Annotated in this window: 45 protein-coding genes (2 of these 45 cut by a window edge); 34 read left to right on the plus strand and 11 right to left on the minus strand. The window is 51.2% G+C overall.

The window, feature by feature from the left end; genetic code table 11:
• Both ACUY4S_RS06195 and ACUY4S_RS06200 read right to left on the minus strand, forming a co-directional pair.
• Positions 1–698 carry the 5' portion of a 6-phospho-alpha-glucosidase gene (locus ACUY4S_RS06195; protein WP_312690681.1) on the minus strand. Its footprint begins 670 nt before the window's first position, so only the first 698 of its 1,368 coding nucleotides appear in the window; it begins with the start codon at positions 696–698; its stop codon lies beyond the left edge, outside the window.
• Between the two features lie 12 nt (positions 699–710).
• Positions 711–2,255, minus strand: a complete 1,545-nt coding sequence (locus ACUY4S_RS06200) for a PTS transporter subunit EIIC (RefSeq protein WP_458022229.1) — start codon at positions 2,253–2,255, stop codon at positions 711–713.
• Positions 2,256–2,536: 281 nt separating this feature from the next.
• On the opposite strand from ACUY4S_RS06200, the gene ACUY4S_RS06205 reads away from it, so the two are divergent.
• The 11 genes from ACUY4S_RS06205 (at position 2,537) to ACUY4S_RS06255 (ending at position 19,297) form a co-directional block, all read left to right on the plus strand.
• Entirely contained in the window at positions 2,537–7,495 is a 4,959-nt protein-coding gene (locus tag ACUY4S_RS06205; protein ID WP_458022228.1) for an alpha-2-macroglobulin family protein, read from the plus strand.
• Between the two features lies 1 nt (position 7,496).
• The gene (gene pbpC, locus ACUY4S_RS06210) at positions 7,497–9,821 is read left to right on the plus strand and encodes a peptidoglycan glycosyltransferase PbpC (RefSeq protein WP_458022227.1); all 2,325 of its coding nucleotides are present in this window, start codon (positions 7,497–7,499) and stop codon (positions 9,819–9,821) included.
• Between the two features lie 161 nt (positions 9,822–9,982).
• On the plus strand, positions 9,983–10,414 hold the full coding sequence (gene ndk / locus ACUY4S_RS06215; protein WP_312690673.1) for a nucleoside-diphosphate kinase: 432 nt from the start codon (positions 9,983–9,985) through the stop codon (positions 10,412–10,414).
• Positions 10,415–10,596: 182 nt separating this feature from the next.
• The gene (gene rlmN / locus ACUY4S_RS06220; protein WP_312690671.1) at positions 10,597–11,763 is read left to right on the plus strand and encodes a dual-specificity RNA methyltransferase RlmN; all 1,167 of its coding nucleotides are present in this window, start codon (positions 10,597–10,599) and stop codon (positions 11,761–11,763) included.
• 293 nt (positions 11,764–12,056) lie between these two features.
• Entirely contained in the window at positions 12,057–13,040 is a 984-nt protein-coding gene (gene rodZ / locus ACUY4S_RS06225) for a cytoskeleton protein RodZ (protein ID WP_458022226.1), read from the plus strand.
• Between the two features lie 26 nt (positions 13,041–13,066).
• Entirely contained in the window at positions 13,067–14,185 is a 1,119-nt protein-coding gene (gene ispG, locus ACUY4S_RS06230; RefSeq protein WP_312690667.1) for a flavodoxin-dependent (E)-4-hydroxy-3-methylbut-2-enyl-diphosphate synthase, read from the plus strand.
• A 95-nt stretch (positions 14,186–14,280) separates the two neighbouring features.
• The gene (gene hisS / locus ACUY4S_RS06235; protein WP_458022225.1) at positions 14,281–15,555 is read left to right on the plus strand and encodes a histidine--tRNA ligase; all 1,275 of its coding nucleotides are present in this window, start codon (positions 14,281–14,283) and stop codon (positions 15,553–15,555) included.
• Positions 15,556–15,591: 36 nt separating this feature from the next.
• Positions 15,592–16,212: a YfgM family protein gene (locus tag ACUY4S_RS06240; RefSeq protein ID WP_458022224.1), complete on the plus strand. Its 621-nt coding sequence runs from the start codon at positions 15,592–15,594 to the stop codon at positions 16,210–16,212.
• A gap of 10 nt (positions 16,213–16,222) precedes the next feature.
• Positions 16,223–17,401 (plus strand): outer membrane protein assembly factor BamB, encoded by a 1,179-nt coding sequence (gene bamB, locus ACUY4S_RS06245; protein ID WP_458022223.1) that lies wholly within the window; start codon positions 16,223–16,225, stop codon positions 17,399–17,401.
• Between the two features lie 120 nt (positions 17,402–17,521).
• Positions 17,522–18,997, plus strand: a complete 1,476-nt coding sequence (gene der / locus ACUY4S_RS06250) for a ribosome biogenesis GTPase Der (protein ID WP_312690659.1) — start codon at positions 17,522–17,524, stop codon at positions 18,995–18,997.
• 84 nt (positions 18,998–19,081) lie between these two features.
• Entirely contained in the window at positions 19,082–19,297 is a 216-nt protein-coding gene (locus ACUY4S_RS06255) for a zinc ribbon domain-containing protein (RefSeq protein WP_458022222.1), read from the plus strand.
• On the opposite strand, the gene ACUY4S_RS06260 is transcribed toward ACUY4S_RS06255, so the two are convergent.
• The 3 genes from ACUY4S_RS06260 to xseA form a co-directional block, all read right to left on the minus strand.
• On the minus strand, positions 19,294–19,635 hold the full coding sequence (locus ACUY4S_RS06260; RefSeq protein WP_458022252.1) for a protealysin inhibitor emfourin: 342 nt from the start codon (positions 19,633–19,635) through the stop codon (positions 19,294–19,296). The genes ACUY4S_RS06255 and ACUY4S_RS06260 overlap by 4 nt on opposite strands.
• Entirely contained in the window at positions 19,635–20,660 is a 1,026-nt protein-coding gene (locus tag ACUY4S_RS06265; RefSeq protein ID WP_458022221.1) for a M4 family metallopeptidase, read from the minus strand. The genes ACUY4S_RS06260 and ACUY4S_RS06265 overlap by 1 nt, the downstream gene beginning before the upstream one ends.
• 71 nt (positions 20,661–20,731) lie before the next feature.
• A complete protein-coding gene (gene xseA, locus ACUY4S_RS06270) occupies positions 20,732–22,105 on the minus strand; it encodes an exodeoxyribonuclease VII large subunit (RefSeq protein ID WP_458022220.1) in 1,374 nt (457 codons plus the stop codon).
• Between the two features lie 159 nt (positions 22,106–22,264).
• On the opposite strand from xseA, the gene guaB reads away from it, so the two are divergent.
• From guaB to ACUY4S_RS06300, 6 genes are all read left to right on the plus strand, one after another.
• Positions 22,265–23,731 carry an IMP dehydrogenase gene (guaB, locus tag ACUY4S_RS06275; protein WP_312690651.1) on the plus strand — a complete coding sequence of 489 codons (1,467 nt, stop codon included), beginning with the start codon at positions 22,265–22,267 and terminating at the stop codon, positions 23,729–23,731.
• Positions 23,732–23,789: 58 nt separating this feature from the next.
• Complete coding sequence (gene guaA, locus ACUY4S_RS06280) at positions 23,790–25,367, plus strand: glutamine-hydrolyzing GMP synthase (protein ID WP_312690649.1); 1,578 nt, start codon at positions 23,790–23,792, stop codon at positions 25,365–25,367.
• Positions 25,368–25,674: 307 nt separating this feature from the next.
• Positions 25,675–26,862 carry a tyrosine-type recombinase/integrase gene (locus ACUY4S_RS06285; RefSeq protein ID WP_016246214.1) on the plus strand — a complete coding sequence of 396 codons (1,188 nt, stop codon included), beginning with the start codon at positions 25,675–25,677 and terminating at the stop codon, positions 26,860–26,862.
• 455 nt (positions 26,863–27,317) lie between these two features.
• A complete protein-coding gene (locus ACUY4S_RS06290) occupies positions 27,318–27,548 on the plus strand; it encodes a hypothetical protein (RefSeq protein WP_085007568.1) in 231 nt (76 codons plus the stop codon).
• Between the two features lie 486 nt (positions 27,549–28,034).
• Entirely contained in the window at positions 28,035–28,208 is a 174-nt protein-coding gene (locus ACUY4S_RS06295) for a GnsA/GnsB family addiction module toxin (RefSeq protein ID WP_041852351.1), read from the plus strand.
• Between the two features lie 482 nt (positions 28,209–28,690).
• Positions 28,691–29,092 carry an H-NS family histone-like protein gene (locus ACUY4S_RS06300; RefSeq protein ID WP_458022219.1) on the plus strand — a complete coding sequence of 134 codons (402 nt, stop codon included), beginning with the start codon at positions 28,691–28,693 and terminating at the stop codon, positions 29,090–29,092.
• A gap of 326 nt (positions 29,093–29,418) precedes the next feature.
• Here ACUY4S_RS06300 and ACUY4S_RS06305 read toward each other — a convergent pair whose 3' ends face one another.
• Together ACUY4S_RS06305 and ACUY4S_RS06310 are read right to left on the minus strand one after the other, a co-directional pair.
• Entirely contained in the window at positions 29,419–29,646 is a 228-nt protein-coding gene (locus ACUY4S_RS06305) for a hypothetical protein (protein ID WP_045511129.1), read from the minus strand.
• Positions 29,647–30,194: 548 nt separating this feature from the next.
• Positions 30,195–30,413, minus strand: coding sequence for a cold shock domain-containing protein (locus ACUY4S_RS06310; protein ID WP_250353890.1), 219 nt, complete (start codon positions 30,411–30,413; stop codon positions 30,195–30,197).
• A gap of 280 nt (positions 30,414–30,693) precedes the next feature.
• On the opposite strand from ACUY4S_RS06310, the gene cspF reads away from it, so the two are divergent.
• The 3 genes from cspF (at position 30,694) to ACUY4S_RS06325 (ending at position 39,936) form a co-directional block, all read left to right on the plus strand.
• Positions 30,694–30,906 (plus strand): cold shock-like protein CspF, encoded by a 213-nt coding sequence (cspF, locus tag ACUY4S_RS06315; RefSeq protein ID WP_250353891.1) that lies wholly within the window; start codon positions 30,694–30,696, stop codon positions 30,904–30,906.
• A gap of 144 nt (positions 30,907–31,050) precedes the next feature.
• Complete coding sequence (locus ACUY4S_RS06320; RefSeq protein WP_229222950.1) at positions 31,051–31,200, plus strand: YnfU family zinc-binding protein; 150 nt, start codon at positions 31,051–31,053, stop codon at positions 31,198–31,200.
• A 153-nt stretch (positions 31,201–31,353) separates the two neighbouring features.
• Positions 31,354–39,936 (plus strand): GH36-type glycosyl hydrolase domain-containing protein, encoded by an 8,583-nt coding sequence (locus ACUY4S_RS06325; RefSeq protein ID WP_458022218.1) that lies wholly within the window; start codon positions 31,354–31,356, stop codon positions 39,934–39,936.
• 19 nt (positions 39,937–39,955) lie between these two features.
• Here ACUY4S_RS06325 and ACUY4S_RS06330 read toward each other — a convergent pair whose 3' ends face one another.
• A complete protein-coding gene (locus ACUY4S_RS06330; RefSeq protein ID WP_045514395.1) occupies positions 39,956–40,189 on the minus strand; it encodes a YnaE/YdfK family cold shock protein in 234 nt (77 codons plus the stop codon).
• Positions 40,190–41,020: 831 nt separating this feature from the next.
• Here ACUY4S_RS06330 and lpxP point away from each other — a divergent pair.
• Positions 41,021–41,929 (plus strand): kdo(2)-lipid IV(A) palmitoleoyltransferase, encoded by a 909-nt coding sequence (gene lpxP, locus ACUY4S_RS06335; protein ID WP_458022217.1) that lies wholly within the window; start codon positions 41,021–41,023, stop codon positions 41,927–41,929.
• Between the two features lie 551 nt (positions 41,930–42,480).
• Here the strand turns inward: lpxP and ACUY4S_RS06340 are convergent.
• Both ACUY4S_RS06340 and ACUY4S_RS06345 read right to left on the minus strand, forming a co-directional pair.
• Positions 42,481–42,660, minus strand: a complete 180-nt coding sequence (locus ACUY4S_RS06340) for a hypothetical protein (protein ID WP_458022215.1) — start codon at positions 42,658–42,660, stop codon at positions 42,481–42,483.
• A gap of 131 nt (positions 42,661–42,791) precedes the next feature.
• A complete protein-coding gene (locus ACUY4S_RS06345; protein WP_085007563.1) occupies positions 42,792–43,328 on the minus strand; it encodes a TetR/AcrR family transcriptional regulator in 537 nt (178 codons plus the stop codon).
• A gap of 133 nt (positions 43,329–43,461) precedes the next feature.
• Here ACUY4S_RS06345 and ACUY4S_RS06350 point away from each other — a divergent pair, with 133 nt between their 5' ends.
• The 5 genes from ACUY4S_RS06350 (at position 43,462) to ACUY4S_RS06370 (ending at position 47,784) form a co-directional block, all read left to right on the plus strand.
• Positions 43,462–44,547 carry an alkene reductase gene (locus ACUY4S_RS06350; RefSeq protein WP_284454105.1) on the plus strand — a complete coding sequence of 362 codons (1,086 nt, stop codon included), beginning with the start codon at positions 43,462–43,464 and terminating at the stop codon, positions 44,545–44,547.
• Between the two features lie 74 nt (positions 44,548–44,621).
• The gene (locus ACUY4S_RS06355) at positions 44,622–45,404 is read left to right on the plus strand and encodes an SDR family NAD(P)-dependent oxidoreductase (protein WP_250353896.1); all 783 of its coding nucleotides are present in this window, start codon (positions 44,622–44,624) and stop codon (positions 45,402–45,404) included.
• Between the two features lie 132 nt (positions 45,405–45,536).
• Entirely contained in the window at positions 45,537–46,355 is an 819-nt protein-coding gene (locus tag ACUY4S_RS06360; protein WP_458022214.1) for an oxidoreductase, read from the plus strand.
• A 65-nt stretch (positions 46,356–46,420) separates the two neighbouring features.
• Positions 46,421–46,768, plus strand: coding sequence for a hypothetical protein (locus tag ACUY4S_RS06365; protein ID WP_458022213.1), 348 nt, complete (start codon positions 46,421–46,423; stop codon positions 46,766–46,768).
• On the plus strand, positions 46,765–47,784 hold the full coding sequence (locus tag ACUY4S_RS06370) for an NADP-dependent oxidoreductase (protein WP_275875974.1): 1,020 nt from the start codon (positions 46,765–46,767) through the stop codon (positions 47,782–47,784). The genes ACUY4S_RS06365 and ACUY4S_RS06370 overlap by 4 nt, the downstream gene beginning before the upstream one ends.
• Positions 47,785–47,968: 184 nt before the next feature.
• Here the strand turns inward: ACUY4S_RS06370 and ACUY4S_RS06375 are convergent, their stop codons facing one another.
• Positions 47,969–49,309: a hypothetical protein gene (locus tag ACUY4S_RS06375; RefSeq protein WP_458022212.1), complete on the minus strand. Its 1,341-nt coding sequence runs from the start codon at positions 49,307–49,309 to the stop codon at positions 47,969–47,971.
• A 206-nt stretch (positions 49,310–49,515) separates the two neighbouring features.
• On the opposite strand from ACUY4S_RS06375, the gene ACUY4S_RS06380 reads away from it, so the two are divergent.
• The 8 genes from ACUY4S_RS06380 to ACUY4S_RS06415 all read left to right on the plus strand — a co-directional run.
• Positions 49,516–49,746: a helix-turn-helix transcriptional regulator gene (locus tag ACUY4S_RS06380; RefSeq protein WP_137474863.1), complete on the plus strand. Its 231-nt coding sequence runs from the start codon at positions 49,516–49,518 to the stop codon at positions 49,744–49,746.
• Between the two features lie 6 nt (positions 49,747–49,752).
• Complete coding sequence (locus tag ACUY4S_RS06385; protein ID WP_458022211.1) at positions 49,753–50,751, plus strand: replication protein RepA; 999 nt, start codon at positions 49,753–49,755, stop codon at positions 50,749–50,751.
• 846 nt (positions 50,752–51,597) lie between these two features.
• Positions 51,598–51,951 carry a conjugal transfer transcriptional regulator TraJ gene (gene traJ / locus ACUY4S_RS06390; RefSeq protein ID WP_104659001.1) on the plus strand — a complete coding sequence of 118 codons (354 nt, stop codon included), beginning with the start codon at positions 51,598–51,600 and terminating at the stop codon, positions 51,949–51,951.
• Positions 51,952–52,032: 81 nt separating this feature from the next.
• Positions 52,033–52,827, plus strand: coding sequence for a P-type conjugative transfer protein TrbJ (trbJ, locus tag ACUY4S_RS06395; protein WP_458022210.1), 795 nt, complete (start codon positions 52,033–52,035; stop codon positions 52,825–52,827).
• Positions 52,828–52,838: 11 nt separating this feature from the next.
• Positions 52,839–53,012 (plus strand): hypothetical protein, encoded by a 174-nt coding sequence (locus tag ACUY4S_RS06400; protein WP_204646824.1) that lies wholly within the window; start codon positions 52,839–52,841, stop codon positions 53,010–53,012.
• Positions 53,013–53,014: 2 nt separating this feature from the next.
• Complete coding sequence (gene trbL, locus ACUY4S_RS06405) at positions 53,015–54,376, plus strand: P-type conjugative transfer protein TrbL (RefSeq protein ID WP_458022209.1); 1,362 nt, start codon at positions 53,015–53,017, stop codon at positions 54,374–54,376.
• An 81-nt stretch (positions 54,377–54,457) separates the two neighbouring features.
• Positions 54,458–54,892, plus strand: a complete 435-nt coding sequence (locus ACUY4S_RS06410; protein ID WP_458022208.1) for a HigA family addiction module antitoxin — start codon at positions 54,458–54,460, stop codon at positions 54,890–54,892.
• Positions 54,893–55,167: 275 nt separating this feature from the next.
• Positions 55,168–57,671 carry the 5' portion of a hypothetical protein gene (locus tag ACUY4S_RS06415; RefSeq protein WP_458022207.1) on the plus strand. Its footprint extends 1,354 nt past the window's final position, so only the first 2,504 of its 3,858 coding nucleotides appear in the window; it begins with the start codon at positions 55,168–55,170; its stop codon lies beyond the right edge, outside the window.

Here is a 57,671-nt window from a genome sequence, read left to right on the forward strand (position 1 = left end):
TCTTCGGTGAGCAGGCCAAAACGGGCGATATGCTCACGCAATTCAGGCAGACGATCTTCGCCGTCAACGCGTACCTGAGTAAACCAGCCGAAGTGGTTCAGCCCAAAATAATCGACTTCCAGTTGATGGCGATCCACGCCAAGAATGGCCCCCATATTGCGCATTGCCGCCACAGGCATGTCACAAATATTCAGTACCCGCGCTTGAGGGCGCAGGCGGCGTACCCCTTCAGCAACAATTGCTGCCGGGTTTGAATAATTGACGATCCAGGCCTTTTTATCCGCATAGCGGTCGACCAGATCAATCAATTCCACCATCGGTAAAATGGTGCGCAACCCGTATGCCAGCCCGCCAGGGCCGCAAGTTTCCTGCCCGACAACACCATGACGCAGCGGGATTTTTTCATCCTGCTCGCGCATTTTGTACTGACCAACGCGCATTTGAGCAAAGACAAAGTGCGCACCGCTGAAGGCGGTTTCTGCGTCGGTGGTGACCGTAAATTTAATGCTCTGGCTGTGGTCGCGAATCACTTTTTCCACCACCGGCGCAATGGTGCTCTGCCTGGCTTCATCAATGTCATACAGGCGGATCTCCGCCAGCGGGAAGTCCGCCAGCCGGAGCATCAGGCTTTTCACAATGCCCGGCGTATAAGTGCTGCCGCCACCGGCGATGGATAAAATAAACGGGGGTTTAAACATTACTGGACTCCTTCAGAGAAACATCTCAACGGCTTCTCGCATTTTTTTGACATGCAGCCCGTAGACCACCTGAACGTTATTACCTTGTTTGATCACGCCTTTTGCGCCGGTGGCTTTGAGCTGGGGTTCGTTAATGACCGCAACATCTTTCACCGTCACGCGCAGGCGGGTGTAACAGTTGTCTACCACTTCAATGTTGGCGCGCCCGCCCAGACCTTCGATAATGGCTTCGCCCACACCTGCGTTATTGCCCTTCGCCTGATACTCCTGTTTGCTGTAAAGCCGCGTTTCCTGGTCGTCCTCTTCGCGGCCGGGTGTTTTCATGTCGAAGCGCAAAATCAGGAAGCGGAAGATAAAGAAATAGAGGGCGAACATGATTAAGCCGACGACGATATACATCGGCCAGTTGGACTTTTCTGTTCCCAATGGCAAGTTGTAGAGCACGAAATCGATAATACCGTTGGCACCAATGGCATGGACGCCAAACAACGAGAACAGCATCATGCCGATGCCGGTCAGTACGGCGTGAACGACAAACAGCATCGGGGCGACAAACAGAAACGCGAACTCGATTGGTTCGGTAACGCCCACTAAAAATGAGGTCAGTGCCGCGGGGATCAGAATGGCTTTTGCCGCTGCTTTTCGTTCCGGACTGGCAGTGACGTACATCGCCAGTGCGGCTGCGGGCAAGCCATACATTTTACTGATGCCGCGCGCATCCCAGACGGCGGTGCTGCTCAACTGCGAAACCGTTGGGCAGGCCATTTCCGCAAAGTAGATGTTACGCGCGCCCTGATAAGTACTGCCGCACACATCGGCGGTGCCGCCCAGCTCGGTATAGAGAAACGGCGTATACACCAGATGATGCAATCCGGTGGGCACCAGAATGCGCTCCAGGAAACCATAAATAGCAACGCCAACAGGCCCTGCACCTTTGATGGCCAGCGCCATCGCGCTGATGCCATGCTGGGCGAAAGGCCATAACTCACTCATCACGACGCCCAGCACCATCGCCACGGGGAGCATAATAATGGCGACAAAGCAGTGACCAGAGTAAATGGCCAGCGCCCCGGAAAACTGTACCGGGGAGTATTTATCGTACAGATAACCGGAAAGTGCGCCGGTCAGGATGCCGGCAAAGACGCCCATTTCCAGCACCTGAACGCCTAATACCATGCTTTGTCCGGCGGCCTTCATCTCTGCTGCAGGCGCCAGTGCGCCCTGAAATTGCAGCATCACATTCATGGCATTGATAAAGACGATAAACGTAACCAGGCCAATTAGCGCGGCATAGCCTTTGTCACGTGAGGCAAGCCCGACCGGGATGCCGACGGCAAATACCAGCGCAAGATTTGCCAGTACCGAAACGGCGGATTTCGCAATCAGTTGACCGATATTCTGGATTAACGGATGACCAAGGAAAGGAAGATATTCGGCCAGATTGCCGTTGCCGAGGATATTTCCGCAGGCAATAAACAAGCCGACAATCGGTAAAATGAGCACCGGACCAAAGAGGGACTTACCAAAATTTTGTAGGGCATTCACGGCTCTGGACATAATGTTCTCTCTTATTAGAACCGCACACACAGGTGTACAGACCCGTTAACGTTAGCAGCTGATGGCGTTGTTTTTCCATCTATCTTATTGTTTTAAAAACAAATGACTCGTAACGTAACATGTTACGTTACAGTCTGTGATCGCCGTAACACCAGGCGTTTTCAGGGGGGAAAGATTTTGCAAGCCACTTTCCACAACCCAGGACACATTTTGTAATTCTTGCCGTTGCGAATAATAATGTGTGGCAATGTTCAACAGGCTTTATGGGCCAGGGATAAAGAATGAAACCGCTACGCATTGCGGCGCTAACCGTCGCGCTGTTCACCACCTTCACGTTAGCTGGCTGTGATAACAACGATAAACCGCAGGCAACCAGCTCGCCTGCTGCCGCATCATCTGCGCAGCAGCAAGGCCAGGCCTCCCCCCCGCAAAGTAAAGAGAAGCTGGCGCAGCTTGCCGCGCGTAGCGAAGGCAAACCGCTCACGCTGCTGGATGCGTCAGAGGTTCAACTGGATGGCGCTGCCACGCTGGTGCTGACCTTTTCCGTTCCGCTAAACCCGGATCAGGATTTTGCCTCGACCGTCCATCTGGTGGACAAAAAGAGCGGCAAAGTCGATGGGGCCTGGGAACTGGCACCGAATTTGAAAGAGCTGCGTTTACGCCACCTGGAACCCAACCGCGAACTGCTGGTCTCGGTCGATCGTGGCCTTGTGGCATTGAACAAAGCCACCTTCGGAAGCGATTACGAGAAAGCGATCACCACGCGCGATGTTCAGCCAAGCGTTGGCTTTGCCAGCCGGGGCTCTTTGCTGCCCGGCAAAGTGGTGGATGGCCTGCCAGTAATGGCGCTCAACGTGAATAACGTAGATGTGAACTTCTACCGTATTAAACCGGAGTCACTGGCGGCGTTTATTAGCCAGTGGGAGTACCGCAATTCGCTGTCAAACTGGGAGTCGGACACCTTACTGAAAATGGCTGACCTGGTATATACCGGCCGTTTTGATCTGAACCCGGCGCGGAACACCCGCGAGAAGTTGCTATTACCGCTGAGCAGCATCCAGCCATTGCAGCAAACCGGCGTCTATATTGCGGTAATGAACCAGGCCGGGCATTACAACTACAGCAATGCCGCTACCCTGTTCACGCTCAGCAATATTGGTCTTTCTGCGCACCGTTATCATAACCGGCTGGATATCTTTACCCAGGGGCTGGAGAACGGTGCTGCGCTCTCCGGCATCGAGGTGGTGCTGCTTAATGAACAGGGGCAGACCCTGGCGCAGGCCACCAGTGATAAAGATGGCCATGCCACGCTGAACACCGACAAAGAGGCGGCCCTGATCCTGGCGCGCAAAGACGGTGAAACCACGCTGCTGGATCTGAAACTGCCCGCGCTGGATCTGGCGGAGTTCGCCATTTCCGGCGATCCTGGCTACAGCAAACAGTTCTTTATGTTCGGGCCGCGCGATCTCTATCGCCCAGGTGAAACGGTGATCCTCAACGGCTTGCTGCGCGATAGCGATGGTAAACCGCTGGCGGCACAACCGGTGAAGCTGGAAGTGGTGAAACCCGACGGTCAGGTGATCCGCACCGTGGTCAGCCAGCCGCAGAACGGGCTGTATCACTTTACTTATCCTCTGGAGGCCAGCGCGCAAACCGGCATGTGGCATATTCGCGCCAACACCGGTGATAACCAGCTGCGTGAGTGGGGTTTCCATGTTGAAGACTTTATGCCTGAGCGCATGGCGCTGAATATTACTCCGCAATCATCACCTGTCGCACCTGCGGACGATGTAGTGTTCAACGTCAATGGTCACTATTTATACGGCGCGCCCGCCAGTGGAAACACGTTGCAGGGGCAGCTCTACCTGCGTCCCCTGCGCGAAGCGGTTCCTGCACTGCCTGGCTTCCAGTTTGGCGATATCGCCGAAGAGAATCTCAGCCGTAGCCTGGATGAAGTGCACCTGACACTGGATGACAAAGGCCTTGGCGAAGTCACTACGACCAGCCAGTGGCAGGAGAGTCACTCGCCGTTAGAAGTCATTTTGCAGGCCAGCTTGCTGGAATCCGGTGGTCGCCCGGTCACCCGCCGTGCCGGGCAGGCTGTCTGGCCTGCGGCAATGCTGCCGGGCATTCGTCCGCAGTTTGCTTCTAAAGCAGTGTACGACTACCGGACCGATACTACCGTTAACCAACCGATTGTTGATGAAGACAGCAACGCGGCGTTCGACATCGTTTATGCAGATGTCGATGGCAAGAAAAAAGCGGTTAACGATTTGCAGGTGCGGCTGATTCGCGAACGCCGCGACTACTTCTGGAACTGGTCAGAAAATGAGGGCTGGCAGTCGCAGTTCAACCAGAAAGATCTGGTTGAAGGCGAGCAGACCCTGAATCTGGCGGCAGATGAAACCGGCAAAGTCTCCTTCCCGGTGGAGTGGGGCGCTTATCGTCTGGAGGTGAAAGCGCCGGATGACACCATCAGCAGCGTGCGTTTCTGGGCAGGTTATAGCTGGCAGGATAACAGCGATGGCGCAGGCGCTGCGCGGCCTGACCGCGTCACGATGAAGCTGGACAAACCGGCCTATAAACCGGGCGATACCCTCAAGCTGCATATCACCGCGCCAGCAGCCGGTAAAGGCTATGCGATGATCGAGTCGGCAGAGGGCCCGCTGTGGTGGCAGGAGATCGACGTTCCGGCTGATGGTCTTGATCTGAGTCTTCCGATCGATCAGAAGTGGCAACGCCATGATCTCTATATCAGCACGCTGGTAGTGCGCCCAGGCGACAAGTCAAAATCTGCTACGCCTAAACGCGCGGTCGGGCTGCTGCATCTGCCTATGGGGGATGAGAATCGCCGCCTTGATCTGACTCTCGATACGCCGCAAAAAATGCGCCCTAATCAGCCGCTGACAGTGAAAGTAAAAGCGGCCGTCAAAAACGGTGAAACCCCGAAACAGGTCAACGTCCTGTTGTCGGCCGTGGACAGTGGCGTACTGAATATTACCGATTACGTTACGCCAGATCCGTGGCAGGGTTTCTTCGGCCAGAAACGTTACGGCGCGGATATTTACGATATCTACGGCCAGGTGATTGAAGGGCAGGGACGTCTGGCTGCGCTGCGTTTTGGTGGCGACGGCGACGAAATGAACCGTGGCGGTAAACCGCCGGTGAATCATGTCACCATTGTTGCGCAGCAGGCACAGCCGGTCACGCTGGATGAACATGGTGAAGGTACGGTCACGCTGCCCATTGGGGATTTTAACGGTGAGTTGCGGGTGATGGCGCAGGCCTGGACGGCAGATGATTTTGGCAGCAGCGAAGGCAAAGTGATTGTTGCGGCACCGGTCATTGCCGACCTGAACATGCCGCGCTTCCTCGGCAGCGGCGACACCTCTCGCCTGACACTGGATGTGACCAACCTTACCGATCAGCCGCAAACCCTTAACGTCACACTGGCGGCCAGCGGCCTGCTGGCGCTGGAAAGCGGCCAGCCAGGTGCTGTGAAACTGGCCGCCGGGCAGCGCACCACGTTATTTATCCCTGTGCGTGCGCTGGATGGGTTTGGCGATGGCGAAATCCATGCACAAATCAGTGGCCTGACCCTGCCGGGTGAAACTTTCGCACCGCAACAGAAAGTGTGGAAACTGGGCGTACGCCCTGCGTTTCCGGCACAGACCGTTAACAGTGGCGCAATGCTGAACCCGGGCGAAAGCTGGCAGGCACCTTCCCAGCATCTGGCGGGGATTGCGCCGTCAACGCTGCAAGGGCGTTTACTGTTCAGCGGCAAACCGCCGTTGAACCTTGCTCGTTACATTCAGGAGTTGAAAGCTTACCCTTACGGCTGCCTGGAGCAAACTGCCAGCGGTCTGTTCCCGTCGCTGTACACCAATGCCGCGCAGCTGAAAGCGCTCGGTATTAAAGGTGAAAGTGACGAGCAGCGTCGCGCCGCGGTGGATATTGGCATTTCCCGCCTGCTGCAAATGCAGCGCGAGGATGGCGGCTTCTCGTTGTGGGATAAGAACGGGCCAGAAGAGTACTGGCTGACGGCCTATGTGACGGACTTCCTCGTCAGTGCTTCTGCACAGGGCTACAGCGTGCCGGGCGAGGCGCTGAACAACGCCAACAACCGCTTGCTGCGTTATCTGCAGGATCCGTCAACCATGGCTATTCGCTATAGCGACGATCTGCCTGCAACGAAATTTGCAGTGCAGAGCTACGCGGCGCTGGTGCTGGCGCGTCAGCAGAAGGCGCCTCTTGGGGCATTACGCGAAGTGTGGCAGCGCCATGAGCAGGCCAAAGCCGCGTTGCCGCTGATGCAGCTTGGCGTCGCCCTGAAAATGATGGGCGATGCCCAGCGTAGCGAGCAGGCGTTGCGCCTGGCGCTGAAAACTCCGCGTGCGCAGAGCAATCGCTGGCTGGCTGATTACGGCAGCGATCTGCGCGACAATGCGCTGATGCTGGCGCTATTGCAGGAAAATAACCTGCTGCCGCAAGAACAGACGCGACTGCTGACCATGCTCTCTGAGCAGGCATACGGCCAGCGCTGGCTGTCTACGCAGGAAAGCAATGCCCTGTTTTTAGCCGGGCGCAACCTGCAAAACGCAACGGGCAACTGGCAGGCGCAAACCTCGCTGGATGCTGCTGCGCTGGCAGGTGACACCGCGCAAAGTCGTAATGTCACAGCCGATCAACTTGCCTCTTTGCAGGTCACGAACAGTGGCACTGCGCCGCTGTGGTTACGCCTCGATACCACCGGTTACCCTGAGCATGCACCGCTCCCGTCTGCCAAAGTGTTGCAGATTGAGCGCACTATCATGGGCACCGACGGGCGCAGCAAATCCCTGTCATCGCTGAAAAGCGGTGAACTGGTGCTGGTGTGGCTGGAGGTGAGCGCGACGCAGAATGTACCGGATGCGTTGGTGGTTGATCTGCTGCCTGCCGGGCTGGAGCTGGAAAACCAGAACCTCGCCAGCAGCAGTGCCAGTTTGCAGGATAGCGGCAGTGAAGTGCAGGATCTGCTGAACCGCATGCAACAGGCGGATATTCAGCATATGGAGTTCCGCGATGATCGCTTCGTTGCCGCTGTTCCGGTAAGTGAAGGCCAGAGCGTAACGCTGGTCTACCTGGCGCGGGCGGTAACACCGGGAACGTATCATGTGCCGGCACCACAGGTTGAATCTATGTATGTACCGCAGTGGCGGGCAACCGGCGAGACCAGCGGTCCGCTGATCATTGTGCCGTAACGTGAAAATTGTGCGTCTGATGCGCACCCGCTGGCGCTGGCTGGTGGGTGCGCCGTTGTTATTGGTGCTGGCGGTTATCGCGGCTGACAAACTCTGGCCGCTGCCGTTGACCGAGGTCGATCCGGCGCGGGTAGTGGTGGCGGAAGATGGTACACCGCTGTGGCGTTTTGCCGATGCCGACGGCATCTGGCGTTATCCGGTCACAATTGAAGAGGTATCGCCGCGCTATCTGCAGGCACTGATCCAGTATGAAGATCGCTGGTTCTGGGATCATCCCGGCGTCAATCCCTTCTCGATTGCGCGCGCGGCCTGGCAGGATCTCAGTTCGGGGCGCGTAATATCGGGCGGCAGCACGCTGACCATGCAGGTTGCCCGCTTACTGGATCCTCATCCCCGCACTTTTGGCGGTAAAGTGCGCCAGCTCTGGCGTGCATTGCAACTGGAGTGGCATCTTCCCAAACGCGAGATCCTCACGCTGTATCTTAACCGCGCGCCGTTTGGCGGCACTCTGCAGGGCATTGGCGCGGCAAGCTGGGCTTATCTTGGTAAACCACCTTCCAGACTCAGTTATGCAGAAGCTGCCTTGTTGGCAGTATTGCCGCAAGCGCCAAGCCGTTTACGCCCCGATCGCTGGCCGGAGCGGGCGCAGGCCGCACGGGACAAAGTACTGGATCGCATGGTTTCGCAAGGCGCCTGGTCGGCGGAGCAGGTCAAAGAGTCGCGTCAGGAGCCGGTATGGCTTGCGCCCCGGCAAATGCCGCAACTTGCGCCGCTGTTTTCGCGGCGCATGGTGGGAGAGAGCAATGCGTTGAAAATCACCACCACGCTGGACGCCTCTCTACAGCGGCAACTGGAGGAACTGGCGCTCAGTGTCAAAACGCGGCTGCCGCAGCGCAGTTCGCTGGCGATGATCGTGGTGGATCACACAACGATGAAAGTGCGCGGTTGGGTCGGCTCCGTTGACATCAATGACGATAGTCGCTTCAGCCATGTGGACATGGTGAGCGCAGTGCGATCGCCAGGATCGGTTCTGAAGCCGTTTATCTACGGTATGGCGCTCGACGAAGGCCTGATCCATCCCGCATCGCTGCTCCAGGATGTGCCACGTCGGGTGGGTGATTATCGCCCCGGTAACTTCGACAGCGGTTTTCACGGACCGGTAAGCATGAATGAGGCGCTGGTGCGTTCGCTGAACCTGCCCGCGGTACAGGTGCTGGAGGCGTACGGGCCGAAAAAGTTCGCCGGTAATTTGCGTAATGCGGGGCTGCCGTTGATATTACCGGCCGGTGCTGAACCGAACCTGGCGCTGATCCTTGGTGGCGCAGGCGCGCGTCTGGAAGACATTGCTGCCGCTTACAGCGCTTTTGCCCGCGGGGGAAAAGCGGGCAAGCTGCGACTGACACCAAACGCACCGCTGGTTGAACGTCGGCTGATGTCGCCCGGTGCCGCGTGGATCATCCGCCGTATTCTGGCGAACGAAGCCCAGCCAGTGCCCGATGCAGCCTTACCGCAGGTGGTGCCGCTGGCCTGGAAAACCGGTACCAGTTATGGCTACCGTGATGCCTGGGCTATTGGGATTAATGCGCGTTATATCATCGGCATCTGGACTGGCAGACCGGATGGTACGCCAGTCGCCGGGCAGTTTGGTTTTGCCAGTGCCGTGCCGCTGCTCAACCAGGTCAACAACATGTTGCAGGCGCGTTCAGCGCTTGAACAGGGGAAACTCCCGCGCGATCCGCGCCCGGACTCGGTCACGCAAGGGGTCATTTGCTGGCCCGGCGGGCAAAGTTTGCCGGCCGGAGACAACAACTGTCGCCGCCGTCTGGCTACATGGCTGCTTGATGACAGCCAGCCGCCGACGTTGCTGATGCCTGAGCAGGAGGGGCTGCATGGGATCAATTTCCCGCTGTGGTTGAACCATAAAGGGCTTCGGGTGGCGGCGGATTGCCCCGATGCGCAGCAGAAAAACTGGATTGTCTGGCCGTTGCCGCTGGAGCCCTGGCTGCCGCCAGGTGAAAGACGAGCCGCGCGTTTACCCGCCGCCGACCGGCAGTGCCCACCGCGTGATGACAATGCGCCGCCGCCTCTGTTGCTTAGCGGCGTGCGCGACGGAGCGGTGATCCGGCGTGTGCCGGGGCAGTCATTTGCGTTGTTACCCATACAGAGCAGTGGCGGAGAAGGCGCGCGCTGGTGGTTCCTTAACGGTGAACCGCTGTCGACGCACGACAATATAGTCAGCCTGAAACTTGATAAAACCGGGGAGTATCAGTTATTGGTTATGGATGAGGCCGGGCAGGTTGCAACGGTGCAGTTTGTTGTGCAATAACGCAGGAAATGGCGGGTTACGAGAAGGGTGTTGCTGAAACTCGTCTTATTTTAAAAAAATGTTACCTTCATCCATAGGCAAGGCCTGCGTTGCTCTTTATAATCCGCGCCAGGTCATACTTATGTGTATGTACGACAACAGAACAACTTACAGAGGTAATCATGGCTATTGAACGTACTTTTTCCATCATCAAGCCAAACGCGGTGGCAAAAAACGTTATTGGCGCTATCTTCTCTCGCTTTGAAGCGGCAGGATTTAAAATCGTTGGTACTAAAATGCTGCACCTGACTGTTGAGCAGGCTCGCGGCTTCTATGCAGAGCACGAAGGTCGCCCGTTCTTTGACGGTCTGGTTGAGTTCATGACCTCCGGCCCGATCGTGGTTTCTGTGCTGGAAGGCGAAAACGCGGTACAGCGTCACCGCGATCTGCTGGGCGCAACCAATCCGGCGAACGCACTGGCCGGTACCCTGCGCGCTGATTATGCAGACAGCTTCACTGAAAACGGCACCCACGGTTCCGATTCTGTTGAATCTGCAGCCCGCGAAATTGCCTATTTCTTCGCTGAAGGCGAAGTGTGCCCGCGCACTCGCTAATCACACGTTAAACCGTGTAACGAGATTTACACTTTAATTTGTGAAATGCTGCGTGCAAACGTGGTATCTGTGCGACAGAATTTGTACAATGTTGCGCCCCAGGTTGAGCCGAAGCTTACCTGGGGCGCTTCTTTTTAACCCTCCAGGGGCCATAACGTGTAATAACGAGGCCGGAATACACTATGTCTGAACAAATTGTCATATCTGAGAACGCTGCTCTCACGGTTCCCAACAAAGATGCAAAAATCAACCTGCTGGATTTAAACCGTCAGCAGATGCGCGAGTTTTTTAAAAACTTAGGCGAAAAACCCTTCCGCGCCGATCAGGTGATGAAGTGGATGTACCACTACTGCTGCGATGACTTTGATGAAATGACCGACATCAACAAAGTGCTGCGTGGCAAATTGAAAGACGTGGCTGAGATCCGCGCCCCGGAAGTGGTGGAAGAGCAGCGCTCCTCCGACGGCACCATTAAATGGGCGATCGCCGTTGGCGACCAGCGCGTGGAAACCGTGTATATCCCGGAAGAAGACCGTGCGACGCTGTGCGTCTCTTCGCAGGTTGGGTGTGCGCTGGAGTGTAAATTCTGTTCCACCGCCCAGCAGGGCTTTAACCGCAACCTGCGCGTCTCCGAAATCATCGGTCAGGTGTGGCGTGCGGCAAAAATCATTGGCGCAGCGAGAATCACCGGCAACCGTCCTATCACTAACGTGGTGATGATGGGCATGGGCGAGCCACTGCTCAACCTGACCAATGTGGTTCCGGCGATGGAGATCATGTTGGACGATTTCGGTTTTGGTCTGTCTAAACGTCGTGTAACGCTCTCTACCTCTGGTGTGGTTCCGGCGCTGGATAAACTCGGCGACATGATTGACGTAGCGCTGGCGATTTCTTTGCATGCGCCGAACGATGAAATTCGTGACGAAATCGTCCCGATCAACAAAAAGTACAATATTGAAACCTTCCTTGCGGCGGTGCGCCGTTACCTTGAGAAGTCCAACGCTAACCAGGGCCGCGTGACCATAGAGTACGTGATGCTGGACCACGTGAACGATGGCACCGAGCATGCGCACCAACTGGCAGAGTTGCTGAAAGATACGCCATGTAAGATCAACCTGATCCCCTGGAACCCGTTCCCGGGTGCGCCGTATGGCCGCAGCTCTAATAGCCGTATCGATCGTTTCTGTAAGGTGCTGATGAGCTATGGGTTTACTACAATTGTTCGTAAAACCCGTGGTGATGATATCGATGCCGCCTGTGGACAACTGGCAGGCGACGTGATTGACCGTACCAAACGTACCATGCGTAAGCGTATGCAGGGCGAGCCCATCGCCGTGAAGTCGCTGTAATGCCAATATGCGGCGCGAAGATTGTGCTGCATTTTGTGAAAATGACGAATATTTGGCCTGTACACATGCAGGCCAATAATAATTACGGTGCGTTTCTCCTGACTTTAAGGCAGTATGTAGTGATGTAACAACGGCTTAGCAAAAAGTGCTGAAAGCGGTTCTGTTATGAGAAGCCTGACAGTCTTATACTATGGGTCCAGGCTTAATTGACCCGGTTTTTTTCGCGGCGCGTGTGGGCATTGCGGTCACGCGCGCCTGAATCTTTAATTTTCACGTACCAGTAGTTGTAGCGAATGAATACTGAAGCCACTCACGACCAAAATGAAGCACAAACCACTGGCGTACGTCTGCGCAGCGCCCGTGAACAACTTGGACTCAGCCAGCAAGCGGTTGCAGAGCGCTTATGCCTGAAGGTGTCCACGGTACGCGATATCGAAGAAGACAGATCCCCTGCCGATCTGGCTTCGACCTTTGTGCGGGGTTATATCCGCTCCTATGCCCGCCTTGTGCATATTCCCGAAGAAGAACTCCTGCCGATGATTGAGAAGCAGGCACCGGTCAGAGCTGCGAAAGTGGCCCCGATGCAGACGTTCGCTTTGGGTAAACCGCGTAAAAAACGCGACGGCTGGCTGATGAGCTTTACCTGGCTGGTGCTGTTTGTGGTAGTGGGGCTGACAGGCGCATGGTGGTGGCAAAACCACAAAGCGCAGCAGGAAGAGATCAGCACTATGGCCGATCAATCCTCTGCCGAGCTCAACGCCAACAACAGTAATGCGCAGAGCGTTCCGCTGAATACCGACACCTCTACTACCACCGCAGATAACACCTCTACGCCAGTTGAGATGCCAGCGCCAACCACAACGGCACAGGCCCCGGCAGTTGCCCAGCAGGCTCCGGCTAACACCGCCAACCAGAACACCGTCGTGCCGCCGTCTCAGGCGAATGTCGATGCGGCTGCTGGCGCCACGGCCAACACGCTGCCGACCAGTCAGGCAGGAGTGGGCGCAGCTGCGGACAACAACGCACTGGTGATGAGCTTTAATGCGGATTGCTGGCTGGAAGTGAGCGATGCCACAGGCAAAAAACTGTTCAGTGGCATGCAGCGTAAAGATGGCACACTGAATTTAACCGGCCAGGCGCCGTACAAACTGAAAATCGGCGCGCCGTCCGCCGTACAAATCCAGTACCAGGGTAAACCTGTCGATTTGAGTCGATATATCAGAACTAACCAGGTTGCGCGTCTGACCCTCAATGCCGAACAATCAGCAGTACAGTAACAGACGGGCAAAGCGGGAGATTTTTCATGCATAACCAGGCTCCGATTCAGCGTCGGAAATCGAAACGGATCTACGTTGGTAATGTGCCGATTGGCGATGGGGCTCCCATCGCCGTGCAGTCAATGACAAACACCCGCACCACGGATGTTGACGCAACGGTCAACCAAATCAAAGCGCTGGAGCGCGTCGGTGCAGACATTGTCCGTGTTTCTGTTCCAACGATGGATGCAGCAGAAGCGTTTAAACTGATCAAACAGCAAGTGAGTGTTCCGCTGGTGGCGGATATTCATTTTGACTACCGCATTGCGCTGAAAGTCGCCGAATACGGCGTCGATTGCCTGCGTATTAACCCCGGCAATATCGGCAATGAGGAGCGCATTCGCACGGTTGTTGACTGCGCGCGCGACAAAAACATACCTATCCGTATTGGCGTTAATGCCGGCTCGCTGGAAAAAGATCTGCAGGAAAAATACGGCGAACCGACGCCGCAAGCGCTGCTCGAATCCGCCATGCGCCATGTTGATCATCTTGATCGCCTGAACTTCGACCAGTTTAAAGTCAGCGTCAAAGCCTCCGATGTCTTCCTCGCGGTGGAATCCTATCGCCTGCTGGCGAAACAGATCGATCAGCCATTGCACCTCGGCATCACCGAGGCTGGCGGTGCGCGCGCGGGCGCGGTGAAGTCAGCAATTGGCCTCGGCCTGCTGCTCTCCGAAGGGATTGGTGACACGCTGCGTATCTCGCTGGCGGCCGATCCGGTTGAAGAGATCAAAGTCGGTTTCGATATCCTGAAGTCGCTGCGCATTCGTTCGCGGGGTATCAACTTTATCGCTTGCCCGACCTGCTCCCGTCAGGAGTTCGATGTTATCGGCACAGTGAACGCCCTTGAACAGCGGCTTGAAGACATCATCACGCCAATGGATGTTTCCATTATTGGCTGCGTGGTGAACGGGCCTGGCGAAGCGCTGGTTTCGACGCTTGGCGTGACCGGCGGCAACAAGAAAAGCGGCCTGTACGAAGATGGTGTGCGTAAAGACCGCCTTGATAACAGCGATATGATCAGCCAGCTTGAAGCCCGCATTCGCGCGAAAGCGTCGATTCTGGACGAAGCGCGTCGCATTAACGTGCAACAGCTAGAAAAATAACGTGGCTGGGAAGCGGCTGGCTTCCCGTGTATGATGAACCCGCCAGGCGCTACGGCCCTGTGGGTTCATTTTTTGTATTCATAAAGAGAAAAAACGTGGCAAAGAATATTCAAGCCATTCGCGGCATGAACGATTATCTGCCTGGCGAAACCGCCATCTGGCAGCGCATTGAAAGCACCCTAAAAAACGTGCTCGGCAGCTACGGTTACAGTGAAATCCGTTTGCCGATTGTAGAGCAGACCCCGTTATTTAAACGCGCGATCGGCGAAGTGACCGACGTGGTTGAAAAAGAGATGTACACCTTTGACGATCGTAATGGCGATAGCCTGACATTGCGTCCTGAAGGTACGGCGGGCTGCGTACGCGCCGGCATCGAACATGGTCTTCTGTACAATCAGGAACAGCGCTTGTGGTACGTCGGGCCGATGTTCCGCTACGAGCGTCCGCAGAAAGGGCGCTACCGTCAGTTCCATCAGCTGGGTGTTGAAGTGTTTGGCCTGCAAGGTCCGGATATCGACGCTGAGCTGATTATGCTAACCGCACGCTGGTGGCGTGAATTGGGCATTGCTCAGCACGTCGCACTTGAGCTTAACTCCATCGGCTCGCTGGAAGCGCGTGCGACCTATCGCGATGCGCTGGTGGCGTTCCTGGAACAGCATAAAGATAAGCTGGACGAAGACTGCCTGCGTCGCATGTACACCAACCCGCTGCGGGTGCTGGATACCAAAAATCAGGACATTCAGGCTCTGCTGAACGATGCGCCGAAACTGGGTGATTATCTGGATGAAGCGTCCCGCGAACACTTTGCCGGTCTTTGCGCTTTCCTGGATGCGGCAGGTATTGCCTACACCGTGAACCAGCGTCTGGTGCGTGGTCTGGACTATTACAACCGTACCGTTTTCGAATGGGTGACGACCAGTCTTGGCGCCCAGGGCACCGTCTGTGCTGGCGGTCGTTATGACGGTCTGGTTGAGCAACTGGGCGGTCGCGCCACCCCGGCGGTGGGCTTCGCGATGGGCCTTGAACGTCTTGTTTTGTTAGTTCAGGCAGTTAATCCGGAATTTAAAGCAGAATCCGTTGTCGATATATACCTGGTGGCGTCTGGTGCCAATACGCAATCCGCTGCGATGCAGTTGGGTGAACAGGTACGCGATGCGTTACCTGGCGTACGGCTGATGATGAACCACGGCGGCGGCAATTTCAAAAAACAGTTTGCCCGTGCAGATAAGTGGGGCGCTCGCGTCGCACTGGTGCTTGGCGAATCTGAAATCGCCGACGGTAATGTTGTGGTGAAGGATTTACGCTCTGGTGAGCAGAGTACGATAACGCAGGACAGCGTTGCGGCGCATTTGCGCACACTACTGGGCTAATCTCCCCGGTGAATTATCGTTAAGGAGAAGGACTGCGTGGAAATTTACGAAAACGAAAACGACCAGGTAGACGCGATTAAGCGCTTCTTTGCCGAGAACGGCAAAGCGCTGGCAGTTGGCGTTGTTTTGGGTATTGGTGCGCTGGTTGGCTGGCGCTACTGGACCAGTCATCAGGCAGACACAGCAAAAGTCTCATCGCAAGCCTATGAAAACGCGATCTCCGCGCTTCAGGCTGACAAACCAGAAACGTTCGCAGCGGCGGAGAAATTCGCAGCTGACAACAAAAACACTTACGGTGCGTTAGCGTCGCTGGAACTTGCGCAGCAGTACGTTGAGAAAAACGAACTGGATAAAGCCGCCGCTCAGTTGCAGCAGGGGCTTACAGCAACCAGCGATGAGAATCTGAAATCGATGATCAACGTGCGTCTGGCCCGTGTCCAGGTTCAACTGAAACAGCAAGATGTTGCGTTGAAAACGCTGGATGCCGTAAAAGGCGACAGCTGGGCAGCTATCGTGGCTGATTTGCGCGGCGAAGCACTGCTGAGCAAAGGTGATAAACAAGGTGCGCGCACCGCATGGGAAAACGGCATTAAAAACAATGCTTCCCCTGCGTTGAGTGAAATGATGCAAATGAAAATTAATAATTTGTCCATCTAAGAGGGACCCGATGCAATTGCGTAAATTACTTCTGCCAGGACTGCTTTCTGTCACGCTATTGAGCGGTTGTTCCCTGTTCAGCGGCGAAGAAGATGTTGTCAAAATGTCCCCGCTGCCGGTGGTTGAAAACCAGTTTACGCCGTCAACGGCGTGGAGCACCTCCATCGGCAACGGTATCGGCGACTTCTACTCTAATCTGCATCCGGCGTTTGCCGACGGTGTGGTATATGCTGCCGATCGCCACGGCGTGGTGAAAGCGGTGCATGCTGAAGATGGTCGTGAAGTGTGGTCGGTGAATCTGGCCGAAAAAGATGGCTGGTTCTCTACTCGCTCAGCACAGTTGTCCGGCGGTGTGACCGTTTCTGGTGGTCATGTGTACGTGGGCAGCGAAAAAGCCCGTGTTTATGCGCTGAACACCAGCGACGGCTCTGTCGCCTGGCAGAGTAAAGTGGCGGGTGAAGCGCTTTCTCGTCCGGTTATCAGCGACGGTCTGGTGTTAATCCATACCAGCAACGGTCAGTTGCAGGCGCTGAATGAAAGTGATGGTGCGGTGAAATGGACCGTTAACCTGGATATGCCAGCGCTCTCTCTGCGCGGTGAATCTGCCCCGACGGCTGCCTTTGGTGCAGCCATTGTGGGTGGCGACAACGGTCGCGTGAGCGCGGTGCTGATGCAGCAAGGGCAGATGATCTGGCAACAACGTATCTCCCAGGCAAACGGCCCGACTGAAATCGACCGCCTGAGCGATGTCGATACGACGCCGGTTGTAGTGAATGGCGTGGTGTACGCGCTGGCCTACAACGGCAACATGACGGCACTGGATCTGCGCAGCGGCCAGATCATGTGGAAACGTGAACTGGGCTCGGTGAGCGACTTCATCGTTGACGGTAACCGTATCTATCTTATCGATCAGAATGACCGTGTTCTGGCACTTACCACCGACGGTGGCGTGACCCTCTGGACACAAAGCGATCTGCTGCACCGTAACCTTACCGCTCCGGCGTTGTATAATGGTTACATAGTGACAGGCGATAGCGAAGGTTATGTTCACTGGATTAACGTTGAAGATGGCCGCTTTGTGGCGCAGCAGAAAGTCGACAGTTCCGGCTTCCTGACCGAGCCGGTGGTTGCCGATGGCAAACTGCTGATCCAGGCAAAAGACGGTACGCTGTACGCCATCACGCGTTAATCGCGCTGAGGTTGTCGTTCCTGAAGACGGCTCCTGTTGCAGGAGCCGTTTTCCTGTTTTTAAAACGCTGCGTCAATCGCGACGTTTTGCTAATGAATTTTCTGTAATGAGGCTTCAAACATGGTACCTGTGGTCGCGCTTGTCGGGCGCCCTAACGTTGGAAAATCCACGCTATTTAACCGTTTAACACGCACCCGTGATGCGCTGGTAGCGGATTTCCCGGGTCTGACTCGTGACCGTAAGTACGGTCGTGCTGAAGTGGAAGGCCGCGAATTTATCTGCATCGATACCGGCGGTATCGACGGCACCGAAGATGGCGTAGAAACCCGCATGGCGGAACAGTCGCTGCTGGCGATTGAAGAAGCAGATGTGGTGCTGTTTATGGTGGACGCACGCGCGGGCCTGATGCCTGCCGACTCGGCCATTGCTAAGCATTTGCGTGCGCGTGAAAAACCGACCTTCCTGGTGGCGAACAAAACCGATGGTCTGGATCCTGACCAGGCCACGGCGGACTTCTACTCGCTGGGGCTGGGGGACATTTACGCTATTGCCGCATCGCATGGTCGCGGCGTAACCAGCCTGCTGGAACACGTGCTAATGCCGTGGATGGACGAACTGAACCCACCTGAAGAGGTGGACGAAGACGCGGAATACTGGGCGCAGTTCGAAGCCAGTGAAAACGGCGAACAAGAAGAGCCGGAAGATGACTTTAACCCGCAGGATCTGCCGATCAAGCTGGCTATTGTCGGGCGTCCGAACGTAGGTAAGTCCACACTCACTAACCGTATTCTGGGCGAAGACCGCGTGGTGGTGTACGACATGCCGGGCACCACCCGCGACAGCATCTACATTCCGATGCAGCGCGACGAACGTGAGTACGTACTGATTGACACCGCGGGTGTCCGCAAGCGCGGTAAAATCACCGACGTGGTAGAAAAGTTCTCCGTCATTAAAACGCTGCAGGCGATTGAAGACGCCAACGTGGTGTTGCTGGTGATCGATGCCCGCGAAGGCATCTCTGACCAGGATCTGTCGCTGCTGGGCTTTATTCTCAACAGCGGTCGCTCGCTGGTGATTGTTGTCAACAAGTGGGATGGCCTGAGTCAGGAAGTGAAAGAACAGGTGAAAGAGACGCTGGACTACCGTCTTGGCTTTATCGACTTTGCCCGCGTTCACTTTATCTCTGCCCTGCACGGCAGCGGCGTGGGTAACCTGTTTGAATCGGTACGTGAAGCTTACGACAGCTCCACTCGCCGTGTCAGCACCGCGATGCTGACCCGTATTATGACCATGGCGGCAGAAGATCATCAGCCTCCGCTGGTGCGTGGCCGCCGCGTGAAGCTGAAATATGCCCACGCCGGGGGTTACAACCCGCCGATTGTGGTGATCCACGGCAATCAGGTAAAAGACCTGCCGGATTCTTACAAGCGCTACCTGATGAACTACTTCCGCAAATCATTGGATGTGATGGGCACGCCAATCCGCATTCAGTTCAAAGAAGGGGAAAACCCGTTTGCGGAGAAACGTAACACCCTGACGCCGAACCAGATGCGTAAGCGTAAGCGCTTGATTAAGCACATCAAGAAAGGTAAGTAATCACTTGCTTAAAACCCGCCGTCCGGCGGGTTTTTTGTAAGTGGCGGTGTATGATAGAGGCAGTGAAACATAAAGGAGCGCAATATGGATCTGAAATGCCCAACCTGTCACAACCCGCTGGAACGTGTGGGAACACATGCCCATTGCCAGGTCTGCGACGTAAACCTTGAGCTCGAAGCCAGTTGCCCGGAGTGCCATCAGCCTCTGCAGGTATTAACCGCCTGTGGCGCGGTGGACTTTTTCTGCCAGCACGGACACGGGCTGATTTCTAAAAAACGCGTAGAATTTACCCTGTGTTAAGACTTGCAGATGCACTCTTCACCTTCGCGCCACAGCTCAACAAACGAGGGTGGCGCTTTGCTTTCCGGGATCAGCAGCAGCACGTTCGGTTGCGGCGAGGTCCAGGTGATTTGCAAACGGTAAAAGCGCTGATCGCCGCGCCCCGGCGATTCCGGCTGGCCGGGCGGTTGCCCCAGCGGTAACGCCTGATGCAGGATCTCAACCAGCCGCTGACGTTGCTCTTCACTGAGCTGGGCAATGATGATTTTGCGTTTGCCGCTCAGTTTCGGGACGTACGCCACCCCGCCTTCACGGGCTAACTCCACCACCGCATCGTCGGTTAATTCGGGTTCGTTCATCATAAAACTCCGACATCTTTCCACGCCTGTTCAATCGCTGCGGCGACTTTTTTACCGGAACGTTTTTCACCATGTTGAATGGTGAGCTTCGCGAACGTCGCAAAATCGGCGTTTTGCGCCAGCGATTTATCACAGACGGTATCGTACCAGGCGTACCCTGTTTGTTCCCAGGCATAACCGCCCACCGCCGTTGCCGCCAGGTAAAATGCGCGGTTAGGAATACCGGAATTCAGGTGGACGCCACCGTTGTCTTCACGGGTTTTGATAAAGTCTTTCATATGCGCAGGTTGCGGATCTTTCCCCAGCAGCGGATCGTCATAAGCGGTACCAGGCTTAGACATTGAGCGTAACCCTTTGCCTTTAATGCCCTTTGCCAGCAACCCTTCGCCAATGATCCAGTCGGCCTGTTCGGCTGTCTGCTGCTGATGGTACTGCTTCACCAGCGAACCGAAGACATCCGATAACGACTCATTCAATGCACCCGCCTGCTCAAAATAGATTAAGTTGGCTTCCGTTTCTGTGACGCCGTGGCTGAGTTCATGCGCCACCACATCAATAGCAATGGTAAAACGGTTGAAGATCTCACCGTCGCCATCGCCAAACACCATCTGCTGACCGTTCCAGAAGGCGTTTTGATACTCTTTACCGTAATGCACGGTACCGCTGAGGATCAGCCCCTGGTTATCCAGGGAGTTTCGCTGGTAAACCTGCCAGAAGAAATCATGTGTGACGCCAAGATAGTCATAGGCTTCATCCACCGCGACATCACCGTTTGACGGCTGGCCTTCATAGCGCACCTGCTCGCCGGGCAGTGTCTCTTTTTGTTGCGCGTCATAAATATCGCGTACCAGTTCACCGGGCGACGTCACCAACGGCGCATCGACTTTACCATGGCTGTGCGCCATCAATGTTTGCACGTGAGTTAAGGTCTGGCGGGCGTTACGTTGTTGTAGCTCAGAACCATTATCAATAATGCGACGAAGAAGGTAGGGCGGAATAACACAATGCAGCGGGCGTGAATTCATGTTGATCTCCTTGATAAACACCAAAAGGAACAACAAAAGTATAGGTTCGCCTGAGGTAATGATCGTACAAATTAGGAGGATTTACGCTGGCGCGGTTTTCTCGCGGGCTTGATAGCCCTGACTTCGCTCTCTACCCAGCCATCGTTCAGCCGTGTCATTAACGCGTCGCCTGCTTTTACCTGTTTTGTCTGTTTCAGCACTTTGCCGTCGGTTGCCGTGGTCACGCTATAGCCGCGCGCCAGAGTTGCCAGCGGGCTGACTGCTTCCAGGTGAGTGATGGCCGTTCCAAAACGCTCGCGTGTGCTGCTTAAGCGGTCTCGAATGTTCTGACTAAGGCGGTACTCCAGCTGCTGCACGCGGGTTTGCGCCCGATGAATTCGCGGTTGGGGGTTTTGCTGGTTCAGGCGTTGTAAGAGGCGTTGCTGGCGCACAGAGGAACGCTTTAGCTGGTTATCCAGCGCGTTGTGCATGCGTTGTTGCAGGCGTTCAAGCACGGTTTGCTGACGCGCCAGCCTCAATTGCGGATGCTGCTGTTGCAGGCGATGATTCAACTGCGCAAAGCGGCGGCTGCGGCCCGCGAGGTAATAATCCATCGCCATTTCGAGGCGCTGCTGCATCGCCTGCACCTGGCGCAATAGCTCCAGCTGATTACGGCTGACGATTTCCGCTGCCGCAGAAGGCGTCGGCGCACGCAGATCGGCGACAAAATCGGCAATCGTCACATCGGTTTCATGCCCGACAGCGCTGACCACTGGAATACGGCTGGCAAAAATCGCCCGCGCCACGCGCTCGTCGTTAAAACTCCATAAATCTTCCAGCGAACCACCGCCACGCCCAACAATCAGCACATCGCATTCCTGCCGCGCATTCGCCAGTTCGATGGCTCGCACAATTTGTGCGGGGGCGTCTTCGCCCTGTACCGCAGTAGGGTAAATCACCACCGGCAGCGACGGATCGCGGCGTTTCAGCACATGCAGAATATCGTGCAGCGCAGCGCCCGTTTTCGAGGTGATCACGCCTATACAGTACGCAGGTGAGGGGAGCGGTTGTTTAAACTGCTGATCAAACAGCCCTTCGGCAGCAAGTTTTGCTTTAAGCTGCTCGTACTTCTGTTGCAGTAAACCTTCGCCCGCCGGTTGCATGCTTTCGACCACCACCTGGTATTCACCACGTGGCTCATACAGGGTGATATTGGCGCGAACCAGCACTTGCTGGCCGTGCTGCGGGCGGAAAGTGACACGGCGGTTGCTGTTACGGAACATCGCGCATCGCACCTGGGCGGTGTCGTCTTTTAACGTGAAGTACCAGTGCCCGGAAGAAGGTTGGGTAAAGTTGGAGATTTCGCCGCTGATCCATACCTGGCCAAGTTCGCGTTCCAGCAGTAAGCGCACCGACTGATTCAGGCGGCTGACGGTATAAATGGAAGGGGACTGGAACGATGACATGTGAGCCAGATCAAATTCTAAATCAGCAGGTTATTCAGTCGATAGTAACCCGATACGAGGGGATAGCAAGTATTTTTCTCAAAAAAGTGTGGATGCAATCGGTTACGCTCTGTATAATGCCACGGCAATATTTAACCCCCCAGGTCAGAGATATTGCCCATGCTACGTATTGCTAAAGAAGCACTGACGTTTGACGACGTCCTCCTCGTTCCCGCTCACTCCACCGTTCTGCCGAATACTGCCGACTTGAGCACGCAGCTCACCAAAACCATTCGCCTGAACATTCCTATGCTCTCTGCGGCGATGGATACCGTGACCGAAGCGCGCCTGGCGATTGCCCTGGCACAGGAAGGCGGCATTGGCTTTATTCACAAAAACATGTCAATTGAGCGCCAGGCAGACGAAGTTCGCCGCGTGAAGAAACATGAATCCGGCGTGGTTAAAGATCCACAGACCGTGCTGCCAACTACCACCCTGCGCGAAGTCAAAGAACTGACCGAACGTAACGGCTTTGCCGGTTACCCGGTTGTCAACGGCGACAACGAACTGGTCGGCATCATCACCGGTCGTGACGTGCGTTTCGTGACCGACCTGAACCAGCCAGTCAGCGTTTATATGACGCCGAAAGAGCGCCTGGTGACCGTTCGTGAAGGCGAATCCCGCGAAGTGGTCTTCGCTAAAATGCACGAAAAACGCGTTGAAAAAGCGCTGGTTGTGGACGAGAGTTTCCACCTGCGCGGCATGATCACCGTTAAAGACTTCCAGAAAGCAGAACGTAAACCAAACGCCTGTAAAGATGAGCAGGGTCGCCTGCGTGTTGGCGCGGCAGTTGGTGCGGGTGCTGGCAACGAAGAGCGCGTCGATGCACTGGTTGCCGCAGGCGTTGACGTCCTGCTGATCGACTCCTCTCACGGCCACTCCGAAGGCGTGTTGCAGCGCATTCGCGAAACCCGCGCAAAATACCCGGATCTGCAAATCATTGGCGGTAACGTCGCGACTGGCGCAGGTGCACGTGCGCTGGCTGAAGCAGGCGTGAGCGCGGTGAAAGTCGGTATCGGCCCTGGCTCCATCTGTACTACCCGGATCGTGACGGGTGTGGGCGTTCCGCAGATCACCGCTGTTTCCGACGCCGTTGAAGCGCTGGAAGGTACTGGCATTCCGGTTATCGCCGATGGCGGTATCCGTTTCTCTGGCGACATCGCCAAAGCTATCGCCGCTGGCGCAGCCGCTGTGATGGTTGGCTCTATGCTGGCGGGCACCGAAGAATCCCCGGGCGAAATCGAACTCTACCAGGGCCGCTCTTACAAATCCTACCGTGGCATGGGTTCCCTGGGCGCGATGTCCAAAGGCTCTTCTGACCGCTACTTCCAGAGCGATAACGCCGCCGACAAGCTGGTGCCGGAAGGCATTGAAGGCCGCGTTGCTTATAAAGGCCGCCTGAAAGAGATCATCCACCAGCAGATGGGCGGCCTGCGTTCCTGTATGGGGCTGACCGGCTGTGGTACTATCGACGACCTGCGCACCAAAGCGGAATTTGTGCGCATCAGCGGTGCGGGTATCCAGGAAAGTCACGTTCACGACGTGACCATCACCAAAGAATCCCCGAACTACCGCATGGGTTCTTAATGATTTTCGCGCCCGGTTTTACCGGGCGCTTTCGTAACTTGCCTCGGAAGTAGCGTCAATGACGGACAACATTCATAAACATCGTATTCTGATCCTCGACTTCGGTTCCCAGTACACCCAGCTGGTTGCGCGCCGCGTGCGTGAACTGGGCGTTTACTGCGAACTGTGGGCGTGGGATGTCACCGAAGCGCAGATCCGCGACTTCAATCCAAGCGGCATCATCCTTTCCGGCGGCCCGGAAAGCACCACCGAAGACAACAGCCCGCGTGCACCGCAGTATGTGTTTGAAGCAGGCGTGCCGGTGCTTGGCGTGTGCTACGGCATGCAGACCATGGCCATGCAGCTGGGCGGCCACGTTGAAGGTTCTAACGAACGTGAATTCGGTTATGCGCAGGTTGAAGTTCAGACCGACAGCGCGCTGATCAGCGGTATTGAAGATTCGCTGACCGCAGACGGCAAAGTATTGCTGGACGTGTGGATGAGCCACGGCGACAAAGTAACGGCGATCCCGGCTGACTTTGTGACCGTTGCCAGCACCGAGACGTGCCCGTTCGCGATTATGGCGAACGAAGAAAAACGCTTCTACGGGGTGCAGTTCCACCCGGAAGTGACCCACACCCGCCAGGGCCTGCGTATGCTGGAGCGCTTTGTGCGCGACATCTGCCAGTGCGAAGCGCTGTGGACGCCGGCAAAAATCATTGATGATGCTGTTGAACGCATCCGCCAGCAGGTTGGCGACGACAAAGTCATCCTCGGCCTTTCCGGCGGTGTGGACTCCTCCGTGACGGCGATGCTGCTGCACCGCGCCATCGGCAAAAACCTGACCTGCGTCTTTGTGGACAACGGCCTGCTGCGCCTGAATGAAGCCCAACAGGTAATGGACATGTTTGGCGATCATTTCGGTCTGAATATTGTTCATGTTGAAGGCGAGTCCCGTTTCCTGGCCGCGCTGGCTGGCGAAAACGATCCGGAAGCGAAACGCAAAATCATTGGCCGCGTGTTCGTGGAAGTGTTCGACGAAGAAGCCCTGAAACTGGAAGACGTGAAATGGCTGGCGCAGGGCACCATTTACCCGGATGTGATCGAATCTGCTGCTTCGGCTACCGGTAAGGCGCACGTTATTAAGTCTCACCACAACGTGGGCGGCCTGCCGAAAGAGATGAAGATGGGCCTGGTTGAACCGCTGCGTGAGCTGTTCAAAGACGAAGTGCGTAAAATTGGTCTGGAACTGGGCCTGCCGTACGACATGCTGTACCGCCACCCATTCCCGGGCCCGGGCCTTGGTGTTCGCGTGCTGGGCGAAGTGAAGAAAGAGTACTGCGATCTGCTGCGTCGCGCCGATGCCATCTTTATTGAAGAGCTGCATAAAGCAGACCTCTACAACAAAGTGAGCCAGGCCTTCACCGTCTTCCTGCCGGTTCGCTCCGTAGGCGTGATGGGTGACGGTCGTAAATACGACTGGGTTGTCTCTCTACGTGCCGTCGAAACCATCGACTTTATGACCGCACACTGGGCGCACCTGCCGTACGATTTCCTCGGCCGTGTCTCCAACCGCATCATCAATGAAGTCAACGGTATCTCCCGCGTGGTATATGACATCAGCGGCAAACCGCCAGCTACCATTGAGTGGGAATAATGCTCCTTTAAGAAAGGTCTGGCATTAACAAGCACTAAATGATACCTAAGTCCGCGTAAATGCGGACTTTTTTTGTTTTTGGCTTAGCCATTTTTGGTAATGTCTGGCAACGCCAAGCACGGTTTGACCTTGGTATTTTGATGGGTATGATTCATTGGTAATGCCATGGATTACGCCCGATACCATGCTGAGTGTTTGTAATGGGGCATGGTATTAAATTTTCATATCTTTCTGTTTTATAAGCATTAACCTCCAGTTATTTAGAGATTTTTCAGCATGGTATCAAACAAGAATAATAGGATGAAACATGCTGACTGATACTAAGCTACGCAATCTCAAACCCAAGGATAAACTTTACAAAGTCAATGACCGTGATGGCCTCTATGTTGCCGTCACAACCGCAGGGTCTATCTCCTTCCGCTACAACTATTCGATCAATGGCAGGCAAGAAACCATAACCTTTGGCCGCTACGGAGTAGGAGGCATAACGTTAGCTGAAGCACGTGAGCGTCTCAATGAAGCGAAGCGAATGGTTACTGATGGAAAGTCTCCGGCCAAAGAGAAAGCTCGTGCTAAGGCGAGAACGAAAGGTGCTGAAACCTTTGGTGCCTGGGCTCAGAAATGGCTGCGTGGCTATCAGATGGCCGACTCCACCCGGGATATGCGTCGCTCAGTCTATGCCCGAGAGCTAGAGGGGAAATTTGGCAACCAAAAGCTCACAGAAATTACCCATGAAGACTTGAGAGCACTTACTGATGCGATAGTGGAGAGAGGAGCACCTGCAACAGCAGTGCATACGCGCGATATTGTGCTCCAGGTATACCGATGGGCAATAGAAAGAGGGCAGAAAGTCGAGAATCCCGCTGATTTGGTACGGCCTGCAAGTATCGCTCGATTTGAGCCGAGAGACCGAACATTAACGCCGGTTGAGATCGGTTTGATGTACCGGTACATGGAAAAAGTAGGAACAACTCCTCAGATTCGTGCTGCGGTAAAGCTTCTTTTGTTGACTATGGTACGTAAAAGCGAATTAACTAATGCAACCTGGAATGAAATTAACTTTACTGAAGCGTTGTGGACGATCCCTAAGGAGCGAATGAAACGGCGTAACCCACACTTGGTATTTTTGTCTCGCCAGGCTATGGATATTCTGATTGCTTTGAAAACATTTGCCGGTGGTTCTGACTACATTCTTCCTTCTCGTTATGATTCCGATGCTCCAATGAGCAGCGCGACGATGAACCGCGTAATGGCTTTAACATACAAGGCGGCGCAGAAAGAAGGCCAGTCACTCATTAAATTTGGACCTCATGATCTCCGTAGAACTGCGAGCACTCTGCTGCATGAGGCCGGATACAATACTGACTGGATAGAAAAATGCCTGGCACATGAACAAAAAGGGGTGAGGGCAGTATACAACAAAGCTGAATATCGAGAGCAAAGAACATCAATGCTACAGGATTGGGCTGATATGATAGATGAATGGGTTGCGTAATGTGTAAGAGCTTAGACTTAATCTGACACTCTTCGGAAAAAGCCAAACTAAATTTGACAGGCAGTTCTGTGCCAGTGGCGGACGTTGCTAAATGCGTAGTGTGTTAATCTGAAGGGCGCAGGTCAACCGGGCAGATAGCAAGAACTGAAAGGTTGCCTCTGTGGGGGCAAACATGCACGACTTGCAGTGGTTAAAACTGCTAAAACAGTTTAATCGGAGATGAAAATCAAAGGTAGCAGCATAACTACCATCATCTTGCCCTTTGTCATGTGAAAACGTGAAAACTCGGTAGACTCCGTTCACCGCCACCTCGCCTACACGAGAAAGGCAGCGGTTATTGGTGGATCTGGATACATGGATCGCTTGGGTGGCTCCTGCGAATCACTATTCTGACTTCAAGCTGATACTAATCAAAGGCCACTTATTGTGGCCTTTTCTCAAAATTAGGGATCCCTATGAAAAATGTTCTGGTGTTCTTCAATCGACAGCCGGTGGTGGTTGTCAGGGTTGTAGATGGCACTACCACAATACTCCGTGAATACCCGAATGGTGAGGAAGCTCACCTTAAGATTATGTATGCGGGAGTTCATTCGCTAACTGGCGATCATACTGAGTTTTGTGTTGCCTCAGACAGAGAGGTTACATCACATGAAATCGTCGAAGCTGCAAACAAACTTTTGAAATAGCTTGAGCTGGTTAATTTCTGAAATTAAAAAAAAGCCCTCTAAGCGAAGGCAATCTTGAGGTACAGCATCGGTTCTTATTTTCAGTTCCCTCAGCTCCCGCTGAAGGTGTGGACTCATCCATAAGTCATTCCCTGGGTCGGGGTGCGCATCCTTTAAGAGCCTCTCCAAGTGTGGTCTACAAACCATTTACAACAAGCGTAAGCGGAAGAATTAATTCAAAAAAGTTTTATTAACGGCAGAGGAATGATTATTACGACATTACAACAGGCATTCACTGTGGGTCTGCGATAATGCCAGGAAAAAATCTGTCAAGCGTCGGCTGTGGCTCGACATCAGATGTCCTGCGAACGAGGCGACCGGCATCGGCGGCGTGGGTATTGCAACCAACTCCCGATTTACCGGTGGCGTGAGGGAGGATTCCTGAGCGCACTCATGGAAGATACCCTATGATTTATAAAAGGTTGGGTATGAAAAAGGAGTACATATATGAAACCAGAAGAACTGGAGCGTAAAGCTGAGCAAGAAATTTCTGCTCTTATTACTAAAAAAATCGCTGAGCTACGGAAAAAAACAGGCAAAGAAGTTTCTGAGATCGAGTTTATACCGAGTGAGACCATGTCCGGTCTTGAGGGGTATAAAGTAAAAATAAAGCTTATGTAAAATAAATAGGTCGCTTAGGCGGCCTTTTTTTATTGCTCCCAATTGACCTGATCCCCATTTATTAACACGCGTCATCAACTATGGGATAAATTACGAACTTCTGCTGTTCGTTCTGAGCAGACATGGCTACCCCCTGATCGACTTTTTCGTGCCAAAAGCGGACATCGCTAACGTCGCGATGTGCTAACCAACAGGGAACAGGTCAAAGCTATGTCAGCTGCAGACATCAAATGATAGGCTGCATTAATATACCGATAAAAGCTTCATGATGATGTGGAGTTGGCTATTTTAAAACACTTATACCGGAATGCTCCGCTTGATAAGCATCGGTATATGTTTCAATAATTATTTATGGTTTATCGAGTCTGGAAATAAATAATTTTTGCCGCTACAGAAATGACCTAATAATCAGAAAGGTGATGTATACTATTTCTTTATAGATTACACTCATAATGTAGTTAAATTTAATCTTGAGGAATTTTATGTCAGACTTAATCAGCATACTTAATAACATTCGTTCTCTTCGTACACAAACACGTGACCTTTCACTTGGAGAACTTGAGGCTATCCTGGAAAAATTCAGCACCATTGTTTCCGAAATACGAAATACTACTGCTGCCAAAGCAGAAGAAGAAAGTGGACGAAAAGTCAAGCTGGAAAACCTTCGACAACTTATGCTCGCAGAAGGTATAGACCCGGAAGAATTAATGAAGTTTTCAGAAAATACAAGTAAAAAAAAGTCAACTCGTATTGTAAGGCCCGCTCGATACAAGTATTTAGATGAAAACAATAAGATTAAAACCTGGACGGGCCAGGGGCGCATGCCAAAAACAATAGCTAAACAAATGGCTGAAGGAAAAAAACTTGATGAATTCCTCATTTAAATCTTAAGCTGAGCATTAGGTTTTCTGACAACTACGTCGTGGCGTTTCTCTCGTATTGTTAGATGCTTGCGATTCAGCACAATTATAATCGTTGAATCGCTACGGATAATATCAATACCTCCGAGAGGTTGATAATATCGACGCCCATCGTCTATAACCAGCATTGCTGGTATAAAGAAAAAAAAGCCTGCATTTTAATGCAGGCTATCAAAGGTTTTTACGTACTTTTTTATTTTCTCATCTGATTTATACGGGAAAAGATAGTTTCTATAACCGCCAGTACACGATCAAACATGGATTAGAGGAATAAAAAACCTCACGGTTTGCTACAGATACTTTCTGGCAGCATCCAGTATTTCCTGTGATGTCAGTTCCCTGTCTGAAGCTACATGTACAATACCATGCTCTGTAGTCAACGAAGGAAAACCGGCAGACATTATCTGAAGATGTATTTCTTCACCGTTTGGGTACTCCTCACGGATAGAGGTAATACCTTTAAGAACATTGATAACCTTGCACGGTTCGGCATTAAAAAAAACAATAACTTTTTTCATATGCCACCATAATTTTGTTAACTGGTTGTTCTGGAGATACCTGTATCCGGACGTAAATATATATGTTCCCGTCATAATGACTTAATTAAACATCCATGAACGGGCTGTTCCAAAAATTGAGAACATATTTTAGCTGCGCCCAAAAGGCTCTCAACTTCCCATGCCCTATTGCAGTGATTTATTCAAATCAATACTACCATCCTAAAAAACTCACTCTTTCAAGGATGATGAGGGATAAAAGAATAATAATACCTGTTATGGGAATGTATTTTAGCAAAAAAACCACTTAAAATCGAAGAAGTGATGCTTGTGGAGGTTGTCTTACCTCTTACGCACTTTAATGTTTTTACAAGCAGTTAGCTTCTGCTTTTAGACTGTTCATGCAGCAGACCTGCACTTCATCACATCGGTCAGCACACTCATACATGAGCAAAAATGTACTAACCTGATGTTAAGAATAATCTGCCCTTCACTACCTTCACTAAATTAACCTATGGATCTGTCTACTCAGGAATGAACCCTCATCGTTGTCGCAGATCCACAAATATTTATTTATCGCAAAGTATTACGTTTGCAGCTGACGGGCCTTTATCACCCGCGTGTATTGCGAATTCAACTTTCTGGCCTTCAAATAAAGTTTTGAAGTTATCACCGTTAAGCGCAGAAAAATGAACAAAGATATCTTTGCTTCCATCGAGTGGAGAGATGAAACCAAAACCTTTGTCTTCGTTAAACCACTTTACCAGGCCTTTAATTCTTGAGGTCATACTGACTCCCGTTACACATTAGTATTGATAGTAAACGTATAGTATTAAGCGTATGGACTCAAAAGAAGGGGATATCAGCGATAGCGCCTGGTAATGAGGACTGCACGGAAAATGTTTTACGTTCGTTTGTACATCGAACTGATGAGTTCATTAAGGCACGGGGAGTTATAATAAGCAAATTATATTTTAGCCGTCCAGAGGGCCGAGAGGATAAATTAAAAGTGGCATTAAATTTATTTCAACGTATAGTTATTATGTGTTTTCAATAAAAGGAATTGACTTGTCCCGTAAAATGACAGGAATTGTCAAAAGTTTTGACAGTCTCAGTGGCAAAGGCCTCATCATCCCTTCAGATGGTCGAAAAGACGTTTTTCTTCACATTTCAGCCGTTAACTCCAGAGAATCAGAATTACTCATTCCAGGGATACGCATCGAATTTTGTCGGATCAACGGTCTCTGTGGTCCGGTGGCTGCAAACATCTATCTTTCCTGAAACAACGTCATCTCTCCCTGTGATATCCCACTATTGGAAAATTGATATGGGAGGAAAAATTAAATGATTAAATTTCAATCAAACGTGTTACGGTGAAGCTCATTCATTGAAAGGCTACTCATCATGTCTCTCATCGATTACGCAATGAAATTAATTGGTGGCTCATCGACGTCCTCTGTCATCTGCCCGGTTTGCGGCTTACGCTCATCTCAAATTCTCTCCAGAGTTCGCCGCCAACAGACAATGCTGTGCCCGGGTTGTAAGGCGCTGTTTGTCTTACCACACTCATCATGACACTCATCCACGCAGAAATCCGGTGTTCTATACTACTTAGGTTAAATTCCAGCAGCTGTTAAATCCCTGATGCCTTACGCCCATCCTGAGAGAACGTTTCTGAACTGATTTCGCAACTGCTCCTGCGCGCTAACGTCGCATCAGAGCAACGCTATGAAAATGAAACCCTGGGCGTGGTTTGACCGCTCCCGTATTCCGACGAATACCTCCGGACGCGTTATGTTTCCGGCGAACGATCCTGCCGGTGAAAACACTCCACAGCCAGAACTCTTTTCGACCGTACAGATGGAACGCTATGGTCAGAAGCTGGCACGCACGCATAAATTATCGCCGGATAAACCCGCTTACTACCTTCTGAAACGGCTCAGCGACAATGAAACTGTTATCACGCAAAACTGTTACGAGCTCAATGCCGGAAAAAAAACGAGCATTATGCCCGCCGGGGAATGGCTGCTGGACAATTACTACCTGATTGAAGAACAAATCCGCACTGTCCGCCAGCACTTGCCGAAAAGCTTCGGTAAAGGTCTTCCATCGCTGATGTCACCACTGAATTGCCCACGAATTTACAATATTGCATCTGAGGCCATTGCTCACGGTGATGGCCGCTGGGATACCTCCAGCCTGACAAGCTATCTCACAGCCTATCAACAGGTGACACCGTTGACATTGGGTGAAGTCTGGGCCTTACCGGGTATGCTGCGCCTGGCGCTGATTGAAAATCTTCGGCGTATCAGTATGGAAGTGATAAAAGCTCAACAGGACAGAAACCTGGCAGATACGTGGATAACAAGGATTTTCGAATGTGCGGAGAACAAGCCTGGTGATTTAATCATGGTGGTTGCCGATATGGCGCGCTCCCGTCCTCCGTTAACCAGTGCGTTTGTCGCTGAGCTGGTGAGGCGCCTGCAAGGACATGGTAACACGCTGTCGTTACCTCTTACCTGGGTTGATCAGTGCCTCCGGGAACAAGGGCGCACCACTGATTTTCTCATACATGGCTTCAATCAACAGCTTGCCGCCAGCCAGCTATCTGTTAGTAACAGCATCGCGGGTCTGCGATTACTGAGCGAAACGGACTGGGCTGATTTCGCCGAAACGATAAGCGTCGTCGAACAGGCATTACGCAATGATCCTGCAGGTATCTATTCCCGGATGCACTTCAATACCCGGGATCATTACCGCCACGTTGTTGAGCTCCTGTCCAGGGATAGTGGTCTCAGTGAGCCTGAGGTTGCTGAGAGAGTACTGGCACTTTCAGGGGGTAAGGCTTCCGACGAACAGGAACATCACGTAGGGTATTATCTCGCGGGTGAGGGGCGACAGGAGCTGGAGATTCATCTGTTGGCAAACACCTCCTGGCTCATACGTTTGCGCCACAGTTTCAACCGAGTAACCCTGCTGTCATGGCTTGGAAGTCTTGCGTTGTTGACCACCGCAACAACAGCGGCAATATTGCACGAAACTGCCCTGCAGGGTGCAGACTGGCTGCTGATCCCGATAACATTGCCTCTAATTATTGCTCTCACTCAGTTAATGAGTGATTTACTTAGTGACGCAACAACCCGTTTTCGCGTTCCTCGTCCATTGCCAGGCATGGACTTTTCAACCGGCATTCCCGCTGACAGTGCAACCATGATCGTCATCCCTTGCATGCTGACCAGCCACGACAGTTTCAGCAAATTCCTCACCAGTCTGGAAGTCTGCTGGCTGGGGAATGAAAACGAAAATCTCAGGTTTGCTCTGCTCACCGATTTCTCTGATTCTGAGAATGAACCCTCACCGGAAAGTAATGCTCTGCTCAGACAGGCTATTGTCGATACGCAGGCACTTAATCGCCGTTATCCCTCCAACCGCCCACGTTTTTATTTGTTACACCGCCAGCCTGAATGGAACCCCGCAGAAGGAACGTGGATGGGTTATGAACGCAAGCGGGGAAAACTGGCACTGCTGAATAGCTGGTTGCGCCATCCGGGGACACAATTCGTCAGCGTTGCCGATATGCCTGCTCAGCTTTTACCGGGTCATATTAAATACGTCATTACTCTGGACAGTGATACGGTGCTGCCACGCGATACGGCGCACAAACTGGTCGCAACGATGGCGCATCCGCTGAATACGCCAGAGTATGATCCTGCAAGTCAGAGGGTTGTCAAAGGATTCGGCATTCTGCAACCCGGCCTTGCAGAGGAGATACCTCTTAACGGTCAGGGACGTTACGCCGCCATGCGCAGCGGCATACCGGGCACTAATCCCTATTCGATGATGTCTTCGGATATCTATCAGGATCTCTTTGGGGAAGGATCGTTCGTCGGTAAAGGGATTTATGATGTCGATATCTTTGTACAGGCCACTGCCAACACTTGCCCGGAAAATCTGGTTCTCAGCCATGACTTACTTGAAGGGTGCTATGCACGATCGGGGCTACTAAGTGAGGTCTTACTTTACGAACAGTACCCCAATAATTACCTTTCGGACGTCGCGCGTCGTTCACGTTGGATCCGGGGCGACTGGCAATTGCTTAACTGGCTGAAGCCACACGTCAGAAAAACTGATGGAACCCGGGACAAGAACCCGCTGTCCACTCTTTCTTACTGGAAATTACTCGATAATTTGCGTCGCAGTCTGGTCGCCCCTTCTTTACTGGTATTGCTGTTCTTTTCCCTGATTTGGGTACCCAATCCATTTTACTGGCTTGGCGTACTGGCACTGATATGGCTGTTACCTACCATCCTCAGCATCGTCCACAACTTTCTGCATAAGCCTCTGCGTCGTCGCCTGAGGCCGTATCTGTTACTGGTGGGGGCAGGCGCGCTGAAGCGTTTGTCAGGCGTCGGCCTTAATTTTGCGATACTGCCGCATGAAGCCGGATATTCGCTCAAGGCGATTGCCGTGACGCTATGGCGACTGGGAGTCAGCAGGCGTCACCTCAGCCAGTGGGTCAGTCACAGTCTGGACAGCAATCAGGACAAACCCTCTGTTGCACGTTTTTATCAGGCGATGTGGCTGAATGTTGCATGTGGCGTGACGCTTACAATACTGACTGGACAATTTGCACCGCCACTACTGTCGATTGCCTTGTCGATCGGTTTGTTATGGTGTCTGGCACCGCTGCTGATGAGCTGGTTGAGTCGCCAGCCTGTGCACAAGGTGTTTTCGCCAAATAAGGAACAAATACAGCTGTTACGCCAGACAAGCCGTGAAATCTGGTCATTTTTTGAGACCTTTGCCACAGAAAAAGAAAACTGGCTTCCGCCTGATAACTACCAGGAAATACCGCAACCGACGGTGGCCCATCGTACTTCTCCTACCAATATTGGCCTTTCCCTTATGGCTAACCTGACAGCCTGGGACTTTGGCTACCTGCCCGGCGGAGAGGTGCTACGACGCGTGTCGCTCACCCTCGACACACTGGATAAAATGGAGCATTACCGGGGCCATCTTTATAACTGGTATGACACCCGTACACTGGCCCCCCTCAGCCCACGCTATGTTTCAAGCGTCGACAGCGGAAACATGGCGGGGCACTTGTTGACACTGCGTGAAGGGCTGTCCGCTATGCGTCATCAGCCCGTTTTAAACACCCAACGGATACTGGCTGGATTGAACGATACGCTGGATATTCTGGAAAAACAGTGGGGTCAGAACCCGCCTGATAGCCTGCGGCTGCTACGCAAACATTGGCTGAGTGCGGTGTCGCTACCTCCGCAGGCGTTTTTCAGCGAGCTGAAAAGAATGCGTACCCAGTGCAACCATTTGACAACGCACTGTCATCAGGGGTCTCCCCTTCAGATGCGCTGGTCAGGGCATCTGGAGCATCAACTGGTTCAGCTTTGCCATGAGTGGTCGCTGCTGCTTGGCTGGCTACCTGCCTCCAGGAACGAACAGCCGCTGCCGACGCTGAGCGAGCTTGCCCGGGCAACATTTTCCGGTAAGGGAACACCTACGGCGTCAGCGGCAGAGCAGGCCCGGATGCGACTGAATATTATCACCGAGCTTGAACAGCGGCTGAATGAGCATGCCCGAATGGATTTCGCCTTTCTGTACAGCGAAGCAACCAGTCTGCTCAGTGTCGGTTATAACTGTGACACGAATACGCCTGATAAGAGCCATTATGATCTGCTGCCCTCTGAAATCCGCCTGACTAGTTTTCTCGCTATTGCGACTAATCAGTTGCCTCTTAAAAGCTGGTACGCGCTGGGGCGGCTGTTTACCACGATTGATAATGAAACGGCCCTGATGTCATGGAGCGGGTCTATGTTTGAATACCTGATGCCGAATCTGGTGATGCCCACCTGGCCAGGCAGTCTGCTTGATGAGATGAGTCAGTCTGCGGTTATGCGCCAGATTCACTGGGGGAAAGAACGCGGGGTACCATGGGGAGTTTCAGAGTCTGGTTATCATGCTTTTGATGTTCAGCGTAATTATCAATATCAGGCATTTGGCGTACCGGGGCTCGGTCTGCGCAGGGGACTTGCGGATGACATGGTTGTCGCCCCGTACGCCACACTGCTGGCGCTGATAGTCTCACCACAGAGAGCCTGTGAGAATCTGTTCAGACTGCAAAAAAATGGCGCCCATGGAGAATACGGTTTTTACGAAGCGCTGGACTATACCCCCTCACGCCTCGCAACCGGTCAGCTCTATGCGGTGGTGCAGTCATGGATGGCACATCACCAGGGCATGGCTTTTCAGGCGCTGGCCCATGTGCTGCTTGGTGCCCCCATGGCTGAGCGATTCATGTCCAGTACAGTTTTCCGGTCAGCGAGTCTGCTCTTACAGGAACGCGTGCCGGATGCGGTCGATCTCTATAGCCCGCGGCGTCATTTTGAATCTCATGAGGGCAGAATGAAACCCGTTCGCTATGAACCCCGGATTTTCAATGGGGTAGACACACCAGCCCCGGATATTCAGTTGCTGTCTAACAGCCATTATCATCTGATGTTGACAGCGGGAGGGGGAGGTTACAGTCGCTGGAATAATATTGCTCTTACGCGCTGGCGCAGTGATACTACGCGCGATAACTGGGGAACATTCTGCTATATCCGCGATATGCAGACGGGCGACGTGTGGAGCAATACCTGGCAGCCGACATGCAATGCCAGCGAACACGACGAGGAAGTGATCTTCACCGATGCGAGCGCTGAATTCAGACGTACCTTCGCTGGACTCAGCGTCAAAACTCAGGTTGTGATCTCCCCTGAGGATGATATTGAGCTGCGACGGCTCACACTGATTCATCGTGGTCGCCAGCCCCGATCCCTGGAGCTGACAACCTATGCCGAAGTGGTACTGGCACCTGATGCCAGCGATCAGGCACACCCGGCATTCAGCAATTTGTTTATTCAGACTGAGCTGAATCCTGAACGTGACGCTATTCTTTGCCACCGGCGCCCGCGCTCACCGGATGAATCGAGTCCCTGCCTGTTTCATATGATGGTGGTGCATGGCGATAACCGTCATAACGTCTCGTTTGAAACGGACAGGGCAAAATTTCTTGGTCGTGGCAGAACTCCCGCTAACGCCCTTGCAATAGAGGGCGGAGGGTCGCTCAGCAACACATCGGGGCCAGTACTGGACCCTATACTGGCGATACGCAACACCATCATTCTGCAGCCGGGGCAGCCGGTCACGATTGATATCATTTATGGTATCAGCGATAACCGCCAGCAGAGTCTGGAGTTGCTGGAGAAATATCGCGACTACCCTATTGCTGATCGAGTCTTTGAACTGGCCTGGTCTCATAGTCTGGTGGTATTACGCCAGATGAACGCCAGTGAAGATGATGCCACCTTGTTTAATCGTCTCGCCAGCGCAGTGCTTTACCCTGTCCAGGAGCTACGCGCCGAAGGTCGGGTGATCAGCCGAAACCGGCGTGGTCAGTCAGGTCTGTGGGGCTGGGCAATTTCAGGTGATCTGCCGATAGTGCTGCTCATTATTACCAGCGAGGAAAGTATCGCCTCCGTTACCACACTGATTCAGGCACACCGGTACTGGAGACAGAAAGGACTGGATGTTGATTTAGTGATCATGAATAACAGCCCCGGGGGCTACCAGCAGGAATTACAAAATCAGATTATGGATTTAATTTATGCCGGGTCTGAGGCCAGTCTGCTGGATAAACCGGGCGGGCTTTTTGTCCGGAATGGCGAGCACCTCTCCGCTGAGGATAAGTTGCTTTTGATGAGCGTGGCCTGTCTTTATCTTGATGACCGCACAGGTGGAATTAATGAGCAGCTTAACCAGCGTATTAATACCCTGAAACCTCCGGTAAGAGCATTCATTCCACATGCTGTGCGGGAGCGTAATCAACATACGGACTGGATTCCCGACATCAGTCAGTTATGCCATTTCAATGGGTACGGTGGATTTTCGCAGGATGGTCGGGAATATCAGATTGTCCTGCGTGAAAATGCGCTGACACCGGCCCCCTGGTCAAACGTACTGGCTAATTCCCATTTTGGCAGCGTGATTTCAGAGGCGGGACAGGCTTACACCTGGTATGAGAATGCACATGAATACCGGTTAACACCGTGGGAGAACGATCCGGTGAGCGATCGCAGCGGCGAGGCGTTTTATCTGCGCGATGAAGAGAGCGGTGAGTGTTGGTCACCGACGGCTTTGCCTGTTCGCGGACACGGTAATTATCTGACTCGTCATGGTTTTGGTTACAGCGTTTTTGCCCATCGTGAGAACGGTATAGACAGCGAGCTGACGGTCCTGGTTGCCGAAGAGGCGCCGGTAAAACTGGCGCTCCTGACGATCAGTAACACTTCGGGACGGACACGTAAACTCTCTGCCACTGGCTATGTTGAGTGGACACTCGGAGAGGCCCGAACGCGTTCAGCTCCTCACATTGTGACACAGGCGGCCAGTATATCTGGCGGCTGCGGGGTACTGGCGAACAATTTTTACGGTGATAACGGTGGTGAGCGTACTGCATTTTTTGCCGTCAGCGGTAATGATTGTTCACTGACAGGCGACCGTCGCGAGTTTATCGGCCGTAATGGTTCTCTGCACGATCCGTCTGCTATGAAATTGCGCAGACTTTCAGGTAAGACGGGAGCAGGGGTGGATCCCTGCGGGGCGGTACAATCGGCGGTCACATTAATTGATGGGGATCAGAGGACATTTATTTTTATCCTCGGCGCAGATGAAAATCACGCACGTGCTCAAGAGAGTCTTGCCCATTATATGAATGAGAATACGGTCCGCCAGGAGCTAAACCGGGTTCACAACCACTGGCACAATGTGCTCGATAAAATCGTGGTTAACACCCCCGACACTTCCGTAAATTTACTGGTTAATGGCTGGCTAATGTATCAGACAGTCGCCTGTCGCCTTATGGCCCGCAGTGGTTACTATCAGTCTGGCGGTGCATTTGGTTTTCGCGATCAGTTGCAGGATACACTGGCACTGAGTCATGCCGATCCGAACCGAATGCGTGAACAGATAATACTTTGTGCATCACGGCAATTTATTGAGGGAGATGTGCAACACTGGTGGCACCCGCCACATGGCAACGGTGTTCGTACCCGCTGTTCTGATGACTACCTGTGGCTTCCACTTGCCGTTTGCCACTATGTGGAAACGACGGGGGATAAGGATGTTCTGGAAATACGTATCCCTTATCTGGAGGGGCGTCCGCTTCTGCCAGGTGAAGAGTCTGTCTATGACACACCGATCATCAGCGATACCGAAGAGACTCTCTGGTTCCACTGCGTCAAAGCGATTCAATATGGTCTGCGGTTCGGAGAGCATGGCCTGCCTCTGATGGGGGCAGGCGACTGGAATGACGGGATGAACCGGGTTGGTATTGAAGGTAAAGGTGAAAGCGTCTGGCTGGGCTTTTTCCTGTACGACATTTTGCAGCGGTTTGCAGCCCTGGCGGAGCGCAGGGAGGATGACACTGTCGCCTCGATATATCGTTCACAGGCCCTGCGCCTGCAAAACAATCTCGAAGCCCACGCCTGGGATGGCGAATGGTACCGGCGCGGGTATTTTGACGATGGTACTCCCCTGGGGTCGAAAGCTTCGCAGGACTGCCGGATTGATGCGATTGCACAGAGCTGGTCTGTATTGTCCGGGGCCGCAAGCCCGGTCCGCTACACACAGGCCATGCAGGCGCTGGATAAGCACCTTGTAGATAACGAAGGAGGATTAATAAAACTGTTAATCCCCCCTTTCGATGGGCATGGTTCTAACCCGGGTTACATTCAGGGATATCTGCCTGGTGTTCGGGAGAACGGAGGGCAGTATACACATGGTGCCATCTGGGCAGTAATGGCATTTGCCCGAATGGGGAATACAGAACGCGCCTGGCAACTCTGGTCAATGCTCAACCCGATCAATCACACGTTGGATGCAGAAGGAGTTGCGGTCTATAAAGCAGAACCCTACGTTATGAGTGCTGATGTCTATAGCGTTGCTCCCCATACCGGACGAGCAGGCTGGAGCTGGTATACCGGTTCCGCAGGCTGGGCCTGGCGTCTTCTGACCGAGGAATTACTGGGAATAAAACGATCCGGTACCGCCTTCACTGTCCATGCTCGGTTGCCGGAGGAGTGGTCATCTTTTGCTATGACATACCAATATGGCGAAAGCCATTATCAGATTAATATTTCGCGCGGTGACGGAGTATATCGGGTCACTCTGGATGGTCACAGTCTGCCTGATGACAGAATTCCTCTGCTGGATGACGGACAAAACCATACAGTGGAAATCATTCAGAACTGACGCGGAATTAAAATGCGCATTAACGCCTGCCGTTAATGCGCTGATTATCCCTGAGAACATCAATCGCGGTCTGCATGGCAACTTTGTCATCCCGTCTTTTTTGCTTGCCCTGCATCACCTGTAAATATTCAAGCAACGTACGGGTGTTAATCGGCCTGCCCTGTTTGCCCACAGCCAGCAGGGCTTCACCAAGGATCATTTTCACTGGCGGCAACTGTGCCGGGTACCAATCAAGTGTATCATCAGATTTCATCATAAATTTCTCATGGAAGGGTATTGTATCATAAAACAGAGATTCAATTTATGATTCAGTTATCAATGGTCGGAATTCAATACAGTCATTTTTATAAAAACACATAATAACTATTATAGTTTACAGACACTCATTTCTTATACGCAAGAACTCAGCCATTTTAAAGAAAAACCTGTTCATGTTGCCTGCCAGACATACACACAGGGCCGCTCAGACAGTGTGGAAATTACGAAAAGAATCGGTTCTGGAATGCCCTGAATGTAATTATGTAGTGCACCAGAATGTTAGTGCATCGGCAGTTGATCAGTCCTTGTAACCGAACGTGACAATACAGGAAGATCAAAAGATTTCTTTTTACTGCAGTTGAAGACGACAGGATAATGAAATGAAACCTCCAGTACTTGTTGAGCAAAATGTCCCTTAGAGTCGCCATCACAGGTAGGTCAACCTTTCTTTATTCACAGAATTCGATTTAATAATGACAAATATGCAATCGCCCCGGAAATTTCTGGGATTTCTTCAAACAAGGCGAGGTTCTCTAGAAAAATGATAGCTAATTTCCCAAAATTCGTTTTCACCCTATTGAATGTGTTGAGAATGACAAACCAACAAGATAATTTGTTGGACGTTAATAATAAAAATATTAATTTTTCGTCAAAAATCATTGGATTAAAAATTTCGCGCAATCTTCCGAATCTCTTAAGAGTAGCGAAAAATTATTTTATTGAATTTAATCCCCCTTAAGCTGTCTAAAAAGATGTGTATCGCTAAAGACGAATTTCTCATTTTTTCCTTATGCGTTACCACCTTCAATTGCCTTAAGGAAAAACCATGTCACAACCATTTACTCACCATTTACTTCATCCACGCTACTGGCTTATATGGACTGGTTTGGGCCTGCTATGGATTATCGTTCAACTTCCTTATCCAATATTACATGTGCTGGGATCTGGTCTTGGAAAAATATCCAGACCCTTTCTGAAACGTCGGGAAGGTATTGCGGTCAGAAATATTGAACTCTGCTTTCCTGAGATGACACCGTTTGTCCGAAGCCAGATGGTTAGTAAAAACTTTGTTTCTCTTGGGCTGGGACTGATTGAAACGGGTATGGCCTGGTTCTGGAGTGATGCAAGAGTCAAAAAATGGTTTGATGTCGAAGGAATTGAAAACCTGACAAATGCAACCAGAGGGGTAATGGTTGTCGGGATTCATTTCATGTCTCTTGAATTATGCGGAAGAGTAATGGGGTTATGTCACCCTATGATGGCGACTTATCGCCCGCACAATAATCCATTGATGGAATGGGTTCAGACAAAAGGACGTATGCGCTCAAATAAGGCAATGATTAATCGACGTAATTTATCTGGCTTTGTTCATGCACTTAAGGCCGGTGAAGCTGTGTGGTTTGCACCTGATCAGGATTATGGGCCTAAGGGTAGCGTTTTCGCTCCCTTTTTCTCCGTAAAAAAAGCAGCCACGACGAATGGAACGTATGCACTGTCAAAACTTGCTTGCGCAGATTTGATCACTCTTAGCATGATCCGACGGAGCGATAAAAAAGGTTATCAGATGTATGTCAGTAATCCTTTACCAGGGTATCCCGAGGGAGACGAGATCGTCGCAGCTGGTTACATGAATAAGATCATCGAAAATGAAATCCTCCGCGCCCCAGAACAATACCTGTGGATGCATCGCCGGTTTAAAACCCGTCCGGAAGGAGAGGCTTCTTTATACGAATAAAAACATCAACTGACTTTTATATATTACTTTTTATTGTCAATGAAATCATTTGTGAAGCCTAAGATGATCAGTTATCCGGCCTGTTTCATATGGGTTATGGCATAATTATCAGTCATGACTCCCCACCTAACCAATTTGGCGTTTATATGTCCGCTGATCGTTCATAGCAGCCAGTCAAGTCCTGTTTTTTACACTCAAAAATAGTACCAGAGTGTGGACGTTATGCACTTTCTTCCAATTATTGCCGATACCCGCTTTATACAAAACTCTCCCAGCTCAGGGAGCGTTTTGGGCCAGTTTTTTTGTCAGAATATGTTCACACTGGCCTGTCCGTTATAACCCTCAACGCCGTTCACGCTGACACTGGGGGTATATCCACCCTGAATACCCTGAGTCACATTCTCCTGAGTCTGGGCTGATACACTGGCCACTAACTCAGCCGAGGTACCGTCCTGTGACGGACTGAACGTGACACTATTCCCCGGGGTTGCCGTACCCATATTCAGGTTACCCTGTGAGCTGAACGTCCGAACCACCGACGGACCTATCCACTAGCTTACCGGCAGTTCACTGACGCTATGCTTCATATCGCGCTCATGGCCCGGAAGTGTGGATGAGCCCTGACCTAAAGCCATTTCAGACTGGTTACCAAAATGCAGAGCGGCATGGACATGCAGCACGCTACCGTGACCAAAATCAACATAACCGCCATCATCATCGCCGTTGAGCATGTTATCGCTAATACCGCTGAAGAACCTCTCATATGCGTATGACTTAATGGCAGCTATCAAAATCCCAAACTAATTTGGGGGCTTTAACTGCATGCAACTCAGTAAGAAAAAATTCATTTCTCCGTGCAACATTAATCCTTACGGAGAAGACGTGTGCGGCACACATTCAGAATTTCATCAGCAAGAGCGGAATTATCCGGGCAGGCTCGGGAGAGCACCAGGGCACCGACAAGATGCGCCATGGTATCGAGCAGGTCTGCACGCGTTTCATGTTCATTTTCTAAAACTGCCAACTGACGTTCAATTCCGGCCGCAAACGTCTCCCTGATTGATTCAGACTGCCGGGCTGTATCAGCACCAAGTGCCGACATCACGCAGCCCTTTCCCATATCATCACGATGGGGTCGGGAGAGGTAGTATTCAATAAATTTTTCCCGGTCCACACCTGCCGTGCTTTCTGCAGAACGCGTAAAACCGCAGTTCATTGCCTCCGCCATCAGATCAGCCTTAGAGCCAAAGTGCTTATAGAAACCGCCGTGGGTTAACCCTGCCGCTGACATCAGCTCCGCCACGCCCACGCCGTCAAAACCGCGTTCACGAAAAAGTTCGGAGGCCGTTTCTACAATGCGAGTCCGGTTTTCCCGAACCTGCTCTTTTGACACTTTCATGCTTTGCTACCCCTCTCAAAAATAGGGTCTAAGTATACATTGATGATGATCATAATCAAACCAGTTGACTTTATAGATTATGATCATCATCATTAAATTGACCGTTGACCCACCACTTAGCAAGAGAATAAACATGACGACATTATTTCAACCTTATGATCTCGGGCCAATCACACTTGCCAATCATATCGTGATGGCACCGCTGACCCGTAACCGGGCCGGAACCGGTCTGGTACCCAGCGAACTGGCGGCGACCTACTATGCCCAGCGCGCAACAGCAGGCTTGTTGATTACTGAGGCCACGCAGATCTCCGCACAGGCGCAGGGCTATCAGGATACGCCGGGTATCTATACACAGGCTCAAATCGATGGCTGGCGCAAAGTGACGGATGCGGTGCATGCCAAAGGCGGGCGCATATTTGTACAGTTATGGCACGTGGGACGAATTTCGCATGTCGATTTACAGCCGGGTGGCGCGGCACCAGTCGCCCCGTCCGCCATCCGTGCTGAGACCAAGACCTTTGTGAACAACGGTTTTACGGACGTCTCTGAACCACGTGCGCTCGAGCTGCAGGAAATACCGGGGATTATCGACGATTTCAGAAAAGCTGCCGCCAATTCCATTGTTGCCGGGTTTGACGGCGTTGAGATCCACGGCGCGAATGGGTATCTGCTGGAACAGTTCCTTAAAGACGGCGCTAATCAGCGTACCGATGAGTACGGCGGCTCTGTCGAGAATCGTGCGCGCCTGCTGTTAGAAGTCACTGCTGCCGTCATAGATGAGATCGGTGCCGATCGCACTGGTGTGCGCATTTCACCGGTCTCTCCTGCTAATGCGATTTCATGCAGTGACCCGCAACCTCAATATGACTACCTCGCTGAGCAACTCGATGCATTAGGCATTGTTTATCTCCATGTGGTTGAAGGTGCTACAGGCGGCCCGCGTGATGTAGCACCCTTCGATTACAACTCATTGCGTCGACGCTTTAAAAACACCTGGATCGGCAACAATGGCTATGACCTGGCGCTGGCGTCCACTCAACTTGCGCAAGGCAAAGCCGATCTGTTCGCGTTTGGTCGCCCGTTCATCTCCAATCCGGATCTGGTCGAAAGACTGAAGACGGGCGCGCCTCTGGCCCCACTCAATCCTGAAACACTTTATGGCGGTGGCGCGCAAGGGTACACCGATTATCCGTCGCTTGCCGAGACCAACAAGTAGATCTGTGGTGTCACGGTTCTACATACATCGCGCAGTGCGAATTCTGTTTACACATTAATAACGAAGATCAACTTATGACTAAAGCTACAGTTCTCATTACAGGCGCATCCACGGGTATTGGTGCTGTTTACGCTGAACGGTTTGCCCGCCGGGGCCACGACCTTGTTCTGGTCGCGCGCGACAAAGCGAAGTTAGAGACACTGGCCGAGCGTCTGCGAAAGGAAAATGCCATTTCTGTCGACGTTCTGCCTGCCGACCTCACGCAAACGAGTGATTTGGCCGTGGTCGAAGCCCGTCTGCGTGAAGACACACGGATTGGCATCCTTATCAATAACGCGGGTATCGCGCAGTCGGGTAGTTTTACAGAGCAGACGCCGGAATCGATAGAAAGCCTTATTGCGCTTAACGTCACCGCCCTGACGAAACTTGCCAGTGCCGTGGCACCACGACTGGTAAAAGCCGGAGAGGGCTCGATCGTTAATATCAGTTCCGTCGTAGGCCTCGCCCCGGAATTTGCCATGACGGTTTACGGCGCAACCAAAGCCTTTGTGCTTTTCCTGTCCCAGGGAATGAATGTGGAGCTGTCGTCTAAGGGCATTTATATCCAGGCGGTGCTCCCTGCCGGCACTTACACGGAAATTTGGGACCGTGCGGGTATCGATATCAGTAACTCAGCAAAATTCATGGAAGTGGGCGAGTTGGTGGATGCCGCACTGGTTGGCTTTGATCGCCGTGAGCTCGTCACCATCCCGCCGTTACATAATGCTGCCCGCTGGGACACCCTCGATGCGTCGCGTCAGGCTCTGCTCTCAGACATCAAACAAGATGAAGCCGCTGAACGATATAAAGCACTGTAGTCAATGAGGTGCACTGTGCAGAGCGGTTTTCCGGCTGTTCTGCACAGAAGTAAACCCGATATCAATCCCTTATAGCGTTTCCTCTCAGCAGCGATGAGAAACCTCAAACACATCATGAAGGCCTTATTCAGCATGACAAAAAAACGAGTAGCGTTGGTTACCGGCGCGTCTTCAGGTATTGGCGAAGCGTCGGCAATTAAACTTTTAGCGGCGGGGTATACGGTATATGGCACAAGCCGGCGTGGCGCCCTGGCGGGAAAGCATCCGTTTCCGTTACTGACGCTTGATGTGACAGACGACGCTTCTGTCGGGGCCGCCATTGAGGAGTTGCTGCGTCTGGAGGGGCGGATCGATCTTCTGGTGAATAATGCAGGCTTTGGGATCGCTCCGGCGGCTGCGGAAGAAAGTTCTGTCGAACAGGCCAGGCAGATGTTCGACACTAACTTTTTGGGCATCGTCAGGTTGACCCGGGCGGTGATCCCTCACATGCGCCGCCAGGGCAGTGGACGCATTATTAACATCGGCTCGATACTCGGGGTCGTTCCGTTTCCGTATGTGGCACTTTATGCGGCCAGTAAGTATGCGGTCGAGGGGTATACGGGGGCACTGGATCATGAATTACGCACGCAGGGTATCCGGGTGTCTGTCATCGAACCGGCTTACATGAAAACACAGTTTGAAGCCAATAATATAGAGCCGGATGCCAGGCTTGAAGAGTATGACCTGATCCGGGCGAAGCTGGCGAAAGTGCTTAGCAAGGCAATGGCCGAAGCGGAAAGCCCGGAGGTGGTGGGTGACGTAGTGGTTAAAGCGGCTCAGACTTTACGTCCGAAGGTGCGCTACACGGCGGGAACGCTGGCCGGTAAATTGAATTTTCTCCGCAGGTTCGCGCCTGCCTCATTCATGGATAAGGTCGTGCGCAAAAGTCTTCAGCTGGATGCGAAGGAGTAAAAATGAAATTTTCTCAACTGGCTGTTCTGACTGCAGTGTTGTTTTTCATCCTGGCCACGGTATGGATGTTTTTCCCGGAACAGCTTTTAACACAGTGGGGAATTGAACCAACGCCGGGTACCCGCGTTATTTGTCGCCGCTCGGCCGCATTTTTTGCAGGAATAAGCGTTATGTGTTTCCTGGCCAGAAATGCCGGGCCTTCCCCGACCCGTTATGCGCTGGCCGCGGGTATCAGCACCATATCGATTATTTCAGCTGTGCTGGGCATCGCTGAATGGCACGAAGGGCATGTCAGCGGACAGATCCTTTTTGCCGTGTTAATCGAGCTGTTTCTGGGCGCCGCCTTTTTACTCAGTAACAGAACCCCTGTGAAAAATGTTACTGGCAAATACCAAAGGATAAAAAACAAATGAAAAGCAGGACGATGAAAGCCTTTACGTTTAAACGCTATGGTAAATCCCCTGACCTGGGATTCGATGACGTGGATTTTCCTTCCCCCGGCGCTGATGAAATCCTGGTGAAGGTACACGCGGTGGGCCTTAACCCGATTGACAACATGATCCCAACCGGAATGTTCAAGCCAGTATTGCATTTTAAACTCCCTGCGACGCTGGGCAGTGATTTGGCCGGGGTCGTCGTTGCAGTGGGGGCTCGTGTGACCCGTTTTATCCCGGGTGACGAAATTTTTGCCAGTATTTTCGATACGGGAACAGGCTCCCTTGCCGAATTTGCACGGGTTCCTGAAAGCGCTGCGGCCCTGAAACCTGCCAATCTGAGTTTCGTCGAGGCGGCTTCGTTGCCGATGGTGAGCCTCACGTCCTGGCAGGCGCTGACAGAACGTGCCGGGCTCAGGCCTGGTCAGAACGTTTTTATACCCGCAGGCTCCGGAGGAATTGGCAGCTTTGCCATCCAGCTGGCGAAGCACCTGGGCGCAAGCGTGGGAACGACAACGAGTACAGAGAATGTCGACTGGGTACGCCGTCTTGGGGCCGATGAGGTGATTGATTATAAAAAGCAGGCGTTCGAAAACGTGCTGAGTGGCTACGATATTGTTCTGGGTACCCTCAGGGGGGATGTGATTGCAAAGTCCACTCAAATTCTTAAACCTGGCGGAAAGATTATTTCTCTCATCGGGCCGTTAGATGTCGCGTTCGCACGGGTCCGGGGATTGAACTTCTTATTGCGTTTTGTGCTCGGGCTGATGAGCCGCAAGATTATACGTCTTACGAAAAAACGGGGCCTGACCTATTCATTTCTCTTTGTTCGACCTGATGGCGCTCAACTAACTCAAATAAGCAAGCTCATTGAAGCGGAACACATTATCCCTGTGATCGACAAGGTATTTCCCTTTGCAGTGACAAAGGATGCTCTTGACTATCTTGCCGGGGGACATGCGAAGGGCAAAGTTGTCGTTACGATACAAGAGTGACAACAACTGCTGCTTGCGTCTGCCCACCATAAAAGACAATTGCTAAAGTCTGTTGCCTCAGGAACTAAATCTGCTGCCTCATGGAAGAGGTGCGGCATGTCCGCTGTGTGCCAAGAGCAGACATTGCTGACATCACGATGTGTTAGCCGATGGGGAGCAAGCCAGTCGGATTGGGCGCATGCTTTTAAATGTTAAAATCACTATCTACACTTTTCAAAGCCTTAGAAACCGCCTGGGGTGAAATAGTTCTTCCCTCAATTTCCGTTAACTTATCTGCAATTTGCCTCTGATTGAATCCTTGTTTTTTAAGAACGAGCATTCGCTTCTTACTATCTGTTAATCGAGAGTCAACCATATGGCGAGCGATATCTCGCAGTTTTCCGACATCATCAGCTCCAATAGTTCTACCAGCTCCGGTCAAGCGAACGGCTGCTTCATGAATGAGTCTTTTTGTTTCTCCCTTAAGTAAAATTGGGTATTTAAAATTATCCCTAACGTAATGGAAAAATGCGTCATTTTGTTTCTGAGTGACGCATTTATCTTGGAGGAAATGATAGAAATAAAGGTCAACTAGTTCATCTTTTGAAATCACTTTCAGTTCTTCGACTCTGACTATGTGAAGTTGCAATCTCTGCAATTCATTCTCGAATTGGTCCTTTGAGTGCAGAGCACTCTTGTAAGCGGAGTTCCAGGTGCAGCCATTTTTGTGTTTCTGTTTATGGTAAGAACAATACCTGTGGCTGAGTTGTAGTTTTTTCTGATTATCAGGATTCTGTTCGTTGTGAATTTCTATATCATCTTCCAGTTCTAGCATATTGTTATCTAGCTTATAGAAATATTCTGCAAGTTCATTTCTTTGGCCACACAGCTCGCAGAAAGTTTGCTTCCGCCGCGCATTAAGTTTTGTGTCTGCACTGTGCTGCTTGAAGCGCGTCGGTGTAAGGTGAAGCTGCCATAAAAGCTCAAGCAGATTATCCACGGTTGCTTGAAACTTAAGATCAATAGGTCGATATTGATGTTCCGTGTTTGCAAAACGCCTTAGTTGCTGTTTAATAACATCATGAGCATTTTTAATACCCATAACCATCACTAGATTGGTTATCGGAGCATCTTCTTTAAATTTAGAACCATATTTAATAGGCGAACAACTAGGGACGCTTTCAGTACTGGTAAATTTATCATTTGAACAGGGTAAGGGGGAGTGAGCGATATTCATATAGGGGATAGGAAAGAATTGAAAATGACTCTCAGGAAGAGAGTTAAGAAATGCTGACACCTTAGGATCAATAACCTCTAAGATAAGCTCTCCAATAGGGCGCTTATCCGCTTCTCGTTTGTCGTAGGATGAAATATCCTTCAAATGGCTTCGTGGGTCCTTTCTTTTTGAATGTACGGTGTAGTTTGCCCATCGCTCTCGAAATTCCCGTATGCCAGCGGCAACAGAGGTATCGCAATCTTCCCAGACAGAGATAAAGTACATACCTAAGCGATCACTTATATTCTTTTCACTTTCGATATATGCCATTTTCCGCACCCCCCATATACAGACCAGGGTTATGTTACTACTGGTTAAGTAATGAGTCTATTAGCAACTACTTGTAATGGCTGGCAGCTGTCCTTTGTTAATTTAAAAATAAATTGAAAACTCAACCTAATCCGCCTAAACGTCCAATTCAATGTCTGAAAAATATTGGCATAGTCAGGTCTCAGCAACTAACAGGAGGCCAACATATGCAAGAACTAGCACATAAGACCCTAATTAATCGTAAGACCCTACTCAGCATGATTCCTTTGTCTGATCGAACAATCTATAACCTGGAACAACGTGGTGAGTTTCCTCAGCGTATTGTTTTGACGAGTCGAAGTGTTGCGTGGGATTTAGCGGAGATTGAAAACTGGATAGAAGCAAAGCGCAGATCTGCTTTAAAGGCAGCAAGACCCGGTTTTATATGGTCAGTGTGAATCATCATGACGATTAAAAATGTAATAGATGTTCAATCTGGGGGAACGACTCAGAAAAAAAGCATCTCAGTGACAAACGATAAGGTAAAGTTAAATACAAGATATGTGGATAAACTCATCGAAATACATGAATGCAGTGCTCTGGAGGCTAATGAGATTGGTTTCATTGCTCGATTTTTAATTCAAGCAACCCTGCCACACAGCAAGCCAAAATTGAATGAGTGGAGCCGTAAAAATGGTAACTTAACCATGCATATGATGGCTCCATCATCAGTAGGTTTGCCTTACGGTTGTTATGCTCGATTACTATTGGTTTGGATTAGTACACAGGCTATTAGAAATAAATCAAAATTGGATAAAGGTATTATCACTGAGCAGGATGTTCGTAAGCTTGAATTGGGACGATCTCAGCGACGTTTTATGGAAGCACTGGGGCTACGCTCAAGCGGGGGGACAAATGGCTCTATTGTCCCGCTTCGTGAACAGATGCGACGATTATTCAAAACGACGGTTAGTATCATGTTGGCAGAGTTAAATGAGGAAGATGGATATATTTGTGAAGACGAAATGGGAGCCAGAGTCGCAGATGTTTCACATATTTGGTGGAGTACAAAATATCCTGAACGAGATTTATTGAGTCAATCTTGGGTAGAGCTGTCGCCTAAATTTTTTCAACTGATAATAGATAAGCCTGTTCCGTTGGATATGAGAGTTCTGCGGCTGATTAAACGTTCTCCTATGGCCTTAGATATATATTGCTGGGCGACTTATCGGGTGAGTTATTTAAAGCGAGTCACAATGATCCCTTGGTCAGGTTTGATGGAGCAAATGGGATCTAATTATGCCGATGTCAAAGACTTTAGACGACGGTTTAATGATGGGCTTGAAAAGGTACAGCGGGCATGGCCAGGGCTAGACGCTACACCATCGGAAAAAGGACTTCTTATCAAACCAAGTGCTCCTCAAGTACCCCGAAAGAAAAAACACAAAACTGAGGGATATTGAAGCGTTATGAATCTCTATCAACTGGCACTTTATAAGTGTGTGTAAGCTTGGGGATTAAGAAACTTATCCACGCATATTCTGTCCCGCTTTAAGGAAAGTATTCTGCGCATGTTCTGTCTCAGTTTGCGCATGTTTTGTCTCGGGGTGCGCATGTTCTGTCTCTTGTTTGATTGATAAATGCTTTGATAACAAATGGTTGCATGGCGTCCTATAGTGTTTCCCTGTAGGTTTAACCTATATAAAAATTAACCTGTAGTTAAGGTATAGATTTTGTGGATAAACTCGATGGGGTCTAATTACATTCCTAATTACCACTGTTCAATTTTTCAATGTTGATTTTTTATTGAGTTTTGTTTAGCTAAAAAATACATTTTTTTAAATGTCATCTGTTTCATTTGAAAACGATTTACGCTGTAAGCATTTATAACTTGTATTTGTATTATTGACACATGAGGTAGATTTTTTTGTCATGAGAAATAACTGGTTAACCGTTATTGCGGGGTTTTTAAAATTTTAGCCGCTAAAATCCGATAATTTTTCTTGGGAGGTAGGGGCGATGTAATCAGTTATGGCTGAGTTTATACCTACTGAGACAGTGACCGAGGCTCACTATATATCGAATAATTTACTCGAGGAATCCTGCATCCTTACTCTAAGGAAACACAACATATACACCGAAATACACATCGACGTGCACAGATATACTACGGCAACTGGAGGGCAGGACATGTAAAGTAGGCCCACCTCTGGGGTGTTCCAACTTTACCACTCCCTATTCGCCGCATCGCGGCTCAAGGTAGTCCTGCTCTGCGAGGCTGCCAGGCTACCGCCTGTATGGAGAGTTATATGAAAGTTACGCAGACTAGAAAAAATAGTACGCCAATAAAAGTTTACTGTTTACCCGAAGAAAAAGTTCTCATCCAAGAAAATGCAGAAGCATCTGGATTAAGTGTTACCGGTTTTGTTCGTAGAGTTGCAATGGGTTATCAAGTTGATTCTATCGTCGACATAAAACAGGTTAATGAACTGAGCCGAGTAAATGCTGATCTCGGTCGACTTGGAGGGTTACTTAAATTGTGGCTGGCTAAAGATCCTCGCACAGTGAATTTTTCGCCCACAATGATAAAAACGTTGCTTGCGAAAATAGAATCAACTAGTCAAGAACTAAGGAATATTATGGATAGAATCTTGGATAAATAAATGCATGGCTTCCTATATATCAGCATCTGTTATCAGTCCGAGAGTTCAATGTTAGTAATCACTTGAAATTGAGGTAAGCAAATGAAATTTATGCTCCGAGTATTTTCATCGCAGAGAGGCATTTTAGCCGCTAAAAATGCCTTAGTAGCTTCCTTCGTGGCGTCCATCGTGGCATTTCCGGTGAAAGCAGGCATTCCTGTTATTGATGGAACTAACGTGGTTCAGACCACAATCAGCGCAGTCAACAACGTTCAGGCAGTAGCAAAACAAATCCAGCAATACCAGACGCAACTGCAGCAATACGAAAACATGCTACAAAACACAGTCGCACCTGCCGCATATATATGGGACCAGACAAACACAACGATTAATAAACTCCTGCAGGCGCAGGACACACTGAACTACTACAAGGATCAGGCGGGTAGCCTGGATTCATATCTGAAGCGCTATCAGGACATTAACTACTATAAATCCTCGCCATGTTTTAATAGTAATGATGAGTGTGCTGCGTCTGAAATTAGTGCACTTCGTAAAGCAGAACAGAACAACTCAGAAGCCCGTAAGAAAGCAAACGATGCTGTTTTTAAGGCTCTCGATGAACAGCAGATAATGCTCCAAAGCGATGCTGATAACCTTGTCAGATTGCAGAGTCAGGCAAGCGGTGCACAAGGGCAGATGGAAGCCATTCAGTCAGCTAATCAGCTGGCCAGCGCACAGGCAAATCAGTTACTACAAATCCGCTCATTACTTATGGCGCAACAAAATGCGGCTACAACCCTGGCACAGGTGCAGGCCGATAAAGAAGCCCAACAAATAGTAGCCGATCAAAAAGTATTAGCTGGACAGAATACACCAAGTCCGAAGCGAATCTGGTGAGGAGCAACTGAATGAAAGAGAAAATTATAATGGCATTTATTGTAATTAGTTCATTGATTCTATGTTCTTGCGAAAAAAACGATAAAGATTGTTTATCGACGCCAGATAATAAATTAGATGCACATAGATACGATAAGTGTGCGTTGCGTAGTAAAAACAATCCAAGCCCTAAACGAGAATGGTAATTATGAAAACAGTAAGCAAACTCACTTTTTTAGGTACCATACTTTTCTTTTCTGTAAACGCCTATGCTGGTCAATTAGATAGTAGTGGGTTACTTGATACTTTGTTAGATAAGTTTCAACAAGTAGCTAGCACATGGACAACAGTAATTGGTAATTATGCGAATTGGCTCTTCTGGGGGTTGGTATTAATAAGTATGGTTTGGAGATTTGGTATGATGGCGATCCAAGGGGAGGGGTTGACTGGTGTACTTGCAGAAATAGTTCGCTTTTTTGCCGTCATTGGTTTTTTTTATTATATTTTAATCAACGGCCCAGCCATATCGCAATCCATAATTAACTCAATGAGACAGCTTGCAGCAAACGCTTTAGGAATAAGTACTGGTATTTCACCATCAAGCATAATTGATATGGCGTTTGCGATATTAACAAAGGTCAGTTCAGCCGCATCAATTTGGTCGCCAATGATATCCACCATTATGATAACAGTCGCAATAATCGTTCTGGTAGTGATGTCCCTTATAGCGATAAATATGCTAATCATGTTGGTTTCTGCATGGGTGTTATGTTATGCAGGAGTTATATTGCTTGGGTTTGGTGGTTCGAAATGGACCTCTGATATAGCAATTAATTACTTACGAACTGTTTTATCGATTGGCATTCAATTATTCACGATGACATTAATTATTGGGGTTGGACAATCATTTATAGATCAATATTTTTCTATTATTAAAGAAGATGTTCCTGATCTTAATAGTCTTATCGTTTTGCTTCTGGCGTCAATTATTCTTTTAGTATTGACTAATAAATTACCGTTGTTGCTATCTGGCGTTGTAGGAGGGGCATCCTTACAAGGCATCGGAGGTTTTGGAGCAGGTATGATTACGGGCGCTGCCGCTACTGCAATTAGTGGTGCTGGAACAATGGCAATGAGCGCTACAGCTCAAGTCAGTGGTGGGGCTTCTGCATTAAAAGCCGCATTTGAATCTGCACAAACGGCAATGGCCGAAGAATCCGGATCTGTCGGTGGTGGTTCAAGCGGCGGATTTGGTGGTGGTGTAGATACCGGTTCTGTAGAAACGTCGGGACAGCAACCATCTGGTAAAGGTAGTTCCAGTGGGGGAAGCGAAGGTTTTGCTGCATCGTTCTCTCGTGCTGGCCGCATGGCAAGCCATATGGGAAGCAGTATGGCTAACGGGGCTGCTGAGTACCAGGCAATGAAGCGAAGTAGCAACTCTTCCCGAGTCCAACAAACTTTTGGAGGGGAATTGGCGGCTCAGATACGTAAACAAACAGCTACTCGTCGGGATAACCGAGAGCATGATGATTTTGCAGGAGATAGCTTATCCGGCAATAATAAATCTTGAATCGCGCGCGTCAGTTAACGAGGTAGCGTGAACTGACGCTTTCACTGAGCGAACCTCAATCCTGCAACTCAAAGGAAAAACATGTCCAGTACTCCCTATACACGGTTACGCATTGAGGGCTTTCGCAAAGCAGAGGCTTCCCTGAGACTTGAAGGAATGGACCCCAGTGGTACGCCACTGTACGAGTCCGTTAAGGCACGTATTATTTCAGGCGAGCTGACGTATGAGCAGGGGCGTTCTGAGATTCTTGCATACTACACAAAAGCAGATACCGCCGTGACTGTGACAGTGGGAGAAATGCTGACAGAGGAATTTTTAAAACCGCTGAACATGTCTCATGATGAGCTAGCGGAAGCTATGGGGGTTTCTCGGCAGGATGTTGGGGATATCATATGCGGGCAGCGCTGCCTCAACGCTAATGAGGAGCTCCTTCTTGCAGGCATGTTTGGAACTGATGAGGACTTCTGGAGTAAATTGCAGACCTTACAAGATTACCAGAAAGAACGACGGAAGTAATTCATCTGTAGCTACCTCATATGTCATGATATCTGTTGCCCCTCAAGTGTCATGAAAGCAATTGTTTATATTGAAGGGCGGTGATAAACATTTCTGGTCATAAATTGGTAGGATTACACAACCAGCCCAGAAAACTATGATTTCTTAACTAAAGACAGGGCATTGTCCCTGTGTTTCTGGACGCTTCCAATCGTGTCAGTGAGTTCTGGGGTGTTCATTCAACCCGTAGCGATTCATACCGGCAGTTGATATAACTACTGCAGGTGAGTCACATTTTGGTTTTAAGAATAATTCGCTTCCGCCAATTTCACAAAGCAAATACGGATTGGCAATCTAACTCAATTCAACTGAACCCAACACAGGATGTGCAGATGCAGTGGATCGATGAAAAAGATCTTGTTACGTGGGCGAAGCGTACCGATGCTCGTGCATGGTTGGTCGATATGGTCGCCGACCTTATTCGTGCAACCATCCCGGATGCTATTCGCTATCGTTTTCGGTTCCCCGGCGGAGATGTAGGTCAAGTCAGAGGCTGGGATGGTGACTTGGAAACCGTTGAGGCTGTTGGATTTGTACCGGCCGGCAAGTCCAAGTGGGAATTCGGAGCGGGTGCCGGGGCTGCTAAGGCGTCAAAAGACTACGAAAAGCGTACAGAGAAGACTGCTTCTGAAATCATGACCGAAAATGCATTTGTGTTGGTCAACCTTGAAGCGTGGGACACACCACGAGAGATGCTGACCAAATGGGAGGACGAACGCAAGGCTGAGGGCAAGTGGCGAGAGGTTAAGTATATTGATGCGGTGACACTGGTACACTGGCTCGACAGCCATCCTGCCGTTGCGGCCAAGTATGCTCGGGACGTGCTCGGAAATGCTCCAAAAGAAGGCGCGTTAAGCACCGATGAGTACTGGGAAGAATTTAGCAACCAGTTTACTCCTAGACTAAGTGAAAAGGTTGTGATTGGTGACAGGCAGAAAGCTGCAGACGAACTCATAACCAAACTCCTCGGCCCGGCCGGTACCATCTTGATTGGTGCAGAAACAGCAGAAGACGTAGTTGCTTTCGCAGTTGCGGCAATCCGTAGCACCGAGCCTGAAAAGCGCGTTTTGCTTGAATCGAGAACGCTAATCGTGCGTACCGAATCAGCTGCCCGCGAGTTGAGCAGGAAGTCGGGCCTCGCTTTTATTGCAACGAAGGGCGCTGAGCCACTCGCTGGTGTACTTAGCCTGAATTGCCCTACGCTGTCTGCAGCAACTGGAGCTCTGGCTCGCAAGTACCAACCACTAGAGCGACCCTCTGCCAGCAGCATGGCTCAAGGGTTTATGCTTATGGGCCTCGACCTAGATCAGGGATATGAACTCGCGCAGCGGTGTGGGCGCAGTTTGACGATACTGAAGCGGCTAATTCCTAATGGCGCTCCCGTGCAGCCCGAGTGGATATCTCAGGCTGTCGCGCTCAAATCGGCATTCCTTGCAGGTGGATGGTCTTCTAATGTGCAGATGGACTGTGATTTGTTGAAGGAGCTGGGTGGGTTTAACTCTTACACCGATTTGGACAGTGTGCTGATGCCTATGTTGGCACTATCCGACCGTCCGATCGATAAAGTCGGGGAGGTCTGGAAGACCCGCGCACCAGTAGATGCGTTCTACTTTTACGGTCAGCAAGTTACCGACGCAGATCTCAATCGCTTTCGTGACGCTGTTGTAAAGGTTTTCAGTCATGTTGCGCTTCCCCCTGCACGCAACGAGAAATTCAGCCTCAACTATTCTGCGCCAGCAGAATACAGCAATTGGTTACGGGATGGTTTGGCGTTAACTCTGGTAATTATCGCATCTATGCATGCCGTTGCCGGACTTCATATCAACGGTAAGACGCCCCAGCAGTACGTAGATGAGGTCGTAGCTGCTTTGCCTGACTGGGGAAGAAGTCACCACTCCATTATTCGACTGGGAGACCAAGCTGCGCTTTTTGCTGAGGCAGCTCCAAACCCTTTTTTGACGGCCCTCGAGTCTATCCTCGAGGGCTCCCCTGAGGATCTGGTAGAAATTTTTGGGAAAGAGGATGGCAGCATTTTGGGGCCGTCGAGCCCACATATTCAATTCCTCTGGGCTCTTGAGGCTATAGCCTGGGACCCGAAGTATTTGAACCGTTCAGCGCTCGTGCTGGCCAAGCTCGCCGAAATTGACCCGGAACCTGATTCCAAGCTCATCAATCGTCCGATTAACAGTTTGCGCGAGATTCTTCTCAGTTGGTCTCCAAACACCTATGCACCACAGGAACGGAGAATCGCATGCTTGGATGCGATTTTGAGTGCTAGCCCTGAGGTGGGATGGCAATTGCTGCTCAAATTGCTACCAAGGCAACACGACTCATCCTCGCGGACGCATCACCCGAAAATTAGAGATCTTGCACCAAAGGTTACCGAAGAAATAACGTTTGGCTTGGTATGGGACTTTGAGGCTGCGATTGTTAACCGTGCATTGGTTTCGGCTGGCAATGACGAAGAGCGCATCACAATGCTGATCGGCTCCTTAGGGGCTTTCCAGGCTGAAAGCCGCGCATTGATACTTGCTCAAGTCGACAACTATCTAGATTCATATCAGACCGATGAAGGATGTAAAGTTTGGTATGCTCTTCTAGAAGAAGCCGCGCGTCACAACTATTTCTCCGATTCCGAGTGGGCGATAAAGCCCGAAGAGCGAGCGTCAATGGATAGGGTTGTTGAGCGCCATCGCCCCGTCGACCCTCTGGTAAAGGACCGTCAAGTTTTCGATGACTG

It is taken from the genome of Kosakonia beeri (assembly GCF_054165705.1).

Bases quoted from the DNA above. Each gene is read 5' to 3' on its own strand.
- ACUY4S_RS06300 (WP_458022219.1), top strand. From the start codon at position 28,691: ATGTCAGACTTAATCAGCATACTTAATAACATTCGTTCTCTTCGTACA.
- ACUY4S_RS06205 (WP_458022228.1), top strand. From the start codon at position 2,537: ATGAAACCGCTACGCATTGCGGCGCTAACCGTCGCGCTGTTCACCACC.
- guaB (WP_312690651.1), top strand. From the start codon at position 22,265: ATGCTACGTATTGCTAAAGAAGCACTGACGTTTGACGACGTCCTCCTC.
- trbL (WP_458022209.1), top strand. From the start codon at position 53,015: ATGAAAACAGTAAGCAAACTCACTTTTTTAGGTACCATACTTTTCTTT.
- ACUY4S_RS06255 (WP_458022222.1), top strand. From the start codon at position 19,082: ATGGATCTGAAATGCCCAACCTGTCACAACCCGCTGGAACGTGTGGGA.
- ACUY4S_RS06365 (WP_458022213.1), top strand. From the start codon at position 46,421: ATGTTTTTCCCGGAACAGCTTTTAACACAGTGGGGAATTGAACCAACG.
- ACUY4S_RS06360 (WP_458022214.1), top strand. From the start codon at position 45,537: ATGACAAAAAAACGAGTAGCGTTGGTTACCGGCGCGTCTTCAGGTATT.
- ACUY4S_RS06290 (WP_085007568.1), top strand. From the start codon at position 27,318: ATGAAAAATGTTCTGGTGTTCTTCAATCGACAGCCGGTGGTGGTTGTC.
- xseA (WP_458022220.1), bottom strand. From the start codon at position 22,105: ATGTCATCGTTCCAGTCCCCTTCCATTTATACCGTCAGCCGCCTGAAT.
- ACUY4S_RS06380 (WP_137474863.1), top strand. From the start codon at position 49,516: ATGCAAGAACTAGCACATAAGACCCTAATTAATCGTAAGACCCTACTC.
- ACUY4S_RS06355 (WP_250353896.1), top strand. From the start codon at position 44,622: ATGACTAAAGCTACAGTTCTCATTACAGGCGCATCCACGGGTATTGGT.
- ACUY4S_RS06265 (WP_458022221.1), bottom strand. From the start codon at position 20,660: ATGAATTCACGCCCGCTGCATTGTGTTATTCCGCCCTACCTTCTTCGT.
- rodZ (WP_458022226.1), top strand. From the start codon at position 12,057: ATGAATACTGAAGCCACTCACGACCAAAATGAAGCACAAACCACTGGC.
- ACUY4S_RS06260 (WP_458022252.1), bottom strand. From the start codon at position 19,635: ATGAACGAACCCGAATTAACCGACGATGCGGTGGTGGAGTTAGCCCGT.
- ACUY4S_RS06385 (WP_458022211.1), top strand. From the start codon at position 49,753: ATGACGATTAAAAATGTAATAGATGTTCAATCTGGGGGAACGACTCAG.
- ACUY4S_RS06285 (WP_016246214.1), top strand. From the start codon at position 25,675: ATGCTGACTGATACTAAGCTACGCAATCTCAAACCCAAGGATAAACTT.
- rlmN (WP_312690671.1), top strand. From the start codon at position 10,597: ATGTCTGAACAAATTGTCATATCTGAGAACGCTGCTCTCACGGTTCCC.
- ACUY4S_RS06310 (WP_250353890.1), bottom strand. From the start codon at position 30,413: ATGACCTCAAGAATTAAAGGCCTGGTAAAGTGGTTTAACGAAGACAAA.
- ACUY4S_RS06295 (WP_041852351.1), top strand. From the start codon at position 28,035: ATGAAACCAGAAGAACTGGAGCGTAAAGCTGAGCAAGAAATTTCTGCT.
- ndk (WP_312690673.1), top strand. From the start codon at position 9,983: ATGGCTATTGAACGTACTTTTTCCATCATCAAGCCAAACGCGGTGGCA.
- ACUY4S_RS06375 (WP_458022212.1), bottom strand. From the start codon at position 49,309: ATGGCATATATCGAAAGTGAAAAGAATATAAGTGATCGCTTAGGTATG.
- trbJ (WP_458022210.1), top strand. From the start codon at position 52,033: ATGAAATTTATGCTCCGAGTATTTTCATCGCAGAGAGGCATTTTAGCC.
- ACUY4S_RS06320 (WP_229222950.1), top strand. From the start codon at position 31,051: ATGAAATTAATTGGTGGCTCATCGACGTCCTCTGTCATCTGCCCGGTT.
- ACUY4S_RS06200 (WP_458022229.1), bottom strand. From the start codon at position 2,255: ATGTCCAGAGCCGTGAATGCCCTACAAAATTTTGGTAAGTCCCTCTTT.
- der (WP_312690659.1), top strand. From the start codon at position 17,522: ATGGTACCTGTGGTCGCGCTTGTCGGGCGCCCTAACGTTGGAAAATCC.
- guaA (WP_312690649.1), top strand. From the start codon at position 23,790: ATGACGGACAACATTCATAAACATCGTATTCTGATCCTCGACTTCGGT.
- ACUY4S_RS06350 (WP_284454105.1), top strand. From the start codon at position 43,462: ATGACGACATTATTTCAACCTTATGATCTCGGGCCAATCACACTTGCC.
- ACUY4S_RS06400 (WP_204646824.1), top strand. From the start codon at position 52,839: ATGAAAGAGAAAATTATAATGGCATTTATTGTAATTAGTTCATTGATT.
- ispG (WP_312690667.1), top strand. From the start codon at position 13,067: ATGCATAACCAGGCTCCGATTCAGCGTCGGAAATCGAAACGGATCTAC.
- ACUY4S_RS06305 (WP_045511129.1), bottom strand. From the start codon at position 29,646: ATGAAAAAAGTTATTGTTTTTTTTAATGCCGAACCGTGCAAGGTTATC.
- ACUY4S_RS06340 (WP_458022215.1), bottom strand. From the start codon at position 42,660: ATGCTCAACGGCGATGATGATGGCGGTTATGTTGATTTTGGTCACGGT.
- ACUY4S_RS06325 (WP_458022218.1), top strand. From the start codon at position 31,354: ATGAAAATGAAACCCTGGGCGTGGTTTGACCGCTCCCGTATTCCGACG.
- ACUY4S_RS06370 (WP_275875974.1), top strand. From the start codon at position 46,765: ATGAAAAGCAGGACGATGAAAGCCTTTACGTTTAAACGCTATGGTAAA.
- traJ (WP_104659001.1), top strand. From the start codon at position 51,598: ATGAAAGTTACGCAGACTAGAAAAAATAGTACGCCAATAAAAGTTTAC.
- bamB (WP_458022223.1), top strand. From the start codon at position 16,223: ATGCAATTGCGTAAATTACTTCTGCCAGGACTGCTTTCTGTCACGCTA.
- ACUY4S_RS06410 (WP_458022208.1), top strand. From the start codon at position 54,458: ATGTCCAGTACTCCCTATACACGGTTACGCATTGAGGGCTTTCGCAAA.
- ACUY4S_RS06345 (WP_085007563.1), bottom strand. From the start codon at position 43,328: ATGAAAGTGTCAAAAGAGCAGGTTCGGGAAAACCGGACTCGCATTGTA.
- lpxP (WP_458022217.1), top strand. From the start codon at position 41,021: ATGTCACAACCATTTACTCACCATTTACTTCATCCACGCTACTGGCTT.
- ACUY4S_RS06330 (WP_045514395.1), bottom strand. From the start codon at position 40,189: ATGAAATCTGATGATACACTTGATTGGTACCCGGCACAGTTGCCGCCA.